Annotated in this window: 55 protein-coding genes and 2 pseudogenes (2 of these 57 only partly in view); 35 read left to right on the top strand and 22 right to left on the bottom strand. The window is 71.2% G+C overall.

What is annotated here, in order from left to right; all coding sequences use genetic code 11:
- The 3 genes from dprA to ACFY1H_RS19735 all read left to right on the top strand — a co-directional run.
- On the top strand, positions 1-999 hold the 3' portion of the coding sequence (gene dprA / locus ACFY1H_RS19745; RefSeq protein ID WP_386948132.1) for a DNA-processing protein DprA. It extends 183 nt beyond the left edge of the window; 999 of the gene's 1,182 nt are visible here — the last part of the coding sequence; its start codon lies beyond the left edge, outside the window; the stop codon is at positions 997-999.
- A 469-nt stretch (positions 1,000-1,468) separates the two neighbouring features.
- Complete coding sequence (locus tag ACFY1H_RS19740; protein ID WP_386949365.1) at positions 1,469-2,482, top strand: tyrosine recombinase XerC; 1,014 nt, start codon at positions 1,469-1,471, stop codon at positions 2,480-2,482.
- A gap of 109 nt (positions 2,483-2,591) precedes the next feature.
- The gene (locus ACFY1H_RS19735) at positions 2,592-3,440 is read left to right on the top strand and encodes a FliA/WhiG family RNA polymerase sigma factor (RefSeq protein ID WP_364060044.1); all 849 of its coding nucleotides are present in this window, start codon (positions 2,592-2,594) and stop codon (positions 3,438-3,440) included.
- A gap of 12 nt (positions 3,441-3,452) precedes the next feature.
- Here ACFY1H_RS19735 and ACFY1H_RS19730 read toward each other — a convergent pair whose 3' ends face one another.
- A complete protein-coding gene (locus tag ACFY1H_RS19730) occupies positions 3,453-4,025 on the bottom strand; it encodes a murein hydrolase activator EnvC family protein (RefSeq protein WP_386948129.1) in 573 nt (190 codons plus the stop codon).
- 748 nt (positions 4,026-4,773) lie between these two features.
- On the opposite strand from ACFY1H_RS19730, the gene rpsB reads away from it, so the two are divergent.
- From rpsB to ACFY1H_RS19700, 6 genes are all read left to right on the top strand, one after another.
- Entirely contained in the window at positions 4,774-5,655 is an 882-nt protein-coding gene (gene rpsB / locus ACFY1H_RS19725) for a 30S ribosomal protein S2 (protein WP_366580925.1), read from the top strand.
- An 82-nt stretch (positions 5,656-5,737) separates the two neighbouring features.
- The gene (tsf, locus tag ACFY1H_RS19720; RefSeq protein ID WP_366580927.1) at positions 5,738-6,553 is read left to right on the top strand and encodes a translation elongation factor Ts; all 816 of its coding nucleotides are present in this window, start codon (positions 5,738-5,740) and stop codon (positions 6,551-6,553) included.
- 137 nt (positions 6,554-6,690) lie between these two features.
- The gene (gene pyrH, locus ACFY1H_RS19715; RefSeq protein ID WP_326569352.1) at positions 6,691-7,434 is read left to right on the top strand and encodes a UMP kinase; all 744 of its coding nucleotides are present in this window, start codon (positions 6,691-6,693) and stop codon (positions 7,432-7,434) included.
- Positions 7,435-7,483: 49 nt separating this feature from the next.
- Positions 7,484-8,041: a ribosome recycling factor gene (gene frr, locus ACFY1H_RS19710; protein ID WP_364060056.1), complete on the top strand. Its 558-nt coding sequence runs from the start codon at positions 7,484-7,486 to the stop codon at positions 8,039-8,041.
- Positions 8,041-8,958 carry a phosphatidate cytidylyltransferase gene (locus ACFY1H_RS19705; RefSeq protein ID WP_386948123.1) on the top strand — a complete coding sequence of 306 codons (918 nt, stop codon included), beginning with the start codon at positions 8,041-8,043 and terminating at the stop codon, positions 8,956-8,958. The genes frr and ACFY1H_RS19705 overlap by 1 nt, the downstream gene beginning before the upstream one ends.
- 115 nt (positions 8,959-9,073) lie before the next feature.
- Complete coding sequence (locus ACFY1H_RS19700; RefSeq protein WP_386948121.1) at positions 9,074-10,408, top strand: MFS transporter; 1,335 nt, start codon at positions 9,074-9,076, stop codon at positions 10,406-10,408.
- 51 nt (positions 10,409-10,459) lie between these two features.
- Here ACFY1H_RS19700 and ACFY1H_RS19695 read toward each other — a convergent pair whose 3' ends face one another.
- Positions 10,460-11,302 (bottom strand): VOC family protein, encoded by an 843-nt coding sequence (locus tag ACFY1H_RS19695; RefSeq protein ID WP_366580933.1) that lies wholly within the window; start codon positions 11,300-11,302, stop codon positions 10,460-10,462.
- Between the two features lie 107 nt (positions 11,303-11,409).
- Here ACFY1H_RS19695 and ACFY1H_RS19690 point away from each other — a divergent pair, with 107 nt between their 5' ends.
- Positions 11,410-12,240 carry a class I SAM-dependent methyltransferase gene (locus ACFY1H_RS19690; protein ID WP_386948117.1) on the top strand — a complete coding sequence of 277 codons (831 nt, stop codon included), beginning with the start codon at positions 11,410-11,412 and terminating at the stop codon, positions 12,238-12,240.
- On the opposite strand, the gene ACFY1H_RS19685 is transcribed toward ACFY1H_RS19690, so the two are convergent.
- The gene (locus ACFY1H_RS19685) at positions 12,183-12,830 is read right to left on the bottom strand and encodes a PadR family transcriptional regulator (RefSeq protein ID WP_386948114.1); all 648 of its coding nucleotides are present in this window, start codon (positions 12,828-12,830) and stop codon (positions 12,183-12,185) included. The two genes, ACFY1H_RS19690 and ACFY1H_RS19685, sit on opposite strands and share 58 nt — an antisense overlap.
- Positions 12,831-13,053: 223 nt before the next feature.
- Between ACFY1H_RS19685 and ACFY1H_RS19680 the strand changes: the two genes are divergently transcribed.
- A complete protein-coding gene (locus ACFY1H_RS19680; protein WP_386948111.1) occupies positions 13,054-14,706 on the top strand; it encodes a glutamate--tRNA ligase in 1,653 nt (550 codons plus the stop codon).
- A 43-nt stretch (positions 14,707-14,749) separates the two neighbouring features.
- Here the strand turns inward: ACFY1H_RS19680 and ACFY1H_RS19675 are convergent, their stop codons facing one another.
- Positions 14,750-15,592: a PucR family transcriptional regulator gene (locus ACFY1H_RS19675; protein WP_386948108.1), complete on the bottom strand. Its 843-nt coding sequence runs from the start codon at positions 15,590-15,592 to the stop codon at positions 14,750-14,752.
- Between ACFY1H_RS19675 and ACFY1H_RS19670 the strand changes: the two genes are divergently transcribed.
- Genes ACFY1H_RS19670 through ACFY1H_RS19655 form a run of 4 tightly spaced genes read left to right on the top strand, consistent with a single transcriptional unit; the run spans position 15,492 to position 17,718 of the window.
- Positions 15,492-15,770 carry a hypothetical protein gene (locus ACFY1H_RS19670; protein WP_386949362.1) on the top strand — a complete coding sequence of 93 codons (279 nt, stop codon included), beginning with the start codon at positions 15,492-15,494 and terminating at the stop codon, positions 15,768-15,770. The genes ACFY1H_RS19675 and ACFY1H_RS19670 overlap by 101 nt on opposite strands.
- Positions 15,767-16,273, top strand: a complete 507-nt coding sequence (locus ACFY1H_RS19665; RefSeq protein WP_366580943.1) for a (2Fe-2S)-binding protein — start codon at positions 15,767-15,769, stop codon at positions 16,271-16,273. The genes ACFY1H_RS19670 and ACFY1H_RS19665 overlap by 4 nt, the downstream gene beginning before the upstream one ends.
- Positions 16,274-16,309: 36 nt before the next feature.
- Positions 16,310-17,416: a 23S rRNA (adenine(2503)-C(2))-methyltransferase RlmN gene (rlmN, locus tag ACFY1H_RS19660; protein ID WP_366580945.1), complete on the top strand. Its 1,107-nt coding sequence runs from the start codon at positions 16,310-16,312 to the stop codon at positions 17,414-17,416.
- Between the two features lie 29 nt (positions 17,417-17,445).
- Complete coding sequence (locus ACFY1H_RS19655) at positions 17,446-17,718, top strand: hypothetical protein (RefSeq protein ID WP_366580947.1); 273 nt, start codon at positions 17,446-17,448, stop codon at positions 17,716-17,718.
- A gap of 196 nt (positions 17,719-17,914) precedes the next feature.
- Here ACFY1H_RS19655 and ACFY1H_RS19650 read toward each other — a convergent pair whose 3' ends face one another.
- From ACFY1H_RS19650 to ACFY1H_RS19640, 3 genes are all read right to left on the bottom strand, one after another.
- Positions 17,915-19,390 carry an ArnT family glycosyltransferase gene (locus tag ACFY1H_RS19650; RefSeq protein ID WP_386948103.1) on the bottom strand — a complete coding sequence of 492 codons (1,476 nt, stop codon included), beginning with the start codon at positions 19,388-19,390 and terminating at the stop codon, positions 17,915-17,917.
- Positions 19,391-19,445: 55 nt separating this feature from the next.
- On the bottom strand, positions 19,446-19,994 hold the full coding sequence (locus tag ACFY1H_RS19645; protein ID WP_386948100.1) for a hypothetical protein: 549 nt from the start codon (positions 19,992-19,994) through the stop codon (positions 19,446-19,448).
- A 79-nt stretch (positions 19,995-20,073) separates the two neighbouring features.
- The gene (locus ACFY1H_RS19640; RefSeq protein ID WP_386948097.1) at positions 20,074-20,496 is read right to left on the bottom strand and encodes a DUF3237 family protein; all 423 of its coding nucleotides are present in this window, start codon (positions 20,494-20,496) and stop codon (positions 20,074-20,076) included.
- Here ACFY1H_RS19640 and ACFY1H_RS19635 point away from each other — a divergent pair.
- From ACFY1H_RS19635 to ACFY1H_RS19620, 4 genes and pseudogenes are all read left to right on the top strand, one after another.
- A pseudogene (locus ACFY1H_RS19635) lies at positions 20,398-20,925 on the top strand (SDR family NAD(P)-dependent oxidoreductase); the annotation flags it as partial. The gene ACFY1H_RS19640 and the pseudogene ACFY1H_RS19635 overlap by 99 nt on opposite strands.
- A gap of 67 nt (positions 20,926-20,992) precedes the next feature.
- Entirely contained in the window at positions 20,993-21,697 is a 705-nt protein-coding gene (locus ACFY1H_RS19630) for a carboxypeptidase-like regulatory domain-containing protein (protein WP_386948094.1), read from the top strand.
- 423 nt (positions 21,698-22,120) lie between these two features.
- Complete coding sequence (locus tag ACFY1H_RS19625; RefSeq protein WP_366580969.1) at positions 22,121-22,921, top strand: choice-of-anchor P family protein; 801 nt, start codon at positions 22,121-22,123, stop codon at positions 22,919-22,921.
- Between the two features lie 5 nt (positions 22,922-22,926).
- Positions 22,927-23,517 (top strand): class F sortase, encoded by a 591-nt coding sequence (locus ACFY1H_RS19620; protein ID WP_366580971.1) that lies wholly within the window; start codon positions 22,927-22,929, stop codon positions 23,515-23,517.
- A 63-nt stretch (positions 23,518-23,580) separates the two neighbouring features.
- On the opposite strand, the gene ACFY1H_RS19615 is transcribed toward ACFY1H_RS19620, so the two are convergent.
- Complete coding sequence (locus ACFY1H_RS19615; RefSeq protein WP_366580973.1) at positions 23,581-23,829, bottom strand: hypothetical protein; 249 nt, start codon at positions 23,827-23,829, stop codon at positions 23,581-23,583.
- A gap of 110 nt (positions 23,830-23,939) precedes the next feature.
- Here ACFY1H_RS19615 and ACFY1H_RS19610 point away from each other — a divergent pair, with 110 nt between their 5' ends.
- Together ACFY1H_RS19610 and ACFY1H_RS19605 are read left to right on the top strand one after the other, a co-directional pair.
- Complete coding sequence (locus ACFY1H_RS19610; protein ID WP_386948089.1) at positions 23,940-25,322, top strand: FAD-binding oxidoreductase; 1,383 nt, start codon at positions 23,940-23,942, stop codon at positions 25,320-25,322.
- 127 nt (positions 25,323-25,449) lie between these two features.
- A complete protein-coding gene (locus ACFY1H_RS19605) occupies positions 25,450-27,216 on the top strand; it encodes an MFS transporter (RefSeq protein ID WP_366580977.1) in 1,767 nt (588 codons plus the stop codon).
- A gap of 52 nt (positions 27,217-27,268) precedes the next feature.
- Here the strand turns inward: ACFY1H_RS19605 and ACFY1H_RS19600 are convergent, their stop codons facing one another.
- From ACFY1H_RS19600 to ACFY1H_RS19590, 3 genes are all read right to left on the bottom strand, one after another.
- Positions 27,269-28,336, bottom strand: a complete 1,068-nt coding sequence (locus ACFY1H_RS19600; RefSeq protein WP_366580979.1) for an acyltransferase — start codon at positions 28,334-28,336, stop codon at positions 27,269-27,271.
- Between the two features lie 126 nt (positions 28,337-28,462).
- A complete protein-coding gene (locus ACFY1H_RS19595; protein ID WP_386948085.1) occupies positions 28,463-29,176 on the bottom strand; it encodes a peptidylprolyl isomerase in 714 nt (237 codons plus the stop codon).
- A gap of 26 nt (positions 29,177-29,202) precedes the next feature.
- Positions 29,203-29,457, bottom strand: coding sequence for a DUF2631 domain-containing protein (locus ACFY1H_RS19590; protein ID WP_366580983.1), 255 nt, complete (start codon positions 29,455-29,457; stop codon positions 29,203-29,205).
- A gap of 104 nt (positions 29,458-29,561) precedes the next feature.
- On the opposite strand from ACFY1H_RS19590, the gene dxr reads away from it, so the two are divergent.
- The 3 genes from dxr (at position 29,562) to ispG (ending at position 33,264) form a co-directional block, all read left to right on the top strand.
- Complete coding sequence (gene dxr / locus ACFY1H_RS19585) at positions 29,562-30,767, top strand: 1-deoxy-D-xylulose-5-phosphate reductoisomerase (RefSeq protein ID WP_386948083.1); 1,206 nt, start codon at positions 29,562-29,564, stop codon at positions 30,765-30,767.
- A 3-nt stretch (positions 30,768-30,770) separates the two neighbouring features.
- On the top strand, positions 30,771-31,994 hold the full coding sequence (locus tag ACFY1H_RS19580) for a M50 family metallopeptidase (RefSeq protein ID WP_386948080.1): 1,224 nt from the start codon (positions 30,771-30,773) through the stop codon (positions 31,992-31,994).
- Between the two features lie 118 nt (positions 31,995-32,112).
- Positions 32,113-33,264 (top strand): flavodoxin-dependent (E)-4-hydroxy-3-methylbut-2-enyl-diphosphate synthase, encoded by a 1,152-nt coding sequence (gene ispG, locus ACFY1H_RS19575; protein ID WP_366580989.1) that lies wholly within the window; start codon positions 32,113-32,115, stop codon positions 33,262-33,264.
- Between the two features lie 48 nt (positions 33,265-33,312).
- On the opposite strand, the gene ACFY1H_RS19570 is transcribed toward ispG, so the two are convergent.
- Positions 33,313-33,567, bottom strand: a complete 255-nt coding sequence (locus tag ACFY1H_RS19570) for a hypothetical protein (protein ID WP_220237842.1) — start codon at positions 33,565-33,567, stop codon at positions 33,313-33,315.
- A gap of 75 nt (positions 33,568-33,642) precedes the next feature.
- Here ACFY1H_RS19570 and ACFY1H_RS19565 point away from each other — a divergent pair, with 75 nt between their 5' ends.
- Both ACFY1H_RS19565 and ACFY1H_RS19560 read left to right on the top strand, forming a co-directional pair.
- Positions 33,643-34,467 (top strand): helix-turn-helix domain-containing protein, encoded by an 825-nt coding sequence (locus ACFY1H_RS19565; protein WP_386948075.1) that lies wholly within the window; start codon positions 33,643-33,645, stop codon positions 34,465-34,467.
- Positions 34,464-34,862, top strand: coding sequence for a VOC family protein (locus tag ACFY1H_RS19560; protein ID WP_386948073.1), 399 nt, complete (start codon positions 34,464-34,466; stop codon positions 34,860-34,862). Before ACFY1H_RS19565 ends, ACFY1H_RS19560 begins: the two co-directional genes overlap by 4 nt.
- Before the next feature lie 261 nt (positions 34,863-35,123).
- Here the strand turns inward: ACFY1H_RS19560 and ACFY1H_RS19555 are convergent, their stop codons facing one another.
- Positions 35,124-35,330 (bottom strand): DUF4177 domain-containing protein, encoded by a 207-nt coding sequence (locus ACFY1H_RS19555; protein WP_366580997.1) that lies wholly within the window; start codon positions 35,328-35,330, stop codon positions 35,124-35,126.
- A gap of 80 nt (positions 35,331-35,410) precedes the next feature.
- Here ACFY1H_RS19555 and ACFY1H_RS19550 point away from each other — a divergent pair, with 80 nt between their 5' ends.
- The 3 genes from ACFY1H_RS19550 to map all read left to right on the top strand — a co-directional run bounded on the left by ACFY1H_RS19550 (position 35,411) and on the right by map (position 39,034).
- Complete coding sequence (locus tag ACFY1H_RS19550) at positions 35,411-36,265, top strand: GNAT family N-acetyltransferase (RefSeq protein ID WP_366580999.1); 855 nt, start codon at positions 35,411-35,413, stop codon at positions 36,263-36,265.
- A 69-nt stretch (positions 36,266-36,334) separates the two neighbouring features.
- Positions 36,335-38,158 (top strand): penicillin-binding transpeptidase domain-containing protein, encoded by a 1,824-nt coding sequence (locus tag ACFY1H_RS19545; RefSeq protein WP_386948069.1) that lies wholly within the window; start codon positions 36,335-36,337, stop codon positions 38,156-38,158.
- An 18-nt stretch (positions 38,159-38,176) separates the two neighbouring features.
- Positions 38,177-39,034: a type I methionyl aminopeptidase gene (map, locus tag ACFY1H_RS19540; RefSeq protein ID WP_285969430.1), complete on the top strand. Its 858-nt coding sequence runs from the start codon at positions 38,177-38,179 to the stop codon at positions 39,032-39,034.
- On the opposite strand, the gene ACFY1H_RS19535 is transcribed toward map, so the two are convergent.
- Together ACFY1H_RS19535 and ACFY1H_RS19530 are read right to left on the bottom strand one after the other, a co-directional pair.
- Positions 39,021-39,989, bottom strand: coding sequence for an SGNH/GDSL hydrolase family protein (locus tag ACFY1H_RS19535; RefSeq protein ID WP_386948065.1), 969 nt, complete (start codon positions 39,987-39,989; stop codon positions 39,021-39,023). The genes map and ACFY1H_RS19535 overlap by 14 nt on opposite strands.
- A gap of 397 nt (positions 39,990-40,386) precedes the next feature.
- Positions 40,387-41,076, bottom strand: a complete 690-nt coding sequence (locus ACFY1H_RS19530) for a FadR/GntR family transcriptional regulator (RefSeq protein ID WP_366581006.1) — start codon at positions 41,074-41,076, stop codon at positions 40,387-40,389.
- Between the two features lie 49 nt (positions 41,077-41,125).
- On the opposite strand from ACFY1H_RS19530, the gene ACFY1H_RS19525 reads away from it, so the two are divergent.
- Complete coding sequence (locus ACFY1H_RS19525; RefSeq protein ID WP_386948061.1) at positions 41,126-42,400, top strand: CynX/NimT family MFS transporter; 1,275 nt, start codon at positions 41,126-41,128, stop codon at positions 42,398-42,400.
- A gap of 55 nt (positions 42,401-42,455) precedes the next feature.
- On the opposite strand, the gene ACFY1H_RS19520 is transcribed toward ACFY1H_RS19525, so the two are convergent.
- Positions 42,456-43,850: a mycothione reductase gene (locus ACFY1H_RS19520; protein WP_366581010.1), complete on the bottom strand. Its 1,395-nt coding sequence runs from the start codon at positions 43,848-43,850 to the stop codon at positions 42,456-42,458.
- Between the two features lie 75 nt (positions 43,851-43,925).
- The gene (locus ACFY1H_RS19515; protein ID WP_366581012.1) at positions 43,926-44,540 is read right to left on the bottom strand and encodes a M15 family metallopeptidase; all 615 of its coding nucleotides are present in this window, start codon (positions 44,538-44,540) and stop codon (positions 43,926-43,928) included.
- Positions 44,541-44,982: 442 nt separating this feature from the next.
- Between ACFY1H_RS19515 and ACFY1H_RS19510 the strand changes: the two genes are divergently transcribed.
- Positions 44,983-45,807 carry a serine protease gene (locus ACFY1H_RS19510; RefSeq protein WP_366581014.1) on the top strand — a complete coding sequence of 275 codons (825 nt, stop codon included), beginning with the start codon at positions 44,983-44,985 and terminating at the stop codon, positions 45,805-45,807.
- A 52-nt stretch (positions 45,808-45,859) separates the two neighbouring features.
- The gene (locus tag ACFY1H_RS19505; protein ID WP_366581016.1) at positions 45,860-46,318 is read left to right on the top strand and encodes a GNAT family N-acetyltransferase; all 459 of its coding nucleotides are present in this window, start codon (positions 45,860-45,862) and stop codon (positions 46,316-46,318) included.
- On the opposite strand, the gene ACFY1H_RS19500 is transcribed toward ACFY1H_RS19505, so the two are convergent.
- The 3 genes from ACFY1H_RS19500 to ACFY1H_RS19490 all read right to left on the bottom strand — a co-directional run bounded on the left by ACFY1H_RS19500 (position 46,315) and on the right by ACFY1H_RS19490 (position 50,428).
- Positions 46,315-47,490: an 8-amino-7-oxononanoate synthase gene (locus ACFY1H_RS19500; protein WP_386948056.1), complete on the bottom strand. Its 1,176-nt coding sequence runs from the start codon at positions 47,488-47,490 to the stop codon at positions 46,315-46,317. The genes ACFY1H_RS19505 and ACFY1H_RS19500 overlap by 4 nt on opposite strands.
- Before the next feature lie 100 nt (positions 47,491-47,590).
- On the bottom strand, positions 47,591-49,117 hold the full coding sequence (locus ACFY1H_RS19495; protein ID WP_366581020.1) for a DEAD/DEAH box helicase: 1,527 nt from the start codon (positions 49,115-49,117) through the stop codon (positions 47,591-47,593).
- A 363-nt stretch (positions 49,118-49,480) separates the two neighbouring features.
- Positions 49,481-50,428, bottom strand: a complete 948-nt coding sequence (locus tag ACFY1H_RS19490; RefSeq protein ID WP_386948052.1) for a serine protein kinase RIO — start codon at positions 50,426-50,428, stop codon at positions 49,481-49,483.
- A 214-nt stretch (positions 50,429-50,642) separates the two neighbouring features.
- On the opposite strand from ACFY1H_RS19490, the gene ACFY1H_RS19485 reads away from it, so the two are divergent.
- Positions 50,643-52,208: an NAD(P)/FAD-dependent oxidoreductase gene (locus ACFY1H_RS19485; RefSeq protein WP_366581024.1), complete on the top strand. Its 1,566-nt coding sequence runs from the start codon at positions 50,643-50,645 to the stop codon at positions 52,206-52,208.
- Positions 52,209-52,212: 4 nt separating this feature from the next.
- On the top strand, positions 52,213-53,301 hold the full coding sequence (locus ACFY1H_RS19480; RefSeq protein ID WP_386948048.1) for an NAD(P)/FAD-dependent oxidoreductase: 1,089 nt from the start codon (positions 52,213-52,215) through the stop codon (positions 53,299-53,301).
- 4 nt (positions 53,302-53,305) lie between these two features.
- On the opposite strand, the gene yaaA is transcribed toward ACFY1H_RS19480, so the two are convergent.
- Positions 53,306-54,052: a peroxide stress protein YaaA gene (gene yaaA, locus ACFY1H_RS19475; protein ID WP_386948045.1), complete on the bottom strand. Its 747-nt coding sequence runs from the start codon at positions 54,050-54,052 to the stop codon at positions 53,306-53,308.
- A 54-nt stretch (positions 54,053-54,106) separates the two neighbouring features.
- Between yaaA and ACFY1H_RS19470 the strand changes: the two genes are divergently transcribed.
- A complete protein-coding gene (locus ACFY1H_RS19470; protein ID WP_366581028.1) occupies positions 54,107-55,069 on the top strand; it encodes a GNAT family N-acetyltransferase in 963 nt (320 codons plus the stop codon).
- A 17-nt stretch (positions 55,070-55,086) separates the two neighbouring features.
- Here ACFY1H_RS19470 and ACFY1H_RS19465 read toward each other — a convergent pair.
- A pseudogene (locus ACFY1H_RS19465) lies at positions 55,087-55,852 on the bottom strand (2-hydroxyacid dehydrogenase); it runs 127 nt beyond the window's last position.

The raw sequence follows: 55,852 nt of genomic DNA, 5'->3' as shown, positions 1-55,852 counted from the left end.
CGCGAAACCGCCGCCCGGCGCGAAGTCGATCTCGCCGAGCAAGACCTGGAGACGGCCGCGAAAACCCAGGCCCGCCTGGTCGTGCCCGAGGACCACGAATGGCCGGCGTGGCCGTTGCTCTCGCTGGCGGTCGCGAGCGGCCGCGGAGTCGAGAACGTCGCGGCCCCGCTCGCCCTCTGGGTTCGCGGCGGCGCGAACCTCGCGAAAGCGGCCGACCGCGCGGTCGCCGTCGTCGGGGCGCGCCTCGCGACCAACTACGGCGAACACAACTCCGCCGAGTTCGCCCACGGTCTCGCCACCCGCGGCGTCCCGGTGTTCTCCGGCGCCGCCCTCGGCATCGACGGCGCCGCCCACCGCGGTGCCCTCGGCGCCGACGGCGTCACGGTCGCCGTGCTCGGCTGCGCCGTCGACATCGGCTACCCCGCCGGCCACGTCGACCTGCTCAAGCGCATCGCTGACAACGGCGGCGCCGTCGTCAGCGAGTACGCCCCCGGCACCCCGCCCGCGCGCCACCGCTTCCTCGTCCGCAACCGCCTCATCGCCGGCCTCACCGACGGCACCGTCGTCATCGAAGCCGGCATCCGCAGCGGCGCCCGCAACACCGCCACCACCGCGGGCGTCCTCGGCAAAGTCGTGATGGCGCTGCCGGGCCCCGTCCAGTCCGCCAATTCCGCCGGCTGCCATGCCCTCATCCGTGACTGCAAGGCCACCCTCGTCACCTCCGTCGACGAGGTGATCGACACCGTCGGCCGCTTCGGCCCCGCACCCGAACCGGAAAACCCCAGGCCGCGCCGCCCCACCGACGTCCTCGCCCCGGAAGCCCTCCGCGTCTACGAAGCCCTCGTCCCCCGCGCCGGCCGCTCGGCCGACCAAGTCGCCACCGCCTCGGGCGTCCCGGTCGACCGCGTGCGCGCCCTCCTGCCCGAACTGGAAATCGACGGCTTCACCGTCCGCGGCGACACCGGCTGGCGCCGCATCGTCCGCTCGGCACCGAAATGACCGGCTCCGATTGCCCCACTCAGCCGCACGGCGGACGGCGGCACGTGGCCGCGAATCGGTCCGCAGCGAGCGGCACCGACCTTCGTTCCTGGGCCCGACCGCTCGACGCCGGATCGCGCCGGGCGCTGCGGCCCAGTATCCGCGCCGGTCCGCAGGTTCTTGATCCGCGCCGGACACGACGTTCGGTCGCGCGATGCCGCACCCGCCGGCGCTGCACCACCCGCTCGCACCTCGGCGAACGGCGACGACCGGGGTGCTCGGCCGGTCGGCGCACCGCCCGTTTGGCGTCGGCATGTGCGTGCGGCAGCCGCTGGCGCCGCATCACCCACTCGCACCTCGGTAAACGGCAGCCACCGCGGCGCTCGGTCCGCCGGCGCATTGCTCGCTCGCACCGAATGTCCGTGCCACACAGCGGAGAACGGCGTGGCGATGCTTGACCTAGGGCGGTGGTTCGCGCAGCGTGATCGCCATGTCGTCAGCGAGCGCCCGCCGGGACGGGGCCCCGCGTGCGTCGGGGGGTCGGAAAGATCCGCGGCGGCCGGATCTGCGGGTGGTGCGCGAGGGGTTGCCCGGGCCGGAGCGGGCGTTGGTGGCCGAGTACGAGCGGCACCTGGCGTTGGAGCGGGGGCTGTCGCCACACACGGTGCGGGCGTATGTGGGCGACGTGGTGTCGCTGCTGGGGTTCCTGACCGGGGCGGAGGACGACGGCCGCGGGCTCGGTGATCTCGACATCGGGCTGCTGCGCGCGTGGCTCGCCGGACAGCGGGCCGACGGCGCGGGCCGGACCACGTTGGCGCGGCGGGCGGCGGCGGCGCGGACGTTCACCGCGTGGGCCCACCGCCAGGGCGCGCTGAAGGCGGACCCGGGTGGGCGGCTCGCGGCGCCGCGGGCGCACCGGACGTTGCCGGGCGTGCTGCGGGCCGATCAGGCCGACGAGCTGATGCAGGCGGCCGCGAAGGGAGCCGAGCAGCGGGATCCGGTTGCGCTGCGTGACCGTGCGCTTGTCGAGCTGCTCTACGCGAGTGGCATCCGGGTGTCGGAGTTGTGTGGTCTGGACGTCGGAGCGGTCGATTTCGGGCGGCGTGTCGTCTCGGTGATCGGGAAAGGGGACAAGGAGCGGACGGTGCCGTTCGGTGTTCCGGCGGCCGAGGCGCTCACCGCGTGGCTCGAAGCGGGGCGCCCGGAACTGGCCGGGCCGAAGTCGGAACAGGCCCTCTTCCTGGGGGTTCGCGGCAGCCGGCTCGATCCGCGCGCGGCACGGCGCGTGGTGCACGAGGCGGTGGCTGCGGTACCCGGAGCACTCGACATGGGGCCACACGGCCTACGTCACTCGGCCGCGACCCATCTGCTGGAAGGAGGTGCCGATCTCAGGAGCGTTCAGGAACTGCTCGGTCACGCTACGCTTGCCACGACCCAGCTCTACACTCACGTGACCGTCGATCGGCTGAAGGCGATCCATGACCGAGCACACCCACGGGCCTGACGAGGCCGGTGGCGGCTCGGCCGGAAAACCCGAGGCCGAACCGCCGGCGCACGCGCATCCGCACGAGCACGGAGACCATACTGAGCCGCATGCCGAGAACGACCGTGCAATGACCTCCACGCCGCAAGTCACGGACGCCGGAGTGAGCACTGCCGGAGGCGAGGGCGCCGTCAGCGAGGACGGGCGCCCCGGTCATGACGTCGACGCGGGCATCCAGGCTTTGTGGCAGCAGTTCGCCGACAAGCCGGACCAGGTGTCGCGCGACCGGCTGGTGCTGCACTACGCGCCCCTGGTGAAGTACGTCGCCGGCCGCGTGGGCACGGGCCTGCCGACGCACGTCGACGTCGGCGACCTCGTGCAGTCCGGCATCTTCGGTCTCGTCGACGCGATCGAGAAGTTCGAGCCCGCGCGGGGGCTGCGGTTCGAGACCTACGCGATGCAGCGCATTCGCGGCGCGATCCTCGACGACCTGCGCTCCCAGGACTGGGTGCCCCGCGCCGTGCGCAGCAAGGCGAAGGAGGCCGAGCGCGCCCTCGAACGCCTCGGCGCGCGCCTGCACCGCACCCCCACCGACGCCGAGCTGGCCACCGAGCTCAACATCGGCCTCGACGACCTGCGCGACTTCTACGGCCAGCTCCAGCTCACCAGCGTCGTCGCGTTGGAGGACCTCGTCGCGGCCGGCAAGGACAGCGGCTCGCTCGTCGACACGCTCCCCGACGACGGCGCCGTCGACCCCGTCGCCGTCCTCGTCGACCAGGACAACCGCCGCCAGCTCGCGGAGGCCATCGCCCAGCTGACCGAGCGCGACAAGATCGTGGTCAGCCTCTACTACTTCGAAAGCCTCACGCTCGCCGAGATCGGCAAGGTCCTGGGCGTCACCGAGTCCCGCGTGAGCCAGCTCCACACCCGCGCCGTGATGCGGCTGCGCGCCAAGCTCACCGAGCAACCCAGCACCTGACCGCGGCTTGGTTCACTCCGAGTCGGCCCACGGTTTCAGCCGGACCCGGCCCGGCACGCCGACGAGGGCCAGCGGATCGATGTAATCCTCTCCTCTGCGGGCACCCCAGTGCAGGCACGTGGTGGTCGGACAGCCGGGATGCCCGGCAGTCACGGTGCCGAGCGGCTGGCCGCGGTACACCTGATCGCCGGTGGCCACGCTCGGGGTGAGCGGCAGGTAGGTCGTACGCAGGCCCCCGTCGTGATCCACCGCGACGACGCCATGGCCCCCGACCTCACCCGCGAAGATCACGACGCCCATGTCAGCCGCGAGAACCTCTTGTCCTGCCGCGGCTTCCAGATCGACCCCGCGGTGGCCGGGCCCGTAGACCGTGGCCGGCGGCTCGAAGAACCGCGTGACCTTCGGCCGGGGCGCGAGCGGCCACGCCAACCGCCCCGCCTGCGCGCCGACATCCGGCGCTGGCGGGACATCGGCGAGCGCCCTCCCGGCCCACGCGCCGGGCAACACGGCAAGCAACACGAGCGCGCCGACCAGCACCAGCCGGGTCCGCGCCGCGGCCCTGCGCAGCACCTCGACCCACCGCATCCACAACGGCTCGGTCGTGCGCCGGTGCCGGCCCCGCCGAGGTCCCTCGGGCGGCGCTGCCCGGGAAGCCAGGGGAGCATCCGGGCGGCCGAGCGGACCCGAAGAACCCAGGCCGGCCGAGGCACACGGGCCGTCCGAAACGAGTGAGGAGCTTGGAGCACGCGGGGAGCCTGAAGCGGCCAGAACACCCGCAGCACCCTGATCCGCGAGCGCACCAGACGCGCCCACACCACCCGGAGGCCGCAGAACACGCAGCGCCCGCAAAGCGCCGCGCCGCAGGACAAAGCGCGGCTGAGGCGTCGAGGAACGCGTCGAGGAACACGAGGTCGTCGTCACGGGTTCGATCATGGGGCACGCGCGGACCGGCACCCTGCCAACAAGGTGAGTTATCCACAGGCGGCCCGAGTTGTGGACAACTCCGCCGGGCGGGAGCGCTGCCGGTGGGGGCGTCCCTGGTGGCAGGGGGTAGAATCTTTCCCGCAGCCCACTCGCTGGGCTGACTTCGCGTGCTCGTGCGCGCGGCCCCGGCCGGTTCCGCTCGGAAGATCAGCGGAGGCCCGGACGGAGGAGAGTCGCACGGCGCCCGGCGGTCCCTGGGGTTCTTGGCACATCGAGAACCGCGGGGTCCGGATGCCGGCACGAGCACCAGGGCGAGCGGTCACCCGGCCGCGAGCGACAAACCGAATGAGCACGTCCGCGGGCGCGAACCGCGGGGGTGCGCGACTACAGAGAAGGTGTGATTCCGGCAATGGCCGTCGTCACCATGAAGCAGCTGCTCGACAGCGGCGTGCACTTCGGGCACCAGACGCGTCGGTGGAACCCGAAGATGAAGCGCTACATCTTCACCGAGCGCAACGGCATCTACATCATCGACCTGCAGCAGACGCTGACGTACATCGACCGTGCGTTCGAGTTCATCAAGGAAACCGTCGCGCACGGCGGCACGATCATGTTCGTCGGCACGAAGAAGCAGGCTCAGGAAGCCATCGCCAACGAGGCCGCGCGCGTGGGCATGCCCTACGTGAACCAGCGCTGGCTCGGCGGCATGCTGACCAACTTCCAGACCGTGCACAAGCGTCTTCTGCGCCTGAAGGAGCTCGAGGCCCAGGAGCAGACCGGCGGCTTCGCCGGCCTCACCAAGCGCGAGATCCTCACGCTCACCCGTGAGAAGGACAAGCTCGAGAAGACCCTCGGCGGTATCCGCGACATGGCCAAGGTGCCGTCCGCGGTGTGGATCGTCGACACGAAGAAGGAGCACATCGCCGTCGGCGAGGCTCGCAAGCTGAACATCCCGGTCGTCGCGATCCTGGACACCAACTGCGACCCGGACGAGGTCGACTACCCGATCCCGGGCAACGACGACGCGATCCGCTCGGCCGCGCTGCTCACCAAGGTGGTGGCCGAGGCCGCCGCCGCCGGTCTGATGGCCCGTTCGAGCCGTGGCGGCGCGTCGGCCGACGCGAAGCCGGAGCCGGGCGTGTCGGACGAGCCGCTGGCCGAGTGGGAGAAGGAGCTGCTCGCCGGTTCGGAGACCGCCGCGGCCGACGCCACCGAGGCGGCTGCCGCGACCGAGGCCGCCACCGAGGCGGCCCCCGAAGCCGTGACCGAGCAGGCCCCGGCCAACTCCTGATCGACCGTGCCCGGGTGGCCCGCGCAGGGCCACCCGGGCACTGATCACCTCACACGTACCTGAAACGGACGGATTCAACACGATGGCGAACTACACCGCCGCTGACGTGAAGCGCCTGCGCGAGATGACCGGCGCCGGCATGATGGACTGCAAGAAGGCCCTCGAGGAGAACGACGGCGACTTCGAGAAGGCCGTCGAGTTCCTGCGCATCAAGGGTGCCAAGGACGTCGGCAAGCGCGCCGAGCGCGCCACCGCCGAGGGCCTCGTCACCGGCGAAGGCGGCGTGCTCATCGAGCTCGACTCCGAGACCGACTTCGTCGCCAAGAACGACGACTTCCAGCAGCTCGCCGCGAAGATCGTCGAGGTCGCCAAGACCCTCAAGACCAGCGACGTCGAGGCCCTCAAGGCTGCCGACCTCGACGGCAAGCCCGTGATCGACACCGTGCAGGAGCTCTCGGCCCGCATCGGCGAGAAGCTCGAGCTGCGCCGCGTCGTCGCGTTCGAGGGCAAGACCGCCACCTACCTGCACCGCCGCGGCTCGGACCTGCCGCCGGCCGTGGGCGTGCTCGTCGAGTTCACCGGCGACGACGCCGAAGCCGCCCGCGGTGCCGCCATGCAGGTCGCCGCGCTGCGCGCGAAGTACCTGACCCGCGAGGAGGTGCCGGCCGAGATCGTCGAGAACGAGCGTCGCATCGCCGAGCAGACCGCCCGTGAAGAGGGCAAGCCGGAGCAGGCCCTGCCGAAGATCATCGAAGGCAAGGTCACCGCGTACTACAAGGACAACGTCCTGCTCGAGCAGCCGTCGGTCAAGGACAACAAGAAGACCGTGAAGGCCCTGCTCGACGAGGCCGGCGTGACCCTGACCCGGTTCGCCCGGTTCGAGGTCGGCCAGGCCTGAGCGAGGTACTGGGACTAGGTTCTGCCACTGTGCCCCCGTCTCCGCGGTGCGGGGACGGGGGCACAGTCGGGTCCAGCCGCCCGGCGCCCCTCACAAAGGGGAAACGGCGGCCATCGAACACAGGAGGCGACACACAGATGGGTGACCGGGTCGACGGTGGCTACCGAAGGGTGCTGCTGAAACTGGGCGGCGAGATGTTCGGTGGCGGCTCGATCGGGGTCGACCCCGACGTCGTCCACTCCGTCGCGCGCCAGATCGCCGCGGTCGCGCGCACCGGCGTGCAGGTGGCGGTGGTGATCGGCGGTGGCAACTATTTCCGCGGTGCGGAGCTGTCCCAGCGGGGGATGGACCGTGACCGCGCCGACTACATGGCCATGCTCGGCACCGTGATGAACTGCCTGGCCCTGCAGGACTTCCTGGAGAAGGAAGGCCTGCCCACGCGCGTGCAGACCGCCATCACGATGGGCCAGGTCGCCGAGCCGTACATCCCGCGCCGCGCCGAGCGGCACCTGGAGAAGGGCCGCGTGGTCATCTTCGGCGCCGGGGTCGGCATGCCGTACTTCTCCACCGACACCGCCGCCGCGCAGCGCGCGCTGGAGCTCGGCTGCGAGGCCGTGCTCATGGCCAAGGCCGTGGACGGTGTCTACACCGCCGACCCGAAGACCGACCCGAGCGCCACGATGTTCCACGAGATCAGCCACCGCGAAGTGCTGGAGCGTGGCCTCAAGGTCGCCGACGCCACCGCGTTCAGCCTCTGCATGGACAACAACATGCCGATCATCGTCTTCAACCTGCTCACCGAGGGGAACATCGCCCGTGCGGTGAGTGGTGAGAGGATCGGGACGCTGGTCAGCACCCCCGCCGACGGGGCGTCGGCCTAGACCTGCTGGGATCAGCACAGGTTCGACCATCACAACACCGGGAGTAGCCGTGATCGACGAGACCCTCCTCGACGCCGAGGAGAAGATGGAAAAAGCGGTGTCCGTCGCGAAGGACGACCTGACGTCGGTGCGGACCGGCCGGGCCACCCCGTCGATGTTCTCGCGCATCGTCGTCGAGTACTACGGCGCGATGACCCCGCTGAACCAGCTGGCGAGTGTCAACGTGCCCGAGGCGCGGATGGCGCTGATCAAGCCCTACGACCAGACGCAGCTCGGTGCCATCGAGAAGGCCATCCGAGAGTCCGACCTGGGCGTCAACCCCAGCAACGACGGCAACGTCATCCGCATCGTCATCCCGCAGCTCACCGAGGAGCGGCGCAAGGAGATGGTGAAGATGGCGAAGGGCAAGGGCGAGGACGCCCGCGTGTCGATCCGCAGCATCCGCCGCAAAGCCAAGGAAGAGCTCGACCGGATCGCCAAGGACGGCGAAGCGGGTGAGGACGAGGTCGCGCGCGCCGAGAAGGAGCTGCAGAACCTCACCGACACCTACGTGCACCAGGTCGACGAGCTGGTGAAGCACAAGGAAGCCGAGCTGCTCGAGGTCTGATGAGCCAGGTGAGCGAGGAACGAGACGAGCGGGTGGAGCACACCCCGCAGCCGGAGCCGGCTGACAAGCCCGAACCGGGCGGACAGCCGGAGCCGGCCAAGAAGGACTCCCGGGCCGGGCGCAACCTGCCCGCGGCCATCGGCGTGGGCCTGGTGCTCGGCGCGGCCATCATCGTTTCCCTGCTCACCGTCCGCTTCATCTTCATCGGGGTCATCGCGATCGCGATCGGGGTCGGCACCTTCGAGTTCGCCGGCGTGCTCAAGCGCGTCGCGAACATCAAGGTCGCGATGATCCCCGTGCTCGTCGGCGGCCAGGCGATGATCTGGCTGGCCTGGCCGTTCGGCCGCGCGGGCGCGCTCACGGCGTTCGTCATCACGGTGCTCGCCTGCCTGCTCTGGCGGCTGCCGGGCGGCGCCGACGGCTACCTGCGCGACATCTCGGCGTCGGTGTTCGCGAGCGCGTATCTGCCGTTGTTCGGCGCGTTCGCCGCGATGCTCGTGCCACCGGAGGACGGCGTCGGCCGGGTCCTCACGTTCCTCATCGCCGTGGTCGCCTCCGACACGGGCGGCTACATCGCCGGCGTGCTCGGCGGCAAGCACCCGATGGCACCGACCATCAGCCCGAAGAAGTCCTGGGAGGGCTTCGCCGGGTCGATGGTCGCCGGCATCGTGGCCGGCATCCTCACGATCAGCCTGATGCTCCACGGCCACACCTGGCAGGGCGCGGTCTTCGGCGCGGCGATCGTGCTCACCGCGACGCTGGGCGACCTCGTCGAGTCGCTGATCAAGCGCGACCTCGGCATCAAGGATATGGGCACGCTGCTGCCGGGCCACGGCGGCATCATGGACCGCCTCGACTCGCTGCTGCCCTCGGCTGTGGTCTCCTGGCTGCTGCTGTCGGCGTTCGTCCCGGCGTGACGCGCCTGACCTCCCCGATCGACCCGACGCGCGGACCTGCGCTGGGAGCTTCGGCCTCCCAGCGGTAGCGAACGCTTCGTGGACCACCGAAGTGTCCGCGGGCTTGACTCGGAGCATGACCACTTCGACCCGCGAACGTTCCTCGGCCCGGCTCGCGCTCGCGGCGGTGTGCCTCGGGTTCGTGATGATCACGCTCGACGCGACCATCGTGAACCTCGCGCTGCCGGCCATCGGCGCCGAGTTCGGTGAACCGTCCACGGCCGCGCTGCAGTGGGTGGTCGACTCCTACACCGTCGCGCTCGCCGCGTTCCTGCTCACCTGGGGTGAAGCGGGCGACCGGTGGGGCTCGCGGCGCGTGTTCCAGATCGGCACCGCGGTGTTCGTGCTGGCCTCGATCGCTTGCGCCACAGCGGATTCACTGCCGTGGCTGGTCGCCGCGCGTGCGGTGCAGGGGGCCGGCGCGGCCGCGCTGCTGCCCTCGTCGCTGGCGTTGATCGTGCACCAGTTCCCCGAAGCCGGCGCCCGGGCTCGCGCGCTCGGCGTGTGGGGCGGCATGAGCGGGGTCGGGCTCGCAGCCGGTCCGGTGCTCGGCGGTCTCGCCGTCGGGCTGGCCGACTGGCGGCTCGTGTTCGCCGTCAACGTGCCCGTGGGCCTGATCGCGATCTGGCTGACCCGCCGGCACGTCACGGAAACGACGCCGCACCGGCGTACCCGGCTCGACGTCGTCGGGCAGATCCTCGGCACGGCAGCGCTGGCCACGTTGGTCGCGGGGTTCATCGAAGCCGGGCACGCGGGCTGGACCGCCACGACCACACTGGTGCTGATCGGCGCGGGCGTCGCCGCGGGTATCGCGTTCGTGGCGGCGGAAAAGGTGATCACCGCGCCGGTGCTGCCGCTCGGTGTGCTGAAAGTCCGGTCCTTCGCCGTCGCGACGGCCATCGGCGGCCTGTTCAACTTCTGCCTCTACGGCACGCTGTTCTGCCTCGCTCTGTTCCTCCAACGCGAGTGGCACCTCGGTGCGCTCGAGGCCGGCCTGGCGCTGGTACCGCTCACCCTGGCCGTGGGGCTCAACGCGTTCTTCAGCGGACGGCTCACGCACCGGTTCGGCGAGCGCCGGCCGATCGTCGCCGGTGGCCTCGTCGCGCTGGCCGGCTCGGCCGGCCTCGCGCTGCTGCCCGCCGATCCGTCGCCGGTGCTGCTGGTCGTGTTCTCCGTGGTCTTCGGGTGCTGTTCGCTCGCGATGCCCGCGATGACGTCGCTGGCGATGAACGCGTTGCCGGGCAAGGCGGGCATCGCCGCGGGCGTGCTCAACGCGGCGCGGCAAACCGGCGGGGCCATCGGGGTCGCGCTCGTCGGCGGACTGTTGCCGGGCACGGCGATGTGGGTCGTCGCCGGGGGTTACGGCGGGATCGTGCTGCTGACGGGGTTGCTGCGGCCCCGCTCGTCGTAAGGCCCGGTCATCGAAAAACTCAGTCGTCGAAAAACTCAGTGGTCGAAAAACTCAGTCGTCGTAAGGGTCGTCGACCTCGGCGCGGCCGACGTCGTCGAGCGTGCGCGAGTGGTCGATCACCGCGAACACCGCGCCGTCCGGGTCGGCGAGGATCGCCATACGGCCGAAGGGCGTGTCGTACGGCTCGATCACCACGGACCCGCCGAGCATCAGTGCCTGGCCCGCTGTCGCGTCGCAGCCGCGGGCCGGGTCGACCTCGAAGTAGACGAGCCAGTGCGGGGGAGTGTCGCGGCTGTACTCGGAGCCCATCACGTAGCGGTAGAGCACGGGCGTGTGCTCGATGAGGTATTCCGCGTAGTCGACGCTTTCGCCGTCGCCGATCTGGTGGCTCGAGTAGTTGAAGAGCTTGGTGTAGAAGTGATCGGCCGCCTCGCCGTCGTGCGCGTTGAGGTCAGCGCCGCTGAACGTGTTGGGGATCCCGGTGACGAACCGCCAGTCCGGCGGCGCCTCCCAGAACACCACGGGCGCGCCCGCCGCGTCGATCGCGTGGAGAATGCTGCCGCGCTCGGGGATCGCGACCGGTCCCAGCGTCACCTGGCCGCCGAGGTGCTCCACCCATTCGGCCGCGCTCGCGGTGTGCGGCACGGAGACGTGCAGCGTCCAGCCGGGTTCGGTCTGCGCCCCGGCTTGGTAGAGACCGCCGGTCGGCTCGCCGGCGAGCGACGAGATCCAGTAGCGGCCGGTGGGCGCGGCGGGGTCGCGGTGCACGTCGTACTGCCAGCCGAACAGGCCCGTGTAGAACTGTTGCGACACCGCTTCGTCGCGACAGGCCACCTCGATCCAGCACGGGAGGCCGGCCGGAATCGCGCTTGTGCTGGCCGAACCGATGGTCATCGCGGCCTCCTCCCGGTGAGCAAGAAGTCTATGCGGTGCCCGTGATTTTTTCGCAGTGAGCCCGGAACCCCGGAACCGCCTCGCGGCCGACGTCGTTGGAGAAGTTCGTGCGATGGTTCCCCCGTTCCTCAGGCCGCTCTCGCGCGACGGAGGTCTTGCCGAGCCCCAACATCTGGTACTACCAGCAGGCTTACGAGGTGGAGAACCGCGCGCAGGACGTCGACGGCGAGATCTGGCGAGTCCTGCGCGAGGAGTGCGACTGGACCGGCCGCGACGTTCTCGACCTCGGTTGTGGTGACGGATTCCACTTGCCGCGCTTCGCCCGCGACGCGCGCTCGGTGCTCGGCGTGGAGCCGTACGCACCGCTGGCGCGCGACGCGGCGAAGCGCGCGCGGGAACTGCCGAACGTGTCGGTGCGCGAAGGCCGCGCGCAGCGGTTGCCCGTCGACGACGCGAGTGTCGACGTGGTCCACGCGCGCACGGCGTACTTCTTCGGCCCCGGCTGCGAACCGGGGCTGCGTGAAGCGGAACGCGTGCTGCGGCCCGGCGGGTCGATCCTGATCGTCGATCTCGACGCGACGAGCGAGCCGTACGGCGGCTGGCTGCGGGCGGACCTCCCGCACTACGACCCCGTAGAGGTCGAGCAGTTCTTCGAAGGCGAGGGCTTCAGCCTCCGGCGCGTGGCGACGCGCTGGTCGTTCACCGACCACGCCGCCATGGAGTCAGTGCTGAAGATCGAGTTCAGCGCGCAGGTCGCCGCGCGGGCCGTGGCCGAGGTGCACAAGCGCACGATCAGCACGGCCGGCGGCGCCGGGGTGACGCTGCCGGTGGGCTACCGCGTGCACACGCGGGTCAAGCCCACCGGCCTCGTCCTGCCGGGTCACTCGGCTTCTTCCGGCGACTCGTCGGTTTCCTCGACCTCGCCGAGGATCGAGTAGACCGAGCGCCGGGCCTCGTTGAGCACGTCGACCACGCGGGCCTGCTGGCTCGCGCTGCCGGCGCGCATCACCTGGACGACCGCCGCCGCGAGCGTGGCGCCCGCCTTGCGCAGGTCGACCTCGACGGGGTCGACGTCCTCGGCGAAGTGCTCCCACGGCGGGGTGCCGGTCTGCTGCTCCGCGGCCGCGCGGCCCTCGTCGGTGAGCTCGAACAGCTTCTTGCCGTTCTCGTCCTTGCTCACGACCAGGCCTTCGTCGGCCAGCATCTGCAGCGTCGGGTAGATCGAGCCGGGGCTGGGCTTCCAGAAGCCGCCACTGCGCTCGCCGATCTCGCGGATGATCTCGTACCCGTGCCGCGGCTGTTCCGCGAGCAGGGTCAGGATCGCCGCGCGGACGTCACCGCGCCGGCCGCGACGCGGGCCGTGGCCTCGTCGTCCGCCGGGACCGCCGTGGCCTCGCCGGCCGCGGCCCATCGGGCCGCCGGGGCCGAATCCGAAGTCGCCGAACTCGCGGCCGAAGGGGCCGAAAGCGGGACGACCGTGTTCTCCGTGTTGGTGCGCGCCTCGCGCACCGGGGTGAGGGTGCCTCATGTCGTTGTTCCTTGTCTGTTGGCCCCGCCTCCGGCGGGGCGTGCGGGATCGCCTTTGAGCCGGCGATCCCGCGAACGGTTGCGACTGGTTCACGATATATCGGAAACGGTCGCGATGCAACCTAACGACTGTCGAGGACCTGCGCGAGGGACGTTTGCGGTGGTCGGAGATACTCGAAGGAGTAAGAAGAAGCGCTGAACCGACCTGGGAGACCCGACCCCCCATGCTGGACCGAGTGGTCATCGACGCCCTGTTCCCCGCGGACCTGCCCGAGCCGGAGCACTGGGAGCGGCAATACCCGGCGCGGCAGCTGCCGGACGGCGCGAAGGTGACCCGGTTCGGCCCGTCGCCTACGGGGTTCGTGCACATCGGCGGCATCTACGTGGCCACGATCGACCAGGACGTCGCCCGTCGCTCCGGCGGCCGCTACCTGGTGCGCGTCGAGGACACCGACCAGTCGCGCGAGGTCGAGGGCGCGCTGGAGCAGTTCGAGCGCGGCTTCTCCTACTTCGGTCTGCAGGCCGACGAGGACACCCTGCGCGGCGGCGACTACGGCCCGTACCAGCAGTCCGGCCGCGAGCAGATCTACCTGACCTACGTGCGCCAGCTGCTGCGCGAAGGCCGCGCGTACATCGACTTCGCCACGAAGGACGAGCTCGCGTCCATCACCGCGCGCCAGCAGGCCACGAAGCTGCCCACCGGCTACTACGGCTCGTGGGCCATCTGGCGCGACGCCGACCCGGCCGACGTGCAGGCGAAGCTCGACGCCGGCGAACCGTGGGTGGTGCGGTTCCGCGCGCCCGACGACACCGGCGCGCGCGTGCGCTTCACCGACGCCATCCGCGGCACGATCGAGGCCGAGGCCAACCGCAACGACGTGGTGATCCTCAAGAGCTCCGACCAGAGCCCCCGGCTGCCGACCTACCACTTCGCCCACGCCGTGGACGACCACCTCATGCGCGTGACCCTCGTCATCCGCGGCGACGAGTGGATCTCGTCCGTGCCGGTGCACCAGCAGCTGTTCGACGCGCTCGGCTTCGAGCCGATCACCTACGCGCACATCGCCCCGCTGATGAAGCAGGAGGGCGGCAGCAAGCGCAAGCTCTCCAAGCGCAAGGACCCCGAGGCGTCGGTCGACTTCTACATCGAGGCCGGCTACCCGGTCGAGGCCGTTCTGTACTACCTGCGCGGGCTCGCCAACGGCCGGCTCGCCGAGCTGCCGCTGGCCCAGGCGCTGGACGAGCCGATCAACCTCGACGAGATGGGCGTCGCGGGACCGCTCGTGGACCTCGTGAAGCTCGACGACATCTCCGCCGACCACATCGCGACGATGTCGGGCGCGGAGATCCTCGCCGCAGTGCGCACGTGGGCGCAGCGCTTTGACCCGGAGCTGCTGTCGGTACTTGAGTCGTCGGAGGAGCTGGCCCTGCGGGCGCTGGCCGTCGAGCGCGAAGGCGCCGAGAACCCGCGCAAGGACCTCAAGAAGTGGAGCGAGTTCCGCGCGGTCTACGGGTTCTTCTTCCCGCAGCTGCACGCCCCCGTGACCGGCCCGGACGACGAGCGCATCGCCGCCCTCGGCGTGGCGCCGGAGGTCGTGCGTGCCGTCGCGTCGGACTTCGTCGCGAACTACCAGCAGCTCGACGACGGCCAGGAGTGGTTCCAGCAGATCCGCGACGTCGCGGCGAAGCACGGTTTCGCCAAGAACGCCAAGGAACTCAAGAAGGACCCCGACGCGTACCCGGGCTCGATCCGCGAGGCCTCGCAGATCATCCGCATCGCGATCACCGGCTCCACCCGCAGCCCGGACCTGCACTCGATCACGCAGGCGCTGGGCCGCGACGAGACCCTGCGGCGGTTCGAAACCCTCACGGCGTGAGCCGCCGCCGTCCTCCGGTGTAAGCGCGCCGGAGGACGGCGCGTCAGTCCTGTTCGGGCGCGGTGGCGTCCAGGCGGCGGTGCAGCTCCGGGTGGCCGGTGAACACCGCCACCTGCAGCTCCGCGACGAGGCGCTGCGTGGGGATCTCGACGTCGACTCCGAACACGTCGCGGATCCGGGTCAGCCGGTACTTCAACGTGTTGCGGTGCACGTACAACGTGCGGGCTGCCGCGGTGAGATCGCCACCCGCCTCGAAGAACGCCCGCAGGCTCGGCAGGTACTCCGTCCCGCAGTCCCGGTCGCTGACCACCATCCCGGCCACGCCGCCCTGCAGCAGCCGCGGCCGGTCCAGCACGATCTCGGTCAGCTCCGACAGCACGGCGTCCGCGATCGAGTCCTCGAACGCGACCACCCGGCGGGACTCGTCGAGCAACGGCAGGGTGAGCAGCCGGTCGACGTCGCGGCGGGCCTCGACGAGCCGGTCGGCCGACGTGATCTCCCCGCTCACCGCCGCCCGCAGCTCCACGCGCAACTGGCGTGTCGCCTGCCCGGCGATCTCGCGGACGAGCGCCGTCGCCTCGCCCGGCGGCCGGTCTTCCACCACGGGGAACGTCGCGTAGATCCGGCCTTCGCACGACGTCACCGCGCCGCGGCGGCGCGACGCTTCGACCCGCAGCGCCACCAGGTCCTCGAGCTGCCGCAACCGCAGCGGATCCGGCTCTCCGGCCGGCGGCCCGTCCACCCGGTCCGGGACGAACGCGACCAGCCGGAACGCGCTCGCGGCGCTGCGCACCGACAGCGCGGGCCGCATCACCGAAGCGCGGATCGGCATCGGCGGCGCCGGCCCGACGCCGCTGCGCGCCCACGCGGCCGAGACCGTCCTCATCGGACAGTCGCCGTCGGACGAGCTGTTCCGCGCCGCGGGTGCGGAGGCCACCCGGGCCGTCGACCCCGGAACCGACCTGCACGCGCCGGCGGAGTACCGCCGCCGCATCACCGGCGTCCTCACCCGCCGCTGCCTCACCCGCGCACTGTCCCGCACGGAAAGGAACCAGGCCGCATGAGCAGCCGCGCCGTCAGCATGACTGTCAACGGGGAAGCGGTGACCCGCCACGTCGAGCCGCGTCGCACGTTGTCGGACTTCCTGCGCAAGGACTGCGGGAAGACCGGCGTGCACGTCGGCTGCGAGCACGGCGTCTGCGGGGCTTGCACGGTCGTGCTGGACGGGCGCACCGCGCGGTCCTGCTGCACGCTCGCCGCGCAGGCCGAGGGCGCCGAGGTCACGACCGTCGAAGGGCTCGCCGAGGGCGGGCGGCTGCACCCGCTGCAGGAGGCGTTCTGGAAGCACCACGGGCTGCAGTGCGGGTTCTGCACGCCCGGCATGCTGCTCACCGTCCGGGAGCTGCTGGCGGACAACCCGGACCCCACGGACGACGAGATCCGGGCCGGCATCTCCGGCAACCTCTGCCGCTGCACGGGCTACCAGTTCATCGTCGACGCGGTCCGCGAGGCGGCCGCGGTCCTGCGGGCGGAGGTGACCGGCGGCACACGGCCGGGGGAGTCCTGACGGCGTGTCCGGTGGACGTGGAATACTGGATCGGTTATGACTGCCCTCCCCCTTGTTTTCGACGCGCCCAAGCGTGGCCTGCCGCCGCGTCACCTCGCCGACCTCACCTCCGCCGAGCGGGCCGAGGCCGTGGTGGAGCTGGGGGAGAAGGCCTTCCGCGCGAAGCAGCTGTCGAACCACTACTTCTCGCGCCTGACCGTCGACCCGGCCGACATGACGGACATCCCCGCGGCCGCGCGTGAGCGCCTGGTCGCGGACCTGATGCCGTCGCTGCTCACCGAGGTCCGCGCCCTGTCCGCCGACGACGGCGCCACGCGCAAGACCCTCTGGCGCGCCCACGACGGCACGCTGCTCGAGAGCGTGCTCATGCGCTACCCCGACCGCGCCACGCTGTGCATCTCCAGCCAGGCCGGCTGCGGCATGGCGTGCCCCTTCTGTGCCACCGGCCAGGGCGGCCTCGACCGCAACCTGTCCACGGCCGAGATCGTCGACCAGGTCCGCTCCGCCGCCGCCGTCATGCGCGACGGCGCCATGCCCGGCGGCCCCGGCCGCCTGTCGAACATCGTGTTCATGGGCATGGGTGAGCCGCTCGCGAACTACAAGCGGGTGGTGGCGGCGGTGCGGCGGATCACGGAGCCGGCTCCGTCGGGTTTGGGGATCGGTCAGCGTTCGGTGACGGTGTCGACGGTGGGTTTGGCGCCGGCGATCCGGAAGCTGGCTGACGAGAAGATGCAGGTGCGGCTGGCGGTGTCGCTGCACACTCCGGATGACGAGCTGCGGGACACACTGGTGCCGGTGAACAACCGCTGGTCGGTGGATGAGGTTTTGTCGGCGGCTCGGTATTACGCGGACACGTCGGGCCGTCGGGTGTCGATCGAGTACGCGTTGATCCGGGACATCAATGATCAGCCGTGGCGGGCGGAGTTGCTGGCCAAGCGGCTGCGCAAGCATCTGGGTCAGTTGGTGCATGTGAACGTGATTCCGTTGAACCCGACTCCGGGTTCGAAGTGGGATGCGTCGCCGAAGCCGGTGGAGCGGGAGTTCGTGCGGCTGGTGAACGCGGGGGGCGTAGCCTGCACCGTGCGCGACACCCGCGGCCAGGACATCGCGGCGGCGTGTGGCCAGTTGGCTGCCGAAGGCTGAGTTTTCGTTTCAGTGATGGGAAAGTTCCTGTGATTTCAACGCCCTGCCTCCTCGACCCGGCGGCGGAAGAGCTGAAGCTGCGCGACATCACCGGCGGGGTGGCGGTGGCTCGTGCGGCCCGCTCGTTGCTGGGCGAGCGGTTCGATTCGGAGAGCTTCATGTACGTGCTGATGCGCGCGTACTCGGTGGACTTCCACGCCGCCCGCGACGCTTCGCGCTGGCAGGGCTTCGGCGAGAGCCCGCGGGCGTTGTCCGACGCGGACCTGGAAGTGCTGCTCGCGCCGTGGGTCGCGACGAAGTAGCTGCGAACACTGACCTGGCTGCTCGAAAGATAATCGGTGATCTCATCGCGGCCGGCGCTGACTGGGATTTGCCGGAATGGTTGCGCCAGCGTTCGCATGTGCGCGTTTTGAATCGTTCCTGATCTGATCTGAATAAGCGCGTTCTGAGCGTCTCGCTCACCTGGACCCGCCCCATCCGCTCGCGCCCTGGGGCGCGTCACGAGTGGCGCAGCTGCGGCCACAACGTCTCCCACGATTGCCGCGGGGCGTCGCAGAGCCAGATGGGCACGCTCTGGTTCAGGCCGGCGAAGCCGTGGTCAGCGTCGGACGGTGTCGCCGACATCCGCACGCACGGCGTGCGCAACTCGGTCGGGTCGGTGCTGACGAAGAGGACCGGGCGGCCGGGGTCCGAGGGCTGGCCGAAGTAGGAGAAGCCGCGGTGGGGGCTGTGGGCGGGAGGTAGGCCGAGGCCGGCGCCGTACCAGTTCAGGGCGCTGGCTTGCCAGTAGTGGTCGGTGATGATCGTCGTCGTGGGGGGTAGGCGGTTGTAGGCGGTCGCGACTGCGTCGGTGAAGGTGCTCCAGTCTTGTTCGGACCGGGATTCGAGGGTGGCGCCGGTGGCCCAAGACGAAGGTCCGCCCGCGAACAGGCTGATGATCAGGACGACGGCGCCGGAGAAAGCGGAAACGCCCACCGAAGCGATGCGTCGCCACCAGTGCGATCCCACCGTGGTACTGATGCGGGCCGTGGCGGCGGCCCAGCAGACGGGGAACAGGCCGGCGCAGTAGTAGTACCGCCCGCCGGCCACGAGCATCACGGCGGCGACGGCGACGCAGGTCCAGCCCAGAAAGCGGTACGGCGCGAGGCGGCTGTCGCGGAGCAAGGCCCAGCAGCCGTAAACCGCCAGGGCGGCGCCGGCGAGTGCGCCGTTGGACGCGAGCGTCAGGGGCAGCACGGCGACTTTGCCGCCGGCGAACTCGCCGGTCTCCTGGGCGACGACGGGGACGAGCGTCAGCTGCGGGAAGCCGTGAAACCCTTGCCAGATCAGGTAAGGCGACGCGCCGGCGACAGCGAGCGCGGCCAGTTTCCCCAGCCCGGCCCACGGCACGCGCCGCCGCCGGGTCGCGAGCAGCACGGCGACGCAGCACATCCAGAACACGGCGATCAGCGGTTTGACCGTGAACGCCACCCCCGCGAGAAGTCCCATGCCCCACCAGAGACGGTCGGAGCCGGTCCGGGCCCAGCGCACCAGCAGCAACGTCGTGGCGATCCACAGCGGGATGTCGAACGTCTGGGTCAGCAGCAGCGATCCCGTGTCGAGCACCCGCGGCGAGGCGGCGTACGCGGCCGCCGCGGCGGTCTGCGCCCAGCGGCCGCCGCCGAACTCCTGCGCGAGCAGCGCGGTGAGCAGGACACCGGCGACGGTGGCGAGCACCGCCGGAATCCGCAAGGTCAACGGTGAACCGTCGCCGAGCCACGCCAGGAACGGCACCAGTGCGCCCTGATCCGCGTAGCCCCACGACAGGTGCTGGGCAGCGGACAGGAAGTAGAGCTCGTCGCCGTGGAGGCTCTGCCGCCCGGCCTCGACGAGCAGCGCGAGCGCGGTGCACAGCGCCACGACCGAGATCGCGGGCCACGCGAAGGGCCGAGCGACGGCAACGCGAGGTTCCAGGGGACTGCGGATGATCACCATAGCGCCACTATACATAGCGAGTATACTTCGAGTGTATAGATGAAGTAAGCGCAGGTCAGGGGGTCCTCAGTCGAGCAAACGTCGTTACCGAGACCCCAGCGTCTCTGAAGGCGACCGGTGATACGCCTTGCGGTACTCCGCGGCGAACCGGCCGTAGTGCAGGAAGCCCCACGCGTACGCGACCGACGTCGCTGTCACCGTCTCGGGGTCGGCCTCCAGGAGCGCGGCGTGCGCGCCGGATCTGGCGCAGGTACCGCATGGGCGGAACGCCGACGTGACGCCGGAAGCCCACTTCGAGAGCGCGGGCGCTCAGCCCCGCCGCGTGGGCGATCTGCCCGACAGTGCGGAACTTCATGGGGTCTTCCTCGATCGCCATCGTCACACGTCGGATGGCCCGGGGATTGCTGTCGCCGGTCTTCGCCCCGAGCTGGTCGCTGTAGTTGTGGCGGTGGCTCACGAGCATGCCGGCCATCGCGAGCCGGCTGAGGCGCTCGGCCGTCGCGGGCAGTGCCATGAGCTCGAAGTGCAGCGGCCGGTCGAGCACCCGGCCCAGCATCATGGCCGGCTCCTGCTCCAGCGCGGTCCGCTCGATCGCCACCTTCACCCGAGCCTCGCCAAGCTGCTCGGCCGAGGCTGACCGGGAAACCTGCTCGTCGTCCGCGGACCTCGAAGCGGTGCCCGAGCTAGCGCACCTCGAAGACGTCGACCTTCACCGTCGACTGCGTGCGGGCGCCCCGGGCGACGGTGACCACGCGGTTGAGCCACTCGGTCCGCGGGCCGGCGGCTTCGAAGAGCAGGCATTCGCGGAAGTAGTACGAGTCCGGGTGGACGGCTTCGCCCGCTGCCATCCGCCGCAGGACGTCCGCGGGGCCGTGGCGCAGGCCGCGGCCGGTCAGGTAGACGAGGTCGTCGTGGTCGGTGCGCAGGGTTGCGCGCACGTCGATCTCGGCGACGCCGTCGGGGCGGACTAGCTGGAAGTCGGCGCCGCCGGGGAGGACCTCGCCGCTGAGGCGCTCTACAGCCGCCTCGACATCGCCTTCAACAACGGCGCCACGATCCAGCAACCCGGCCCGATGGACGGCCTGTCCGAGGCCGAGTTCGACCACGTCTACGCCGTGAACCTCAAGGGCGTGTGGCTCGCCATGGCCGCGGAGGTCGCCGTCATCCGCGCGACGGCGGGCACCGGCGCCATCGTGAACACGTCGTCGGTCGGCAGCCTGCGGGGCAACCCCGAGCTGCCCGCGTACGGCGCCATGAAACGAGCCGTCAACAGCCTCACCGAGTCCGCCGCCGTCACCTACGGACCGGAAGGCATCCGCGTCAACGCCATCACCCCGGGCAACACCCTCACCGAGATGATCCGCGCGTGGGAGGCTGAATCGCCGGGCCTGCAGGACCGCCTCGTCTCGGCGACGCCCCTGCGCCGCGGCGCCGACCCGACCGAAATCGCGGAAGCCGCGGCCTGGCTCCTGAGCGACCGCGCCTCCTACGTCACGGGCGCCATCCTCCGCGTCGACGGCGGCGCGGGAGTCTGAGCGGCGAATCCGCGCTCCGGCGACGCGATCCCCGGTATTCTCGGCCGATCGGCTCTCTGGGGGTGTCATGCGGAAGTCCCTGTGGTTCGCGCTGCCCGCGGCCGTCCTCGCGATGGCCGCGGTCGCCGCGCCGCTCGACGAGGACCCGGCCGTGGCGGCGGTGAAGCTCGACCCGGCGCTGAGCCTGGACCGCACGGCCTACGAGCCGGGTGCGGTGGTCCGGGGCACGCTCACGCTCACGAACGACACCGGCCGGCAGGTCGACGGAATCCAGGTGACGTGCGCGTCGGCGGATCCCTCGGATCGCATGGCGCTCAACGGGATCCAGACCGACCAGCCGCTGCAGGGCGGTTTCTCCGGAACACTGCGGGCGCACCAGACCATCACGGCGGGGCTGACCGGGCGGGTCACCGAGGACAGCGTGCGGCGCGGCGGGCTCGAGGCGACGTGCGTGGTCACCGCCGGGCGGTTCACCACGCTCAGCGGTGCGGCCGCGGGCGTGATCGGACCAGTCGTGCCGGTGACCGGGCACGTCGTCGAGGACGGCAAGCCGGTCGCGGGCGTCACCGTCGTCGCGGCGAGCCAGAGTCTCGCCACGCTCGACCGGACGTGGACCGCGGTCAGCGGCCCGGACGGCCGCTACCGGCTGTCCGGGCTGCGCGCGGGCTACTACCTGCTGAAGGTTCCCGGCCGCGCCGTCGAGAACGACTTCCTTTTTCTGGTCGCCGGCACGACGGCGGATCACGACGTCGTGCTCACCCGTGGCGAGTGAATGCCACGCCACGCTCCATAGTGGACAATTCCACGCGACGATTTCCCGCGTGGAGTTTTACGAAAAACCCACGAGCCGCCGTAGCGGTCACATGACGCTGAGTACTGGTCGATCACCCATCCCCAGGATCACCCCGAAGAGTGGTGACGCGAGCAATCTGCCAAGTAGGTGCAGGAACGACCTAGCGCAGAGTGAGAGAACCCGGCCAAAACCACAGCGTTACATCACTCTTTAGTGGTGAAATTGCGGAAAACGTGGTCACTGACTCGGCTGATCGACGCGCTGCGCAGTGGATCTTGCTTTGCAATTCCGGGCCCCCTTGATAGCGTCGCGTTCTCGCCGGTGATCGACAGTTGCGTCGGGTCACGCGTGGATTCGGGGATCCGCGGGCGGTTCCATTCTTGGTGTTCGAAAGGACAATTCATGCGTTCTGCCCTGCTGCGCGGACGGACCCTCGTGGTCGCCGCTCCAGCTCTCGCCCTGCTCGCCACCGCCGCCCCCTCGGCGGTCGCCGCCGACGCGCCCGCCGGGTCGGCCTACGGCGCGTCCGCGTCGGTCTCGCTGCTGGCGGGAGTGCTGGGGGACAAGGGAATCTCCGTGGAGACGGGCAAGATCGCGCCGTCGAACACGGACGGCCCCACGTCCGCGGAGGTCGTCAACGTGCCGCTGAAGGGCCTCGTCACAGCGAAGGCGATCAGTAGCTCCGCGAAGGAGACCGACGGCAAGGTGGCCTCCAAGGCCTCCATCGTCGACGCCGCGCTGCCCGTGCTCGCCCCGCTCGCGGGCGCCACGCCGAAGGCGCGCGTGATCAGCTCCGAGTGCACGTCGACGCCCGACGGCATCACCGCGTCGTCCGAGCTCGCGGGCCTGGACCTCGGCCGCATCGGCAAGCTGCCCGTGGGCACCGCGCCGAACCAGAAGATCGGCGTGCCCGGGGTGGTGCAGGTGATCGTGAACGAGCAGATCAAGCACGACGACGGCTCCCTCACCGTCAACGCGCTGCACGTGAAGCTCCTCGGCGGCAAGGCCACCGGCGCGCTGGGCAGCGGTGACATCGTCCTCGCCTCCTCCACCTGCGCGAAGGTCGCCGCGACGCCGAGCACGCCCACCCAGCCCACTGCCCCGGCCAAGCCGCCGGCCCAGGGCCCCGGCCAGGTCACCGTGATCCCGGCCGGCGCACCGGAGACCGGTGACGGCTCGCTCGCCACGGTGTTCGCTCAGTGAGTGGAGTGACCCGACGCCGGTACGGGCTCTTCGCCCTGCTGCTGGCCCTCGTCGCCACCTTCGCGCTGTCCGGCTGCGGCGCGGAATCGACGCCGGCCCAGCAGCCGGCGGCGCCCGCGAGCGCCGCGCCCGTGGTCGGGCTCGCCCGGTCGGTGCCGGTGTCGCTCGACGTGCCGAGCATCGACGCGCACTCCTCGCTCGTTCCGCTCGGCCTCAACGCCGACAAGACCGTCCAGGTCCCGCCCGTGACCGAACCACTGCAGGCGGGCTGGTACTCCAACAGCCCGACGCCGGGCCAGGTCGGCCCCGCCGTGGTGCTCGGGCACATCGACGGCAACCACCAGAAGGGCATCTTCTGGCGGCTGCACGAGGTGAAGAAGGGCGACCAGGTCGTGATCGGCCGCCAGGACGGGTCGAAGGCCACCTTCACCGTCACGAAGGTCGACCAGATCGCGAAGAAGGAATTCCCCACCGAAGCGGTCTACGGCAACACCACCGACCCGCAGATCCGCCTCATCACGTGCGGCGGGGCGTTCGACGCCGCCGCGCACAGCTACCTCGACAACATCATCGTCTACGGCACGCTCAACACGTAGGCGTCCCCGGACCAGGGCCCTGTCGTCTCGCGCTCGGGCGAGACGACAGGGCCCTGCTGCATCTCATGCTGCCGCGGCCACCGTCGTCAGCAGGGCGGCGCCTGCCGGCGTCAGCTCCGCCGGCACCTGCTGCCCGACGAGCCCGAGCCGCGCCGGGCGCACGAGTCCCTGGTGGGCCAGGGCGTGGGCGGTGAACTGGTCGCAGCAGGGCAGGCCGTCGACGAACAGGTCCGGTTCGGCGCTGCAGGTCACCCGCGCGCGCCCGGCGGCGACGGCCCGCAACATCGCGATCCCGCGTGAAGTGGTTCCCATGGCTGCCTCCTGAAGTCGGTCTCTAGTCCTACGTCGAAGCAGAGACGGCCGTTTCGACATCCCAGCCCCCTAACCTGGCGGGAGAAGCCGCAACGCGACCGGGAGCGCCCATGTTGATCGAAGACCTGCAAGCCGTCCTGCCGCCCGAGGTCCTCGTGCGCGACCCCGACGTGCTGCGCGGCTTCGCCCACGACGAGGCCGAGTGGGCTCCGTGGACGCTGCCCGAGGTCGTGGTCCGGCCGCGCTCGGCCGAGGACGTGCAGGCCGCGGTGAAGGTCTGCCTCAAGCACGGCACGCCCGTGGTCACGCGCGGCGCCGGCACCGGGCTGTCCGGCGGCGCCAACGCCGTGGCCGGCTGCGTCGTGCTCGTCACCGACCGCATGACGGCGATCCACGAGATCGACGCCGTCGAGCGCCTCGCCGTGGTCGGCCCCGGCGTGGTGAACGACGACCTGCGCGCCGCCTGCGCCGAACAGGGCCTCTGGTACCCGCCCGACCCGGCGAGCTCCCCGTGGTCGACGATCGGCGGCAACGTCGCCACCAACGCGGGCGGCGTGTGCTGCGTGAAGTACGGCGTGACCCGCGACTACGTGCTCGGCCTGCAAGTGGTCACGGGCACGGGTGAGCTCGTGCGGCTCGGGCGGCGCACCGCGAAGGGCGTGGCGGGCTACGACCTCGCCGGCCTGATGGTCGGCTCCGAGGGCACGCTCGGCGTGATCACCGAGATCACCGTGCGCCTGCGGGCCCAGCGCGCGCCCGAGAGCACCGTGGCCGGCTACTTCGACTCCACCGTCGCCGCGGGCGAGGCGGCCGCCGCGATCCGCGCGGCCGGCGTGGTGCCCTCGGCGCTGGAGCTGGTCGACCGCCACTGCCTCGTCGCCGTGGACGAGTGGAAGAACATGGGACTCTCGGCCGACGCGGAGGTGGTGCTGCTGGGCCGCAGCGACGCGCCGGGCGCGGCGGGGGAGCACGAGGCCGCCGTGATGCTCGAGTGCTTCGAGAAGGCGGGCGCCACCTGGGCGGCGCAGTCGTCGGACCAGGCGGAGGCCGACGCGTTGTTCGCCGCCCGGCGGCTGGCGTACCCGGCGCTGGAGCGGCTCGGCCCGCTGCTGACCGAGGACGTCTGCGTGCCCACCCACCTCGTGCCCGAGATGCTCGCGCGCATCGACCTCGCGGCGAAGCGGCACAACACGCTCATCGCCAACGTCGCGCACATCGGCGACGGCAACCTCCACCCGTTGCTCAGCACGCCGGCCGGCGACGAGGACGCGCGGCGGCGCGCGCAGGCCGCGTTCGACGACATCGTGGCCGACGCGCTGGCCCTCGGCGGCACCGTCACCGGCGAGCACGGCGTGGGCCTGCTCAAGCGGCCGGGGCTGGAAAACGAGCTCGGACCGGCGGTTCTGCAGATGCACCAGGCCGTGAAAAACGCGCTGGACCCGCACGGAATCCTCAATCCCGGGAAGGTTTTTGCTATTCACTCAGTCGAGTGAAAGTAAAGAGTCCGCAAAGGACAGTGATCGACCTGTGACGGTTCTCTCGTAACCGATTCACGAAGTTGGTTGCCACAGGCAAGCAACTTGCTTAGCCTAGCTAAGGGAACGAGAGAAAGGTTTCACTGTGGCCGAGCGCAGAACGTATTCACTCGCGGAACTGGGCCCGCGATACAAGTGGATCGCGCTGTCCAACACGACGCTGGGCATGCTGATCGCGACGATCAACTCGTCGATCGTGCTCATCGCGCTGCCCGACATCTTCAAGGGCATCGGGATCAACCCGCTGGAGCCGGCCAACACCAGCTACCTGCTGTGGATGATCATGGGCTTCCTGGTGGTCACCGCCGTACTGGTGGTGAGCTTCGGGCGGCTGGGGGACATGTACGGCCGGGCCAGGATGTACAACCTCGGCTTCGCGGTGTTCACCGTGTCGTCGATCTTCCTGGCCATCACCTGGTTCGACGGTGACGCGGCGGCGCTCTGGCTGATCGGCTGGCGCATCGTGCAGGGCATCGGCGGCGCGTTCCTGATGGCCAACTCGTCGGCCATCCTCACCGACGCGTTCCCGGCCAACCAGCGCGGTCTCGCGCTGGGCATGAACGGTGTCGCGGCTATCGCTGGTTCGTTCCTCGGCCTGGTCGTCGGCGGTGTGCTCGCGCCCGTCGACTGGAACCTGATCTTCCTGGTGTCGGTGCCCTTCGGCGTGGTCGGCACGATCTGGGCGTACGTGAAGCTGCACGACACCGGGGTGCGCAAGCACGCGAAGATGGACTGGTGGGGCAACATCACCTTCGCGGTCGGCCTCATCGCGGTGCTGGTGGGCATCACCTACGGCATCCAGCCCTACGGCTCGTCGCCGACCGGCTGGGGCAGCCCGATGGTGCTCTCGTGCCTCATCGGCGGCGTCGCGGTGCTGATCGCGTTCGTGGTCATCGAGACCAAGGTGGCCAACCCGCTGTTCCGGCTGTCGCTGTTCCGGATCCGCTCGTTCAGCTGGGGCAACCTGGCCAACCTCACCGCTTCGCTCGGCCGTGGTGGGCTGCAGTTCATCCTGATCATCTGGCTGCAGGGCATCTGGCTGCCGCAGCACGGCTACACCTTCGAGCAGACACCGCTGTGGGCCGGCATCTACATGCTGCCCATGACCGTCGGCTTCCTGGTGTCCGCGCCGACGGCCGGCATCCTGTCCGACCGCATCGGCAGCCGGCTGCTCGCGTCGAGCGGCCTGCTGATCACCGCGATCACCTTCCTGCTGCTGATCCTGCTGCCGGTGAACTTCAACTACTGGGCGTTCGCGGCGATCCTGCTCGTCAACGGCATCGGCATGGGCATGTTCTCCTCGCCCAACCGCGCCGAGGTGATGAACAGCCTGCCGGCCGACGCCCGCGGCTCCGGCGCGGGCATGATGACCACGTTCCAGAACGCGGCCATGGTGCTTTCGATCGGCTTCTTCTTCAGCCTGATCATCGCCGGCCTGTCGGACAACCTCCCGAACGCGATGTTCCAGGGCCTCACCGCCCACGGCGTGGCGGCCGGGCCGGCCAACCAGGTGGCGCACCTGCCCGCGGTGGCCGTGCTCTTCGCGGCGTTCCTCGGCTACAACCCGATCCAGCAGCTGCTGGGCGGCCAGCTGGGCAGCCTGCCGCCGGACCAGGCCTCGTTCCTGACCGGGCGCAGCTTCTTCCCGAACCTGATCTCGGGTCCGTTCCAGGACGGTCTGGCCGTGGCGTTCGGCTTCGCCATCGTGGTCTGCCTGATCGGCGCGGTCGCATCGCTGCTCACGAAGGACAAGGGCAAGGCTTCGGAATCGGTGGGTGAGGAGCTGGCCGCGGTCGCCGGGGAGTCCGGCGGCGGGCCGAGCGAGCTGGTGGCTCCGACCAGCGAACGCTGACCATTTCGGGTGCACGGGCCGTCCCGGGATTCGTTCCCGGGGCGGCCCTTTTTCACGCGGGGACGGGTTCTTTCACCGGGGTCGGCTCGGCGCGCTTCGCCGTGACCCGCCGGCCGAGCTCGATCATCGGCACCTCCACCCAGCGGTAGAGGAGATCGGCCATCAGCAGCGCGATGGCCGTGACACCGACCGCCGTGAGCGTGCGCGGGTGCGCCAGCTGCGGCACGAGCCCCGCGAGCGTCCAGCCGGCGATGGACTGGATGAGGTAGAGCGAGTACGACCGCTCCCCGACGAACCGCAGCGGTTTCACCGACAGCACCCGGCTCAGCGGCCCACCGGCCACGAGCGAGGGCAGCAGCAGCGCCACGAGCACCGCGTACGTCGTGCCGACGGCGACACCGCCGTCGTCGTGGAGGGCGACGGTGAGGTCGGTGAAGAACACCTGCACCACCACGATCACCGCGGCGACGGCGAAGCCCGCCGCCGGGTGCGTGAAGGGCCTCAGGACCGCGAACCCCTTGCGGTGGTGGAGAACGACGGCCATCGTGCAGCCGATCACGATCGACGCGTACGCACCGGAGTACGGCAGCACGGGCACCAGCGCGACGAGTGCCACGGCCAACCCTGCCGCGAACCCGAATCTCCGTGCGAAGCCCAGCCCGGCGACGCCGAACGCCAGCACCGGCCACACCAGGTAGAACTTCTGCTCGACGCCGAGCGTCCACGCCACCCCGAACACCCCGACGACGTGGAACTCGTTGAGGAACGTCGCGAACCAGGGGAGCGCCCCCAACAGGCCACTGGAGCGCAGCTCACCCCGGGCCGCCGTGACCACGACGAAGATCCCGAGCACCACGTAGTACACCGGCAGGATCCGGAACGCCCGCCGCAGGTAGAAGTTCTTGAGCGACACGCGGCCGGTGCGGTCCTCCTCGCGCAACGCCAGCGTCGTGATCAGGAACCCGGAGAGCACGAAGAACACGTGCACCCCGATCCACCCGTTCGCGCGCACCCACGCGCTGCCCCCGAAGTGGAACACCACCACCAGCACCGCGGCGATCGCCCGCACCCCGTCGAGCGCCGGGAACCGCCTGGTGGCGAGGTAGGTTTCGTGGGTCATCAGCATGAGTTCCCCCGGTCCGCCGCCCGACTGCTCGCGTACTGTAAACGGACTTGAGTGATATTCACTCTTTGGGGTGACTCGTGCAGGTCAGAGGTGGGTTCTAGGCCGCCCCCGACCGGGGGTTCATCGGCCGAACGACGCCGTCGCGATCTTCACCGGGTGCTTGGGCGCGCCGTCCAGCGGGCCGTTCGGGTCGGTCGGCACGATGCCGTCCTTCACCATGCGGTCGATGGCGTCCATGCCGCGCACGACCTTGCCCAGCACGGAGTACTGGGCGGGGATGTGGGCGAAGGAATGGACGATGAAGAACTCGCTCCCGTTCGTCCCCGGGCCCTGGTTGCCCATCGCGATCGTCCCGCGCTCGTAGGTCTCGGTGCCCGACACCTCGTCCGGGAACTTGTAGCCCGGGCCGCCCTTTTCGACTTCGTAGAGGTCGCCGCACTGGAGCACGCCGAGGCGCTCGGAGTCGGACAGGCGCCAGCACTGGGAGCGGTCGTAGAAGTGCTGCAGAACCAGCGACACCATGTTCGCCACCGCGCACGGAGCGGCGCCCGCGCGGTCCAAGCGCACGGTGACCGGTCCGTAGTTGAAATGGAACGTCACGTCGACCGTCCCGCGGGTCAGCGCGAACGGCAGGGGCCGGAGCACCGGACGGGCCGCCGGGTTGTCGGGCGTCGGCGTGAAGGTGCAGCGGACAACCGGAGCGGCGGCGGACTCAGCAGCCGCGGACTCAACAGCAGCGGACGCAGCAGTGGCCGGCACGGCGAACAACGCCACAGAGGCCCCGAACGACAAGGCCACGACCGAAAGAACAAGAGCGACCCAGCGTGACGTCATAGCCCCGCAAGGTAGCGAACGTGAACCTACTTGCGCCAGGCCGTGCGGCGCTTGCGGAAGTCGAGCACGAGCAACAGGGCGAGGAACGCGGCGAGGCCGATGAGCCACACGTTCTCGGTGTTGTTCTCGTGGTTGCCCTTGAGCATGAGCAGCAGGATGACGACGCTGACCCAGCCGGCGATGCGCGTGGCCTTCGGGAACGAGCCGTGCCAGCCCCACTCGGCCGACGGCTCGTCGCGCGGGTCCACCGCGGGGCGCTTCTCGATCGCCTTGCCTGCCACGATCACTCCTCCTGACCCGCTCAACCTCGTACGCCGCAATGATCCCACACCCCCGAGTGCTCCGCGGAGACGGGCCGCGGCTCGGCGGGCGATAATGGCGTGCGATGACTACCTCGCGAAGCGTCCTCGTGCTCGGCTCGACCGGGTCCGTCGGAGCCCAGGCCCTCGACGTCACCGCCCGCAACCCCCACCTGTTCACCGTTGCGGGCATCGCCGCCGGTGGCTCCGACCCGCAGGCGCTCGCCGCGCAGGCCCTGGCCCACGGTGTGGAGGCCGTGGCCGTGAGCCGCCCGACGGTGGTCGAAGACCTGCAGCTGGCGCTGTACGCGGAGGCACAGCGGCGCGGCTACTCGAAGGGCGAGTTCCGCATCCCGCGCATCTTCGCCGGCGCCGACGCCGTGACGGAGCTCATCGACGCCGTGAACGTCGACGTCGTGCTCAACGCCCTGCCCGGGTCGCAGGGCCTCCAGCCCACGCTCAAGGCCCTGGCCACCGGCTCGACGCTCGCGCTGGCCAACAAGGAGTCCCTCATCGCGGGCGGGCCGCTCGTGCTCGCGGCCGCGAAGCCGGGGCAGATCGTGCCGGTGGACTCCGAGCACTCGGCCATCGCGCAGGCCCTGCGCTCCGGCCGGGACGACGAGGTCGCGCGCCTGGTGCTCACGGCGTCGGGCGGGCCGTTCCGGGGCAAGAAGCGCGAGGACCTCGCCGACGTGACGATCGAGCAGGCGATGGCGCACCCGACGTGGTCCATGGGCCCGGTCATCACGATCAACTCGGCCACGCTCATCAACAAGGGCCTGGAGCTGATCGAGGCCGCGCTGCTGTTCGGCATCGAGCCCGCGCGCATCGACGTGACCGTGCACCCGCAGTCGATCATCCACTCGATGGTGACGTTCGTCGACGGCTCGACGATCGCCCAGGCCAGCCCGCCCGACATGCGGCTGCCGATCGCGCTCGCGCTGCACTGGCCCGAGCGCGTGCCCGGCGCCGCCGCGGCGTGCACGTGGGACACGGCCGCGAGCTGGACGTTCGAACCCCTCGACAACGAGGCCTTCCCGGCGGTCGAGCTGGCGCGCCACGCGGGCACCGTGGGCGGCTGCCTGCCGGCGGTCTACAACGCCGCGAACGAGGAGGCCGTGGCCGCCTTCCTCGCGCAGAACACCGGTTTCACGTCGATTGTGGACACTGTTTCCCAGGTGGTCGAAGCCGCCGACGAATGGCGTCGCGAACCGCGCGACGTCGAGGACGTACTCGCCGCCGAGCGCTGGGCTCGAGGGCGCGCAGGATCGATGCTGGGTAAGGGGAAGTAGCGCGTGCTCGCCTACATCATCGGGGTGGTGCTGTTCGCCCTGGGCATCTGCATCTCCGTCGCGCTGCACGAGGCCGGCCACATGGTCACGGCCAAGATGTTCGGCATGAAGGTCCGCCGGTACTTCATCGGCTTCGGGCCCACGATCTTCTCGTTCAAGCGCGGCGAGACCGAGTACGGCGCGAAGTGGATCCCGCTCGGCGGCTTCTGCGACATCGCCGGCATGACGGCGCTCGACGAGGTGACCCCGGACGAGGCGCCGCGCGCGATGTGGCGGTTCAAGACGTGGAAGCGCACCGTCGTGATGTCGGCGGGCTCGATCACGCACTTCATCCTCGGCTTCATCGTGCTGTACCTGATGTCGGTCACGATGGGCCTGCCGAACATCGCGGCCGCGTCGGAGCCGGTGCAGCCGGTCATCCAGAGCACCTCCTGCGCCCGCGCGGCCACCACCACGCAGCAGCTGAGCGACACCTCGTGTCCGCCCGGCGCGCCGACGCCGGCGGCGACGGCCGGAATCAAGGCGGGCGACAAGATCGTCTCCGTGGCGGGCAAGCCCACCGCGAGCTGGACCGACGTACTGCAGGTCGTGCAGGCCGCGAAGGGCCCCACGCCGATCTCCGTGCAGCGCGGCGGCCAGACCGTGAACCTGGTGGTCGACATTCCGCGCGTGCAGCGGCTGGGCACCGACGGCAAGGTGCACGAAGTCGGCATGATGGGCGCCTCCACGGTGATCCCGCCGGCCTACCTGCACTACAACGGCATCACGGGCATCGGCGCCACGTTCTCCTTCACCGGCGACATGTTCGCCCAGACCGCACAGCGCCTGGTGGAGTTTCCCGAGCGCATCCCCGCCGTGGTCAGCGCGATCTTCGGCGGCGAGCGCGACCCGAACACCCCGGTCAGCGTCGTCGGCGCGAGCCGGATCGGCGGCGAGGCCGTGGAGCAGGGCCTGTGGCAGATCTTCTTCTTCCTGCTGGCCAGCCTGAACTTCTTCATCGGCGTGTTCAACCTGCTGCCGCTGCTGCCGCTGGACGGCGGGCACATCGCCGTCGTCTGGTACGAGAAGGTGCGCGACTGGCTGCGCGGCCTGCGTGGCAAGGCGGCGGGCGGACCGGTCGACTACACCAAGCTTTCGGCCGTCACCATGGTGCTGGTCGTGATCGGCGGCGGAATCACTCTACTGACGGTCACAGCGGACATCGTGAACCCGATTCGCTTGCAGTAACCGGTCCCACCGGTCGGGTCACTACCCGGCCGGTGGGCCCCCGACCGGGGGTAACGCTGCTCACCGTGACGGTTGACTTCGTTGAAGCAGGGCCGGATGGAGTAGGTAGGCTGGGGACGTGACCGTCGCGCTAGGTATGCCTGCACTGCCGCCCCCCGTCCTCGCCGAGCGCCGCAAAACCCGCCAGCTCCACGTGGGTTCCGTCGGTGTCGGCAGCGACTTCCCCATCTCCGTCCAGTCGATGACGACGACGCTGACCTCCGACGTCAACGCCACCCTCCAGCAGATCGCCGAGCTCACCGCCGCCGGCTGCGACATCGTCCGTGTCGCGTGCCCGTCCGCCGACGACGCCGAGGCGCTGCCCGCGATCGCGAAGAAGTCGCAGATCCCGGTGATCGCCGACATCCACTTCCAGCCCAAGTACGTGTTCGCCGCCATCGAGGCCGGCTGCGCCGCCGTGCGCGTGAACCCGGGCAACATCCGCAAGTTCGACGACCAGGTCAAGGAGATCGCGCAGGCCGCGAAGGACCACGGCACGCCGATCCGGATCGGCGTCAACGCCGGTTCGCTCGACAAGCGCCTGCTCGAGAAGTACGGCAAGGCCACGCCCGAGGCGCTGGCCGAGTCGGCGATGTGGGAGGCCTCGCTCTTCGCCGAGCACGACTTCCACGACATCAAGATCTCGGTCAAGCACAACGACCCGGTGGTGATGGTCCGCGCGTACGAGCTGCTCGCCGAGCAGTGCGACTACCCGCTGCACCTCGGCGTCACCGAGGCCGGGCCCGCGTTCCAGGGCACGATCAAGTCGGCCGTCGCGTTCGGCGCTCTGCTGCGCCAGGGCATCGGCGACACCATCCGCGTTTCGCTCTCGGCCCCGCCGGTCGAAGAGGTCAAGGTCGGCGCGCAGATCCTGCAGTCGCTGAACCTGCGGCCGCGCAAGCTGGAGATCGTGTCGTGCCCGTCGTGCGGGCGCGCGCAGGTGGACGTCTACACGCTCGCCGACCAGGTCACGGCCGGTCTGGAGGGCATGGAGATCCCGCTGCGCGTCGCGGTCATGGGCTGCGTCGTCAACGGCCCCGGCGAGGCCCGCGAGGCCGACCTGGGTGTCGCGTCCGGCAACGGCAAGGGCCAGATCTTCGTGAAGGGCGAGGTCATCAAGACCGTGCCCGAGCACGCGATCGTGGAGACCCTGATCGAAGAGGCCATGCGCATCGCCGAGGAAGCCGGCGAGAGCATCGGCGAGGGTTCGCCGAGCGTCACGGTCGGCTGAGTTTTTCTCGGACCGGCCCCGCGCCTTCGGGTGCGGGGCCGGTTTTTTTCAGCCCTGCAGGTGGTGCTGGGCGGCGTCCTTGATCTGCATGCGCACGTTCTCCAGCGCCGCGGCGACCTCGTCGATCTGCTGGCTGGCCAGCTGGATCGCGCCCTGGATGGACGTGGCGGTGGACGTCTCGCCGAGCAGCCCGAGCACCTGCGACTGCAGGTCCTCCAGCTCGCCCTTCGTCGCGAGGGCGATGCCGGTGGGCACCGAGTCGGCCAGCAGTTCGAGTTGCTGGGCCTGCTCCTGGATGGTCACTGCCGCGTCCCTTCTCCGGTGGCCCCCGCTGTCCGTGGTAGCAGAAACCGGCGCCTTCCGGCCTACGCTGGTCAGGTGAGTCACAGCTGGGCCACCCGCTTGCCGCACCCGGTGCTGCGGCCGCTGGTCACGCGCTACATCGGCTACGCCCAGGACGACGTCACGTTGTCGGTCCACCGCGGCCTGCCGTCGCGGCACGTGACGCTGATCATCAGCCTGGAGCAGCCGATCCGCTTCGCCGGCCTGCCCGGCTCGGGCACGCTGCAGGCGCTGGTCGGCGGCCTGCACACCTCGCCGGCGCTCATCACGCAGGACCGGGTGCAGCGCGGCCTGCACATCGAACTGGATCCGCTGGGCGTGCGTTCCCTGCTCGGCGTGACGGCCGCGGAGCTGAGCGGGCGGGTCGTGGACCTGGCCGAGTTCGGCCGGCCGTGGGCTTCGTTGCCTTCGCGCCTCTTCGAAGCTGCGGACTGGCCCACGCGATTCGCCGTGCTGGACGAGGTGCTGGCTGCTTCGGCTGCTTCGGCGCCCCCTCCGGCTCCCGAGCTGGGCGAGGCTTGGCGGCTCCTGCGGGCGCGTTCGGGCGGCGTACGGGTGACGGACCTCGCCTCGTCGGTCGGCTGGAGCCGCCGGCACTTCGGCGAACGCTTCCGCGCGGAGGTCGGCCTGGCCCCCAAGCAGGTGGCGCGCGTGCTGCGCTTCGAACGCGCCGGCCGCCTCCTGCGCGCCGGCGCCTCGGACCTGGCCACGGTGGCCGTCGACGCCGGCTACTACGACCAGGCGCACCTGTCGAACGAATGGCGCGCTCTCGCGGGGTGCTCACCGCGGACGTGGATCGCCGAAGAGCTCCCGTTCCTCCAAGACGACTCGGTGCCCGCGGAACCAGACTCGACGGCATGACACCTCAACCGACAGTCTGGCCCGCCCTCCGCTACGACGACGCCCCCGCGGCCGTGCGCTTCCTCGTCGACGTCCTCGGCTTCGAGGAGACGCTGGTGGTCCCCGGTGGCGCCGAGCGCGCCATCGCCCACGCCGAGCTCCGCTGGCCCGAAGGCGGCGGCGTGATGCTCGGCAGCTGCGATGGCCCCGCCGACAACGTCCACGACGCCATGAAACCGGGCACCGGCGCGATCTACGTCGTCTCCGACCACGTGGACGCCATCCACACCCGCGTGGCCGCCTCCGGCGCCGACATCACCCTCGCCCCCCACGACACCGACTACGGCTCGCACACCTTCAGCCTGCGCGACCCGGAGGGCAACAGCTGGACGATCGGCACCTACCGGGGCGCGTGAGCGCCGCTTGGTGCTTGTGCTGTTCCTCGTCTTGCGCAGAGAACCGGGCGTTCGCGTCGGACCGAGCCTGCAGGCCTCGATCACGGCCGGAGTTGTCCATACCGTCGCCGAGTTGTGGACAACTCGGCCGGTTCGGAACTTGGCCACGGGTTTTGTCGGGGGCGGGCGATAGAATGGACGAGGGACGCCCCCTTGCGAGGGCGGGGGTTTGTCCCGTCGGCCCCGAGCCTCGAAACCCGGCCGCCGGCGCGCCGCGACCGGCTACTGGACCGGTCGTTCGAACGTCACCAACAGTCCGTCCACCCCTCCAGGTCCCACCCGGCCCTTCACGTCAGCCGAGGTGATGGTCTTCAGTTGCCATCCGTCGCTGGCCTCGTCGTTGAGGAGGCGTTCCAGCTTGTCGCCGGACATTTTGCCGCCCAGCATCTTCTCGCGGAGTTCGACGACCTTGTACGTGTAGCGCTGCATACGTCCGATTGTGCCGTTCATCTGAGCGTGTCGGTGGGCTTGCGTTCCGTTCATCCGCGTCATCTGGCACTCTGGACACTGTGTTGCGGCTTGCAGGTGCACGGCTGCTCGACGATCGGGACTATCCGGCAGTGCGCGCCGCACTGGCCGCCGACCCGGTGAGCAGCTGCATGGTCAGCGCCAGGGTCGAGGCCGCGGGCCTCGACCCGTGGCGGCTTGGTGGCGAGCTCTGGGCTTCCGACGGCCGCCCGGGGCGGTCCACGCGGTTCCAGGGGTTGTGTTTTGCCGGCCCGAACCTGATTCCGTTGCGCGGCAACGCGTCGGCGTTGCGGTCGTTCGCGGACCGGGCGTTGCGCCGCCAGCGCACATGCTCGTCGCTCGTCGGGCCGGCCGAGCAGGTGCTGGGGTTGTGGGACGAGCTGTCGAGCGAGTGGGGGCCCGCCCGCGAAGTGCGGGGTGACCAGCCGCTGATGGCGCTCGACGGCAGCCCGCACGTGAAAGCCGACCCGCACGTGCGCGCGGTGCGGCCCGACGAGCTGGACCGCTACCTGCCCGCGGCCGTCGCGATGTTCATCGAGGAGGTGGGCGTCGACCCGCGCAGCGGCGACGGCGGCGCCAGCTACCGCGCCCGCGTGAGCGAGTTGATCGCCACCGGACGGGCGTTCGCCCGGTTCGAAGACGGCGAGGTCGTGTTCAAGGCCGAGATCGGCGCGATGTCGGCCGGCGTCGGCCAGATCCAGGGCGTGTGGGTGCACCCGGAGCGCCGCAGCGCGGGCTTGGGCACCGCGGGCACGGCCGCGGTCGTCAACCGGCTCGTCCACGGCCTCGGCCGCACCGCGAGCCTCTACGTCAACGCGTTCAACAGCCCCGCCCTCGCCGCGTACCGCCGGATCGGGTTCCAGCAGGTCGGCCAGTACGCGACCGTCCTGTTCTGAACCCGATTCGCCCTTCCGGGTCGGCGTTTCGGCCCGGAACGCGCCCGCCGGGCTGGTTCGATCCGACGCATGGCACCTGGTCGGCACCCGCACCGTCGACACCGCGCAGCGGCCCTGACCGCCGCCGTCGCGACCGTCCTGCCGCTCGCCGGCTGCGGCCTGTTCTCCTCCGACGGACCCGAAGACACCCTCGCCGCCTTCCTCACCGCCGTCAGCACCGGTGACGTCGCCGCGGCCGCCGCGCGCACCGACTCACCCGACGCCGCGAAGATCCTGCTCACCCAGGTTCGCACCGCGCTCAAACCCGAGTCGATCGAGGCGAGCGAGGAGACCGTGAAGCAGTCGGGCGACAACGCCACCGGCGGCTACCGCCTCACCTGGCACCTGCCCAAGGGCCGCACCTGGAGCTACACCTCCGACGCCCAGCTGCGCTCGGCCGAAGACGGCTGGCAGGTGCACTGGCAGCCCACCGTCGTGCACCCGCAGCTGGCGCCGTCGCAGAGCATCGCGATCGTGGCCGACCCGGCCGAACCCGCGCCGGTGCTCGACCGCGACGGCTTCCCGCTGCTGCGCCCGCAGACCGTGATCGGCGTCGTCGTGGACCCGGCGAAGACGGGCAACACCACGGCCGTCGCCAGCAAGCTCGGCTCGGCACTGCACCGCTTCGAGCCGACGGTGACCGGCCGCTCCGTGCTCGACGGCATCAAGGCCACCAAACCCGGTGCCGCCTACCCCGTGCTGTCCTTGCGCGACACCGACTACGAGCAGGTCAAGCCCACCATCTACGACCTGCCCGGCGTCCGCTTCACGAGCCAGGAACGCCTCCTGCCCGACAACCGCGACACCGGCCGCCAGATCCTGCCCGCGCTGCGCTCGATGGTCGAGCAGCAGGCCGCGGGCGGCGCGGGCTGGCGGATCGTCTCGCTCGACGTCACCGGCAGCGAGGCCAGCGAGCTCGACGCCGTGCCGCCCAAGGAGCCGCCGGCCGTCACGAGCACGCTCAGCACGCACATCCAGACCGCCGCCGAGAAGGCCCTGGCACCGGTGAAGCCCGCCGCGGCCATCGTGGCGCTGCAGCCGTCGACGGGGCAGCTGCTGGCCGTCGCCCAGAACGAGCCCGCCGACGAACAGGGACCGCTCGCGCTCACCGGCCGCTTCCCGCCGGGGTCGACGTTCAAGATCGTCACCGCGACGGCCGCGCTCACGGCCGGCCGCGTTAAGGTCGACTCACCGGTCGCCTGCCCGGGCACGGTGACGTTCGCCGGCCGCGTGGTGCCCAACGAAGGCCGCTTCGACCTCGGTACGGTGCCGCTGGCCAAGGCGTTCGCGCAGTCGTGCAACACGACGTTCGCCCAGCTGTCGGCCGACCTCTCGCCGACGGCACTCACCGACGCGGCGCGCTCGCTCGGCATCGGCGCCGACTTCGTGATCCCCGGCCTGACGACCGTCACCGGGTCGGCGCCGAAGGCCGATTCCGTGGTGCAGCGGGCGGAAAACGGCTTCGGGCAGGGGACCGTGGTCACGAGCCCGTTCGGGATGGCGCTCGCCGCCGCGGCCGTGCAGTCCGGAAAAGTCCCCGTTCCGACGCTGGTGCGCGGCCAGCCCGCCAAGGTGAGCGGCCTCGGCCCGGCGCCGCGGCCGGAGGTGCTCGACGCCGTGCGCTCGATGATGCGCGACGTCGTGACCACCGGCACAGCCACCGCCCTGCGTGATCTGCCCGACGTGCGCGGGAAGACCGGCACGGCCCAGTTCGGCGACGGCACGCACTCCCACGGCTGGTTCGTCGGCTACCAGGGCGACCTGGCGTTCGCGGTACTGCTCACCGACGCCGGCTCGTCGAAACCGGCCGTCGACGCCGCCCACCGGTTCCTCGCGGGCGTGGCCGCGAAGTGACGTCGTAGTCTGGAGGGCATGTCCGTTCGTGCCCCGTTGAAGCCCGGCGTCCAGACTCCGCGCCGCGCCGTTCCCGCCGACATCGCCCGCCCCGAGTACGTCGACCGGCCGGCGCCGAAGCGGGACACCGGCAACGGTGTGCGCACGCCCGAGGTGATCGAGGCCATGCGCGTGGCGTCGAGGATCGCCGCACAGGCGCTGGAGGAGGGCGGCAAGGCCGTCAAGCCCGGCGCGAGCACCGACGACATCGACAAGGTCGTGCACGAGTTCCTGCTCGACCACCACGCCTACCCGTCGACGCTGGGCTACCGCGCGTTCCCGAAGTCGTGCTGCACCTCGCTCAACGAGGTGATCTGCCACGGCATCCCCGACTCGACCGTGATCGAGGACGGCGACATCTGCAACATCGACGTCACCGCCTTCATCGGCGGCGTCCACGGCGACTGCAACGCCACCTTCCTCGCCGGCGACGTCTCCGAAGAGGCGAAGCTGCTCGTCGAGCGCACTCGCGAGGCCACGGCGCGCGCCATCAAGGCGGTGCGCCCCGGCCGGCAGCTGAACGTGATCGGCCGCGTGATCGAGGCGTACGCCAAGCGCTTCGGCTACGGCGTGGTGCGCGACTTCACCGGCCACGGCGTCGGCCCGGCGTTCCACACCGCGCCGACGGTGCTGCACTACGAGGAGCCCTCGGTCCACACGCTGATCGAGGAGGGCATGACCTTCACGATCGAGCCGATGATCACCCTCGGCACCATCGACTACGACGTGTGGGATGACAACTGGACCGTGACCACGAAGGACAAGAAGTGGACGGCCCAGTTCGAGCACACCCTCGTGGTCACGGCCGACGGCGCGGAGATCCTCACGCTCCCGTGAGGTGCGCGGCCCGGGCCAGCTGAGCGGGGTCGGCCTTGCTCTTCGGCGCCGGTGCCTTGGCACTGCCCTGCACGCCGAGCTCCTGCGCGATCAGGCCGGCCTCGGCTTCCATCCCGGCTTTGAACGGGTGGTAGGCCACGGCCTCGAAGACGTTGGTGCTCTGGCCGTTGACCCACGCGGCGCGGCCGGCGCACGCGTCGTGGCCGAGGCTGGGGCCATAGGTGTCGACGAAGTGCACGCCTTCGCTCTGTGCGGCTTCTTCGATGGCGGCGTTGAGCTTCTGCTCGATGCCGTCCGCCCACGCGTAGTCGCCGTCGGCGAACGGGATCACGCTCGGGCACGTGCCCGTGGGCGGCAGCAGGCGCGGGTAACCGACGAGCACGATCGTCGCGGCGGGGGAGCGGTCCTTCACGCCTTGCACGACCTTCGCGACGTTGCGGCCGGTCGCCTGCACCGCGGCGGCCATGGTGTCCACGCCGTCCACGGTGTAGTGCTCCTGGCAGGGCGCGCCGGTCGGGTCGTCGGCGCGCAGCGTGGGGCAGGTGCCGGTGAGGTCGCCGAAGACGCTGTCGTCGTTGCCACCGATGCCGATCGTGACCAGGTCGGTGTCGGCGTGCAGCGCGTCGAACTGCGGCTGTTGCGTCGAGAGCGGAATGCTCGGCGACGGCGTGACCTGCGGCTGCGTCATGTTCGACGTGTCGGCCGACGAGCAGCTGACGTCGGTGAACGCGCCGGCGGTGTCGTAGATCCCCAGCCGCGTCGCGAGCCAGGACGGGTAGTTGTTGTTCGACCGGAAACACCAGCTCAGCTGCTGCCACGGAATCAGCGGCCCGGCGGTGTACGAGTCACCGAGCGCGACGTACTTGCGGAACGACGGCGTACTGGCGGCCGTGGCGGTGGCACCGGCGACCAGCCCGGCAACCACGAGCAACACGACAAGGGGCGAACGGCGCACGAGGTGACCTCTTCGTCCGGGGGATGGTGATCGAACTCTCGCGCGGCGGCGGGACTGCCGCAACTTATCTGAGAGACTTTCACGTTCAAGTCTCACGCGGGCGGGTGAGGCTGTTCGTCGGTCGTGGCGGGGGCGCGGCCTCGGAGCCGGGTCGCTACCGCGAGAAGCGGCCGGGAGTGTCGCGCGGCCTTGGTGGTGCAGACCTGCCGGGAGCCGCTCGGGTCGCCGTGTGGCGAGCGATTTCGGTCAGCAAGCGGCGGTCGCTGACTTCCTCAGCGCGGCACAAGGCGCGTTGGCACTCCGCGAGCATCGGCGGCGTCGGCTCGGGCGGCGGGGCGAGGAATCGTCCCGGGTTCGCGGGCAGCGAGCCGGGTCGGAGCCCGTGCGAAAGCGTTCGTCAGTCGGCGGTTTTGCCCGATTCCTCGGCCCGCGCCAGGATTTCGTCGAGGAAGTCGCCGGCGGCCTGGGCGGCGCCGGCCGGGTCGCGGGCTTCGATGGCGTCGACGATGGCGCGGTGCTGGGCGAGCTCGGCGTGGTCGGGGTGGTCGTAGGTGGAGGCGACGCTGGCGGTGATGGCCTCCATCAGGCCGCGGTAGAGCTCGAACAGCAGGCCGTTGTGTCCACATCGGACGATCTCGAGGTGGAACTCCGCGTCGGTGCGGGCGAAGTCGTCGACGCGGCCGTCGAGCTGGTCGGAGTCGCGCCGCTGGAGCAGCACGCGCAGGCTCTCGACTTCCGCGTCGGTGCGGGCGGTGGCGGCCAGGCGCGCGCCTTCGACCTCCAGGGTGCGACGGACCTGCAGGATCTCGCGCAGCTCGGTGCCGCACAGGCGGCGCAGGGCGCCGGAGACCTCGCTGGTGGCGCGGACGTACGTGCCGTCGCCCTGGCGGACTTCGAGGATGCCGGTGTGCGCGAGCGCGCGGACGGCCTCGCGCACGGTGTTGCGCCCGACGCCGAGCTGGGCGACCAGCGCGGGCTCGGTGGGGATGCGCTGCCCGACCGGCCATTCCCCCTGTGCGATCGCGTCGCGCAGCTGGTCGATGACCTGGTCGACCAGGCCCGCGCGCCGGGTGGTGGCGAGAGGCACAGGATTAATCCCTTCATCCAATCATCCTATGTATGCGATATTAGCGGACGTGTCCGTCGATTCCTGGGATCCCACCCCGCGCCCCGCCTCCTACTCCGACCGCCTCGAGCTCGAACTCGAAGGCGGCATCGAAGACGAGGAGTCCGGCGGCGTGCGCCGGCCCGGGGTGATCGCGGGCGGCGTGCTGCTCGCCGTCGCGGTGGTGCTGACGGCGCTGAACCTGCGCCCGGCCATCACGAGCGTCGGCCCGCTGCTCGCGGAGATGCGTGGCAGCCTCGGCGCGTCGGCGATCTGGGCGAGTGTGCTGACGACGTTGCCCGGCCTGTGTTTCGCCGGCGCGGGAATGGCCGCGCCGCTGCTTTCCCGCCGGTTCGGCATCGGCTCCGCGATCGGGTTCGCCCTGGCGGTGCTCACGGCCGGGCTGGTGCTGCGCGTCGTCGACGGTCAGCTCGTGGTCCTCGGCGGCACCCTCGTCGCGACGGCCGGCATCGCGCTCATCAACGTCCTCATCCCCGTGGTGATCAAGGATTCCTTCCCGACGCGCGTCGGCATGATGACCGGCGTCTACACGGCCGCGCTGCAAGGCGGCGGCGCCGCGGGGTCCGCCGCGAGCCCGCCCCTGGAGACGGCGTTCGGCGGCTGGCGCCTGTCGCTCGGTTCGTGGGCGGTGCTGGGCGCGCTCGCGCTGGCCGTGTGGCTCTTCGCCGCGCGCGGCACCGGCCGCGCCGCAAAACCGGCCGCCAGCGCCGCCGGCGGGCGCTCCCTCCTGCGCAGCCCGCTCGCCTGGATCGTCACGATCTTCTTCGGCCTGCAGTCCTTCATCGCCTACGTGGTCATGGGCTGGCTTCCGCAGGTCTTCATCGACTCGGGCGTCAGCAAGGGCGACGCCGGCCTGCTGCTGGGCCTGATCTCCGTGATCGCCGTGCCGATCAGCCTCGTCATCCCGCCCATCGCGGCCCGCCAGGGCAGCCAGAGCTGGTGGATCTTCGGCATGGGTGTGTGCGGCGTGGCCGGCATGCTCGGCCTGCTCGTAGCCCCGGCCTTCTCGCCGCTGCTGTGGAGCGTGCTGATCGGCATCGGCATGAGCGTTTTCTCGCTCGCCCTCACCGTCATCGCCCTGCGCGCCCGCACCGGTGCCGACACCGCGCGCCTGTCCGGCATGGCCCAGGGCTACGGCTACCTGCTCGCCGCCGTGGGCCCCTTCGTCTTCGGCCTCCTCCACGACGCCACCGGCGGCTGGACCGTCTCGCTCATCGTCCTCATCGCCGTGACCTGCGCGCAGATGTCCGTCGGCTTCCTCGCCGGACGGCCGCGCTTCGTCTGAGCCGACGACGAAAAAGGGCCTCCCCACGCGGGGAGGCCCTTTTCCCGCCGGAACCTCAGTCCAGCGGCAGGTTCAGCAGCGCGTTCTCGATCAGCTCCGGCATCGCCGGGTGGATCCAGTACTGGCCGCGCGCCATGCTGCGGGCGTCGAGGCCGAAGCTCATGGCCTGGATGAGCGGCTGGATGACCGACGAGGCCTGCGGGCCGATGATGTGGGCGCCGAGCAGCTGGCCCGTGGCGGGGTCGGCGAGCAGCTTCGCGAAGCCCGTCGTGTCCTCCATGGCCCAGCCGTAGGCGATGCCGGCGTAGTCCTGTTTGGACACGACGTAGGACACGCCGCGGGCGCGCGCGTCCTGTTCGGTCAGGCCCACCGAGGCGATCTGCGGCGAGCTGAAGATCGCGTGCGGCACGAAGCGGTGGTCGGCCTTGATGCGGTCGTCCGGGTGCAGCAGGTTGTGTTGCACCACACGGCTTTCGTGGTTCGCGACGTGCTTCAGCTCATACGGCGACGACATGTCCCCGAGCGCGTAGATGCCCGGCACCACCGTCTCCTGGTGGTCGTCCACGATCACGTGGCCGCTGGCCTTCGTGGTGACGCCGGTGGCGGCGACGTCGAGCACGTCGGAGTTCGGCGTGCGGCCGATGGCGACCAGGATGAGGTCGGTCTCCACCGTCTCGGCGCCGTGCGGGCCTTCGAGTTCCAGCACCGCACCCGTGGCTTCGCGGTGCGCGCGCAGGATCTTGCGGTCCCGGCGCAGGTCGAAGCGCTCCGCGGCCAGCTCGGTGAAGCGGGCGCTCACATCCTCGTCCTCGCCGCGCACCATCGCGCCCGAGCGCAGGACCACGGTCACGTCCACGCCGAACGACGCGAACACGTGCGCGAACTCCGCCGCGATGTAACCGCCGCCGAGGATGGTGATCCGGCGGGGCAGGGCGTCGAGCCGCATGATCGTGTCGGAGGTGTAGTAGCCGGTTTCCGCGAGGCCAGGGACGTCCGGCACGACCGGGCGCCCGCCCGCGGCGAGCACGAAACGGTCGGCCGTCAGGACCTCGTCGGGCCGCCCGTCGGTGAAGCTGACGCGCAGCTCCTTCATGCCGGTGAAGCGGCCTTCGCCCTGGTAGACGTCGACGTTCTTGTTGTCCTCGTGGTTCTTCCGGTACTCCGCGCCGCCCGCGGCGATCGGGTCGATGCGCCCGAAGACGCGGTCGCGGATCTCGGGCCAGCGCACGCCCTTGAGCTCCTCGTCCACGCCGAAGCGGGAGCTGTGGGAAGGCGTCGCGGCCACGTCGGCGGCGTAGACGAACATCTTGGTCGGGATACAGCCCACGTTGAGGCAGGTGCCGCCGAACGTCCCCTTCTCGACGATCGCCGTCTTCAGGTCGGCGAAGCGCGGGTCGAGGATCGAGTTCCCCGATCCGGTCCCGACGATCACCAGGTCGTAGTGCGGCACAGTCTTCCTCCGAAAGCCGTAGAACGGGCGTTCCCAGCCTAGTCAACTGCGCGGCTGCACCGGGTGTTCCCGTGATCAGTGGCCGGTGGCTGTGAAGTGCATCCGGTCGACCGGCGAGGTCCACGCGCCGCCCCAGCTCCAGCCGACGGCGGCGAAGGCGCGCACGACCGGTCCACCCGCGACGACCATCCCGGGCCGCACGCGCGAGCGGTCCAGGTACGCCGACGCCAGTTCCGGCAGCACCAGCGGTCCCTTCGTGTACGGGTTGCAGAACGGGTTCACGTCCACGGCCAGCCCGTACGCGTGGGCGGACCAGTTCGTCTCGCCGCGGACCGGACGGCAGACGAAGGCGCTCGTGTCGTTGCCGTCGCCGGTGGGCGGGGCGTCGAGCTCCTCGGGGCTGGTGACGCGCATCTCCTCGAGGGGGAACCGTTGCGCGAAGAGCCTGCCGAACGCCGTGACGACGGCCTGCGCACCGGTGCGGTTCACGAGCAGCTCGCCGGTGTGGGTGCGGCCGTCGAAGCCCCAGAAGGAGAGCGTGACGTACCGCAGGTCCGTCGACTTCACCGGGCACGCGGCCTGCCAGGTGCTGCGCGCGAGCACAGCGGCGGGGACGGGGACGATCTTCGACGTGTAGGTCGTGCCCGCCGGCGGCGGCAGGAAGTCGCGCGTCGGCAGGGCGCGGTTCACCAGTTCGGGTGGAGTCGGGAGGATCTCGCCGAAGCCGTCGGGACGGAGGGGGAGCGGGTGTGCACCCACCTGCCAGGTGACGGGCGGCGGGGTCGTCGCTGTCCGGGTTGTCGGGAGTGGGGCGCTCGTCCGGCTCGTCGCGCTCGGTGACGGCGGTCCGGGTGGGACCGAGGGTGCCGGCGTGCTGCAGCCGACCAGCAGGAACGTGATCAGGGTGCCGACCGCGGCCGTCGCTCTCCGTCGCATGGAACCAGCCAATCAAACGCGCTCCGTGAGCGCTGAGTCCACCCGTTCCAGTGACACCATTTCGGGCTTGCTCCGTTTAGGGTAATCGCGGCTGCTCGTTCACGCGCCGCGATCCCGCTGCTCGCTCTCGCCGAATGCCCTGCCGAACGCCTTGGTCGAATGCCTTGGCCGAAATGCTCTGCCGAAGGGGAATCCCATGCCCGCCAAGTTCCGCCGTCCGCTCCTTCTCGCGGCCGGGGCCCTGCTCGTGACCGCGGTGACGGTGCCGATCGCGGTCAGCACGGCGTCGGCACAGGACGCTCCGACGCCGCCTTCCGGCGCGCAGCCGCGGATCGTCGGCGGTGACGAGGCCACGCTGTCCGACCACCCGTACGCGGTGTACCTCGCCGACCAGAACGGGAACCAGTTCTGCGGCGCCGTGATCGTGAGCTCCACGGCCGTCGCGACGGCGGCGCACTGCGCCGCGGCGTTGCCCAGCAACAACGTTCGCGTGGTCGCGGGCCGCCAGGACAAGCGCACGAACGACGGCGTCGTGTTCACCGTGTCGCGCGAGTGGGTAGACCCGGACTTCTCCGACCCGACGAAGGGCGCCGACGTCGCGGTGCTCAGCGTGCGCGGCCAGCTGCCCTACCGGCCGGCGAAGATCGCGTCGGCGAGCGACCGCGCGGAGTACGCCGAAGGCACCCAGGCGACCGTCCTCGGCTGGGGCCGTGTCGCCGACGGCGGCGACCGTTCCGACTACCTGCGCAGCGCCGTCGTGCCGCTGGTCAGCGATTCCACGTGCAAGACGGCCTACGACACGTACGACCCGTCGAGCATGGTCTGCGCCGGCTACCCGGACGGCGGCATCGACGCCTGCCAGGGCGACTCCGGCGGCCCCCTCGTGGTCGGCGACACCCTCATCGGCATCGTCTCCTTCGGCGACGGCTGCGCGAAGGCCGGCAAGCCCGGTGTGTACACGCGCGTGGCGACGTACGCCGACGACATCGCCGCGCAGTCGCAGGCGCGGATCCTCGGCTGAGCTCTGCCGTCCCCGCGGCGGGTCCGCGGCTGAGCTGTGTTAAGCAGGGGTCGTGACGACCCCGCACCACGCGACCGGCCCCGACCTCACCGCCGCCCAGCTCTACGCGATCCTCCGCCTGCGCGCCGACGTGTTCGTCGTCGAGCAGGAGTGCGCCTACGGCGACGTCGACGGGCGTGACCTCCTGCCCACGACGCGCCACCTGTGGTTCGAGACCGCGGACGGCATCACGTCGTACCTGCGCGTCCTCGCCGACCCGGGCGGCGTCTCCCGCATCGGCCGCGTCGTCACGGCCGCTTCAGCCCGCGGCCAGGGCCTCGCCGCGTCCTTGATGGACGCCGCTCTGGCCGGCGCGACCAACGAGTTCGTCCTCGACGCGCAGACGTACGCCCAAGCCCTCTACGCCCGCTTCGGTTTCGTGCCCGAAGGCGACGAGTTCCTCGACGACGGCATCCCGCACATCACCATGCGCCGCGTCGCCAAGGACCCCGCGGAAGGCGCGGCGAACTAGGAAGCCGCGCCTCGGGGGGCCGTTGCGGTGATGACCTTCACGGCGCGGTCCACGTCCGCCTCGGTGAGGTCGGCGCGGGCGGTGAGGCGCAGGCGCGAGACGCCGTCCGGCACGGACGGCGGGCGGAAGCAGCCGACGCGGATGCCCTGGTCGGCGCAGGATTCGGCCCACGTGACGGCGGCCTCGGCGGAGGGGGCCTGCACCGAGATCACGGCGGCGTCGGGAAGGCTGGCGCGCAGGCCCGCGGCCTTGAGCTGCATGGCGATGTTGCCCGCGTTGTCCGTCACCTTCGTGGGCAGCGCAGGGTCGGCCTTCAGCACGTTCAAAGCCGTCAGGGCGGCGGCGACGCTGGCGGGCGCGAGCGCGGTGTCGAAGATGAAACTCCGCGCCGTGTCCACCAGGTGCTTGATCACGCGCCGCGGGCCGACGACGGCGCCGCCCTGGGCGCCGAGGGACTTGGACAGCGTCAGCGTGGTCACGACGTCCGGCGAGGCGGACAGCCCGGCCGCGTGGACGGCGCCGCGGCCGCCTTCGCCGAGAACGCCGAAGCCGTGGGCGTCGTCGACGAGCAGGGCGGCACCGGCGCCGCGGCAGATTTCCGCGAGCTCGCCCAGCGGGGCGAGGTCGCCGTCGACCGAGAACACCGAGTCCGTCACCACGAGCGCCCGCGGCTTGCGGCGCGTGGACAGCGCGTGCTGGATCGCCGACGGCGTCGCGTGGGCCACGGCCGCCACGTCGGCGCGCGACAGGCGGCAGCCCTCGATGAGCGACGCGTGGATGTACTTGTCCGTGACGATCGCCGACTCCGCGCCGGACAACGCCGTCACCGCGCCGAGGTTCGCCGCAAAGCCCGAGGAGAACACCAGTGCCGCCTGGGCGCCGCAGAAGCGCGCGAGTTCGAGCTCCAGCTCGGCGTGCAGCTCGGTCGACCCCGTGACGAGCCGGGAGCCCGTGGCGCCCGCGCCCCAGCGCATGGCGGCGGCCGCGGCGGCGCCGACAACGCGCTTGTCGCGGGCCAGGCCGAGGTAGTCGTTGCCGGCCAGGTCGAGCTCGTCCGCCTGCGCGGGCCGCGCCCGCAGCCGCCGCACCAGACCCGCGTCCGCGCGCTTCTCGGCCTCGGTGTCGAGCCAGTCGAAGACGTTCTCGGGCGGCAGCTGCGGGATGGCGTTCACGTCCCGCAGTGTCCCACCCGCGTCACGCGCGGAACCGTGGGCCCTGCCACACAAAAGAAAAAGCCCCGCACGAAGGCGGGGCTTTTCCTCGATTCGGAACTCAGCTGTCGTAACCACGGCGCTGCGGGCGACCCGGGCGCTGCGGGCGACCCGAACCGTTGCCGGACCGGCCACGACCGCCGTAGCTCGGGCGGCCTTCGCGCGAACCGTAACCACCGCGGTCGCGGTTCTCGCCGTAGCTGCGCTCACCGCGCTCGCGGCCACCGCCGAAGCCCCGGCCACCGCTGCGGCGCGGCGACTCGCGGCGACGCTCGATCACCGGCTCGCCGCTCGGCTCCTGCGCACCCGTGATGCGCGAGAGCTCCGCGTCGCCCGGGCGGACGACCGTGGTCTCGGCGCGCACGCCGGCCCGGTCGGTCATCCGGCGGACGGTGCGGCGCTGGTCGTGCGTCACCAGCGTGACGACGACACCCGACGCACCGGCGCGCGCCGTGCGGCCCGCGCGGTGCAGGTAGTCCTTGTGGTCCGCGGCCGGGTCCACGTGCAGCACCAGGGAGATGTCGTCCACGTGGATGCCGCGCGCGGCGACGTCCGTGGCGACCAGCACCGGGGTGTGGCCTTCCTTGAAGTCGGCCAGCACGCGGTTGCGCTGCCCCTGGGTCTTGCCACCGTGCAGCGCCGCCGCGTGCACACCCTGCTCACGCAGCCGCTCGGTGAGGCGGTCGACGTGGTGCTTGGTGCGCACGAACATGATCGTGCGGCCCTCGCGGGCACCGATCTGCGTGATGATGTCCTGCTTGTCCTGGTGCGAAACCTGGAGCACGTGGTGGTCCATGGTGTCGACGCTCGCGGTCGACGGCGCGACCGAGTGCGTGACCGGGTCGGTCAGGTACTGCTGCACCAGCTTGTTCACGTCGCCGTCGAGGGTCGCCGAGAACAGCAGCCGCTGGCCGCGCGCCGGGGTGAGGTCGAGGATCTCCCGTACCTGCGGCATGAAGCCCATGTCGGCCATCTGGTCGGCCTCGTCGAGCGCGATGAAGTTGCAGTCGCTCAGCGAAGCGGTGCCCTGCCGGACGTGGTCCGACAGCCGGCCCGGGGTGGCGATGAGCAGGTCGACGCCACGCGAGAGCGCGTCGGCCTGACGGGTGAAGGCCATGCCGCCCACGGCCGTGCGGCACCACAGGCCGAGCGACTTGGCGAGCGGGGTCAGCGAGTCGGCCACCTGCATGGCCAGCTCACGGGTCGGCACCAGCACGAGCGCGCGGGGGCGCTTCGGGCGGGCCTTGCCGCCGTTGAGCCGGGCCAGGATGGCCAGGCCGAACGCCAGCGTCTTGCCCGAACCGGTCTGGGCGCGGCCCAGCACGTCGCGGCCCGCGAGGGCGTCGGGGATCGTGGCGGACTGGATCGGGAACGGCGAGTTGATGCCGGCCTCGGCCAGCGCGCGCAGCAGCTCGTCGGGCAGGCCGAGCTCCGCGAAGGTCTTCGTGGCCACCGTCTCGACGGCGTCGTCGCGGAGGAAGTCCCCACGCGCGGGGCGCTGCCGCGGCTTGCGGTCGGTACGGTCACCGCGGCCCGGCCCCGAGTGGGACGACGCTGCGGAATGGCCGGAGTTGAACGTGACTGTCACTTATGCCTCTCGGACGTGGCACGTCGCAAGGAGGCCCGGGCTGCCCGCTCGCAGGCAGGGCAAGATGGTGTGCAATGGGCGTTCACAGGGACGGACCCGGCGCGCTCAGGAGTTCCCACCATCGAGCGCCGATGGAAATGCTTCGGATTTCACCGCGAGCCCGTCAGTGGGCTTTGGAGGCGACGGACACCAACTCATCCACGCCGCCGGTTGCGGTCTGTGTTCACTGTACCGGAGTCAGGGCTTCTGCTTCACACCCAGGTGTCCGGTTGTGGGCGGCGTCGCAGTTGTGGTCTGGGCCACGTTCGAGAACGCGGCCGAACGGCCGAGCGACGCGACGCCACCCACCGTACCGGCAGCCGTTCAGCCGAGGCCGGCGGCGTAGGCCAGGTCCGCCACGAGGTCCTCGGCGTTCGTCACGCGTTCCGGCAGGCCACGGGCCTGGAACCAGCCCGCGAGGTTGCGCACGTCGCGCTCCAGGAACTCCCGGCCACGCGGGTTCGCGACGAGGTCGACGACCTGCGGGAGGTCGATCACCATCAGGTGCCCTTCGTGCACCAGGAGGTTGTACGCGGACAGGTCGCCGTGCCCGAGCCCTTGCGTGGCGAGCAGTTCCAGTGCCGCCACCGCCTGGTCCCACAATTCGGTCAGCTCGTCGGGCTCCGGGCGCAGCTGCGCGAGCCGGGGCGCGGCCGTGCCGTCGGGCTCGCCGAGGAACTCGAGCAGCAGCTCGGTCCCGTGGCGCTGCACGGGATAGGGCACGGGTGCCCCGATCGTCCACAAGCGACTCAGCGCGGCGAACTCCGCGACCGCCCACTGCTCGGCGATCAGGTTGCGCCCGAAGGAGGTGCGGCCCGCCATGGCCCGCATCTCGCGGGAGCGCCGCATGCGCCGGCCTTCGAGGTATCCGGCGTCACGGTGGAACAGGCGGTGCTCGTCGCTGCGGTAGCGCTTGGCGGCCAGGAGCACGCCGTCCGTGCCGGGCAGGGTGCGGCGCAGGAGGTGGACGTCGGCCTCCTTGCCGGTTTTGAGCACTCCCAGGTCGGTGTCGACGGCCGCGAGCTCCGTGATCACCCAGCCGGGCCTCGGGTGCGGGCCTTGGTCGGCGTCGTCCCAGGTGGTCCAGCGGTCGGCGCCGTCCGGGAGGTCGGTTTCGGTGTAGGCGTCGTCGCGCGCCTGGGCGAGGCGGACGCGCTCGCCCTCGGTGAGCCGGCCCCGGCGGGTCGGCTCGGGTTCGTCGCGGAAGCGCCGCCCACGACGGGGACGCTCGAAATCGGACGCGTGAAGGTCTTCGTAGTCGTGCTCGCGCACTGGTGGGTTCTCCTCGATCGGGGTGCCCCACCGGGCGAGCGCGCAGGCTCTAGCCGAGAGGGGCGGACGGAAGTGGGCAGGTCAGCGCCCGGACAATCGCCATGACGCACCTCCTTCGCTTCCGTCGGCCACCGGCACCCCGCCGGTTCGCCCGCAGCATGCCGGGCCGTCCGGGGGTCGCGCAACCGAATTACCGTCCCCTAGCCTCGGGCGCATGAACGGTGGCGGGAAGTACGACGCGGTGATCGTGGGCGGCGGTCACAACGGCCTGGTCGCGGCGGCCTACCTGGCCCGGGCCGGGTGCTCGGTGCTGGTGCTGGAACGACGCGGCGAGATCGGGGGAGCGGCGGTGTCGTTCCGCGCGTTCGACGGCGTCGACGTGCGCCTGTCGCGCTACTCCTACCTGGTGAGCCTGCTGCCGCGGAAGATCGCGGCCGACCTCGGGCTCGACGTCGAGCTGCGCCGGCGCCGGATGTCGTCCTACACGCCGTCCGGCGACACCGGTCTCCTTGTCGACACGGGGGACGACGCGCGCACCGCGGCGGCCTTCCGCGCCGTCACCGGGTCCACAAAGGACTTCGACGCGTGGCGCGAGTTCTACGCGCTGGCGGGGCGCGTGGCGGCGGCGACGTTCGACACGCTCACCGAACCGTTGCCGACCCGGGACGACCTCAAAGCCCGCATCGGCGACGTCGAAGCTTGGGCCACGTTGTTCGAACGGCCGATCGCCGAGACGCTCACCGGGCTGTTCGACGACGACACCGTGCGCGGCGTGGTGCTCACCGACGCGCTCATCGGCACCTTCGCCGGTGCCGGCGACGAGGACCTGCGGCAGAACCGCTGCCTGCTCTACCACCTGATCGGCAACGGCACCGGCGACTGGGACGTGCCTGTGGGCGGGATGGGCGCGGTCACCGGCGCGCTCGCCGACGCCGCCCGCGGCGCCGGGGCCACGCTCGTCACCGGCGCCGAGGTGCGGTCGGTCTCGCCCGACGGCGAGGTCCGCTACACGCTCGACGGCACCGAGCGCGTGGCCGTCGGCTCTCACGTGCTCGCCAACGTCGCCCCCGACACGCTCGCGCGGCTGCTCGGCGAGGCGGCGCCCGGTCCGCGCCCGGAAGGCGCGCAGCTCAAGGTGAACATGGTCCTGTCGCGGCTGCCCCGCCTGCGCGACGCCGCCGTGGACCCGCGCGACGCGTTCGGCGGCACCTTCCACGTCAACGAGACCTACTCGCAGCTCGAAACCGCGTACGCCGAGGCCGCGGCGGGCAAGATCCCGGCGCTGCCGCCGTGCGAGATCTACTGCCACTCGCTCACCGATCCGTCGATCCTCGGCCCGGCCGAGCGCGCGGCGGGCGTGCAGACGCTGACGTTGTTCGGCCTGCACATGCCGGCGCGGCTGTTCGAGGCCGACAACGAGCGGGCGCGGGCCGAGGCGTTGCGCGCCACGATCGCGTCGCTGGACAGCGTGCTCGCCGAGCCGATCGAGAGCTGCCTGCTACGCGACGCGGCCGGCAACCCGTGCGTGGAGGCGAAGACGCCGCTGGACCTGGAGGCCGAGCTCGGCCTGCCGCGCGGGCACATCTTCCACCGCGACCTGTCCTGGCCCTACGCCGAAGATCCGGCCGACGCCGGGAAGTGGGGCGTCGAGACCGCGCACGCGCGCGTGCTGCTGTGTGGCGCCGGCGCCGTTCGCGGAGGTGGCGTGAGCGGGATCCCCGGGCACAACGCGGCGATGGCGGTGCTCGCTCGACGGCGCGGCGAAGTGCGGGCAGGGTGAAGGCATGCGCGTGATCGTGATCGGCGGCGGGATCGCCGGAGCAGCCACGGCCTACCACCTCGCGGGCAGCGGGGCCGACGTCGTCGTGGTGGACGCGGGGCTGCCCGGCGTCGCGACGGAGGCCGGCGCCGGGATCGTGAGCCCCTGGACCTCGCGGTGGGACAACGCGATCTACCCGCTCGCGGCCGCCGCCGGGGCGTACTACCCGGAGCTGGCCGCGGCGTTGCGCGAGCAGGGGCACGACTCGTCGTTCGAGGTCGTCGGCGGGATGGTCGTCTCGGCGGACCCGGCCGAGCTCGACGAGGCCCACGCGCGGCTGGTCGAGCGGGTCGCGGACGCCCCCGAGGCGGGCGAGGTGCGCCGGCTGGACCCGGCGCAGGCGCGCGAGGTCTTCCCGCCGCTGGCGCCCGAGCTGTCCGCCGTGCACCTGTCCGGCGCGGGCCGCGTCGACGGCCGGGTGATGCGGGCGGCGCTCGTGGCCGCGGCGGAGCAGCGGGGCGCGCGGTTCGTGTCGGCGGAGGCAACGCTGCTGTCCGGTTCCCGCGTGCGCGCCGGCGACGAGGAGCTGATCGGCGACGCCGTGGTGCTCGCCGCGGGCGCGTGGTCGGCGGCGCTGGCCGAGCCGCTCGGCATCGCGGTGCCGGTGGCGCCGCAACGCGGGCAGATCAGCCACTTCGACGTGCCGGACACGGACACGTCCGCGTGGCCCGTGGTGCTGCCGCGGTCGAGCCATTACCTGCTGTCGTTCGCGGGCGGCCGTGTCGTGGCGGGCGCGACGCGCGAGACGGACTCCGGCTTCGACTACCGGGTCACGGCCGCCGGCCAGCGCGAGGTGCTGGACCAGGCGCTGGCCGTCGCGCCGGGCCTGGCCGACGCGACGCTCGCCGAGACCCGCGTCGGCTTCCGTCCTGCGACGCCGGACACGCTGCCGTTGCTCGGCCAGGCCGCGCCCGGGTTGTTCCTGGCCACGGGCTTCGGGCCGGCCGGGCTGACGCTGGCGCCGTACGCGGGCAAGCTCATCGCCGCGCTCGTGCTCGGCGAAGACTTGCCGGCGGATCTGCTGACGGCGTGCTCGCCCTCACGGTTCGGCTGACGGCTCAGTCGTCGGTGAGCAGTTCCAAGGCGTGCTCGCCGGTGCGCTCCACCGTGAGGCCCGCCTTGGTGATCACCTTGACCAGCTCGTCCACAGTGGACGGTTCGGTGCGCGAGGTCGCGAGCACCGCGGCGAGCCGGCCCTTGTAGGCCTTGTTGAAGTGGCTCACGGTCGTGCGGTTGCCGGCGGCGTCCTCCGTGACCACGCGCACCGTCACCGCGCCGGGCCGCAGCTTCGCGAACGCCGAGTACGTGCCCGAGCGCAGGTCGACGATGAGCCCCTCGATGTCCTGCAGCACCGGCTCCAGCGCGGGCTTCCACAGGCTGCGCACGGTGCCGAGCGCGGGCACGCTGTTGCCGCCCGAGAGGCGGTACGCGGGGATCGGGTCGGTGGCCGAGACCACCCCGAACAGCGAAGACGTGACGGCCAGGCGGCGGTGGGCCTTCTCCAGGCCGGCGCGGGTGAAGCTGCCGATGTCGAGGGCGTCGTAGAGCACGCCGGTGTAGCGGCGCAGCGCCGGCAGCGTCGGCGAGGTCCACAGGCTCCCGTTGCGCGCGACCTCGTGGCTCTGGCGCTCGGAGATGCCGAGCGCGGCGAGGCTCGCGGGCACGTCTCGGGCGAGCTCGACGAGCGCGTCGGCGAGCTTGGCCCGCACGGGGTTGAGCTCGGGGAACGACAGCGCTTCGAGGTCGAGCGGCGCGCCCTTGCCGCCGTCGGCCTTCGTCTCGGAAGGAGGGAGGAGCACCAGCACACGACGAGGGTAATCGGGGTGCGCCGCCGTTCGGCGCCCGCCTACGCTGACGTCATGGAGCTCACCTGGCGCCCGCTCGCCCTCGGCGATGCGGAGCAGCTCGCGACCGTGTTCGCGGCCGCCGAGGAGGTGGACCGCACCGGCGAGCACTACACCGCCGCCGACCTGCGCGAGGAGATGCAGGGACCCGACCTCGACCTCGCGCTCGCCAGCACCGGCGGCTGGGCCGGCGACCGCCTGGTGAGCTACGCGGCCATCCGCCGCCGCGACGCCGCCGACCCGGTGCACATGCCACGCGTCGAAGCGATGACGCACCCCGAGTTCCGCACGCCCGACGTCGCCGCGCACCTCACCACGTGGTTCCTCGACGCCGGCAAACGCGTGCACGAGCGCGCCTTCCCCGACGCGCCGCTGGAGCTGCACGCCGGGGCGCACGAGAACGAGCACTGGTACCTCGACGCGCTGGCCCGGGCCGGGTTCCGGCGCGCGCGGTCGTTCGTCGAGATGCGCGCCGACCTGAGCGCGTTGCCGCCCGCGCGGCCGCTGTCGGCCGACTACGAGGTGGTCGCGTTCGACGAGCGCTACGACGACCTCACCCGCGTGGCCCGCAACGCGACCTTCTCCGGCCATTGGGGCAGCGCCGAGCTGTCACCCGAAGCCTGGCGCCACCGCATCACGGGCGCGAAGGACTTCCGCGGGGACCTGTCGTTCCTGCTCCTGACCCCGGCGCACGACGCGGTGGTCGGGTTTGTGCTCAGCGCGTTCCACCCGTCGGACTACGCGGGCACCGGCGTGAAGGAGCTGTACGTGGACTACGTCGGCACCCTGTCGGAGCTGCGCGGCCGCGGTGTGGCGACGGCGCTGCTCGGTCACACGCTGGCCCACGCCCGCGACGCCGGGTTCGAGCGCTCGGCCCTGTCCGTGGACACCGACAACGCCCACAGCGCCGTCGGCATCTACGAGCGCTGCGGCTACGAGGTCGCCGACACCTACTACGGCTACGTGCTGCCGATCTGAAGTGTTGATCGACAGCCTCACTCAACCCGGTTCAGCAGCGGTTCCCCGGCCACGAAACGCGCAGCTGCTCGGCCACGAGTTTCTTGGCCCGCGGGTAGAACGACGCCGAACCGCCGGCGACGTGCGGCGTGATCACCACGCCCGGAACCCTCCACAGTGGATGGTCGGCCGGCAGCGGCTCGGGGTCCACGACGTCGAGGGCGGCCCGCAGCCGGCCGGTGGTCGTCTCGGCCAGCAGCGCGGCGGTGTCGATCGCGGAGCCGCGCCCCACGTTCACGACGAGCGCGCCCTCGGGCAGCAACGCCAGCTCACGGGCACTCATCAGCCCCTTCGTGGCCGCGGTTTCGGGCAGGATCAAGACCACGATGTCGGCCGACGGCAGCAGCCCGGGCAGCTCGGCGATCCCGTGTACGCCTTCGCGCGCATGGCTCGCCACCCGCGTGACCACCGCTTCGGCGGCCAGCAGCTGCCGCTCGATCGCGTGGCCGATGGAGCCGTAGCCCACGAGCAGCACGCGGCTGTCGGCGAGCGAGCGCGTGTGCTCGCGCTCCCACGACCCGCTGGCCTGCTGCGCGAACCACCGTGGCAGGTCCCGCTGGGACGCGTGGATCAGCGCCAGCGCGTGCTCGGCCACGCTGAGGTCGTGCAGGCCCCGGCCGTTGGCCAGCGCGACGCCCTCGGGCACCAGTGGCACCAGCGCCTCGACGCCGGCCGACAGCGCCTGCACCGCACGCAGCGAAGGCAGCTTCCCGATCAGCTTCGGCGGCTCGCTCCCCGCGTCGT

It is taken from the genome of Amycolatopsis sp. NPDC001319 (assembly GCF_042896185.1).
Lineage (GTDB): Bacteria > Actinomycetota > Actinomycetes > Mycobacteriales > Pseudonocardiaceae > Amycolatopsis.
The sequence above is the reverse complement of the archived record's forward strand: the minus strand, read 5'-3'. Positions and strand labels throughout refer to the sequence as shown.

Coding starts and splice junctions, on each gene's coding strand:
- ACFY1H_RS19740 (WP_386949365.1), top strand. CDS start 1,469: ATGTCGTCAGCGAGCGCCCGCCGGGACGGGGCCCCGCGTGCGTCGGGG.
- ACFY1H_RS19735 (WP_364060044.1), top strand. CDS start 2,592: ATGACCTCCACGCCGCAAGTCACGGACGCCGGAGTGAGCACTGCCGGA.
- ACFY1H_RS19730 (WP_386948129.1), bottom strand. CDS start 4,025: ATGCGGTGGGTCGAGGTGCTGCGCAGGGCCGCGGCGCGGACCCGGCTG.
- rpsB (WP_366580925.1), top strand. CDS start 4,774: ATGGCCGTCGTCACCATGAAGCAGCTGCTCGACAGCGGCGTGCACTTC.
- tsf (WP_366580927.1), top strand. CDS start 5,738: ATGGCGAACTACACCGCCGCTGACGTGAAGCGCCTGCGCGAGATGACC.
- pyrH (WP_326569352.1), top strand. CDS start 6,691: ATGGGTGACCGGGTCGACGGTGGCTACCGAAGGGTGCTGCTGAAACTG.
- ACFY1H_RS19705 (WP_386948123.1), top strand. CDS start 8,041: ATGAGCCAGGTGAGCGAGGAACGAGACGAGCGGGTGGAGCACACCCCG.
- ACFY1H_RS19700 (WP_386948121.1), top strand. CDS start 9,074: ATGACCACTTCGACCCGCGAACGTTCCTCGGCCCGGCTCGCGCTCGCG.
- ACFY1H_RS19695 (WP_366580933.1), bottom strand. CDS start 11,302: ATGACCATCGGTTCGGCCAGCACAAGCGCGATTCCGGCCGGCCTCCCG.
- ACFY1H_RS19685 (WP_386948114.1), bottom strand. CDS start 12,830: ATGAGGCACCCTCACCCCGGTGCGCGAGGCGCGCACCAACACGGAGAA.
- ACFY1H_RS19680 (WP_386948111.1), top strand. CDS start 13,054: ATGCTGGACCGAGTGGTCATCGACGCCCTGTTCCCCGCGGACCTGCCC.
- ACFY1H_RS19675 (WP_386948108.1), bottom strand. CDS start 15,592: ATGAGGACGGTCTCGGCCGCGTGGGCGCGCAGCGGCGTCGGGCCGGCG.
- ACFY1H_RS19665 (WP_366580943.1), top strand. CDS start 15,767: ATGAGCAGCCGCGCCGTCAGCATGACTGTCAACGGGGAAGCGGTGACC.
- rlmN (WP_366580945.1), top strand. CDS start 16,310: ATGACTGCCCTCCCCCTTGTTTTCGACGCGCCCAAGCGTGGCCTGCCG.
- ACFY1H_RS19650 (WP_386948103.1), bottom strand. CDS start 19,390: ATGGTGATCATCCGCAGTCCCCTGGAACCTCGCGTTGCCGTCGCTCGG.
- ACFY1H_RS19630 (WP_386948094.1), top strand. CDS start 20,993: ATGCGGAAGTCCCTGTGGTTCGCGCTGCCCGCGGCCGTCCTCGCGATG.
- ACFY1H_RS19625 (WP_366580969.1), top strand. CDS start 22,121: ATGCGTTCTGCCCTGCTGCGCGGACGGACCCTCGTGGTCGCCGCTCCA.
- ACFY1H_RS19615 (WP_366580973.1), bottom strand. CDS start 23,829: ATGGGAACCACTTCACGCGGGATCGCGATGTTGCGGGCCGTCGCCGCC.
- ACFY1H_RS19610 (WP_386948089.1), top strand. CDS start 23,940: ATGTTGATCGAAGACCTGCAAGCCGTCCTGCCGCCCGAGGTCCTCGTG.
- ACFY1H_RS19600 (WP_366580979.1), bottom strand. CDS start 28,336: ATGACCCACGAAACCTACCTCGCCACCAGGCGGTTCCCGGCGCTCGAC.
- ACFY1H_RS19595 (WP_386948085.1), bottom strand. CDS start 29,176: ATGACGTCACGCTGGGTCGCTCTTGTTCTTTCGGTCGTGGCCTTGTCG.
- dxr (WP_386948083.1), top strand. CDS start 29,562: ATGACTACCTCGCGAAGCGTCCTCGTGCTCGGCTCGACCGGGTCCGTC.
- ACFY1H_RS19560 (WP_386948073.1), top strand. CDS start 34,464: ATGACACCTCAACCGACAGTCTGGCCCGCCCTCCGCTACGACGACGCC.
- ACFY1H_RS19555 (WP_366580997.1), bottom strand. CDS start 35,330: ATGCAGCGCTACACGTACAAGGTCGTCGAACTCCGCGAGAAGATGCTG.
- ACFY1H_RS19545 (WP_386948069.1), top strand. CDS start 36,335: ATGGCACCTGGTCGGCACCCGCACCGTCGACACCGCGCAGCGGCCCTG.
- map (WP_285969430.1), top strand. CDS start 38,177: ATGTCCGTTCGTGCCCCGTTGAAGCCCGGCGTCCAGACTCCGCGCCGC.
- ACFY1H_RS19510 (WP_366581014.1), top strand. CDS start 44,983: ATGCCCGCCAAGTTCCGCCGTCCGCTCCTTCTCGCGGCCGGGGCCCTG.
- ACFY1H_RS19485 (WP_366581024.1), top strand. CDS start 50,643: ATGAACGGTGGCGGGAAGTACGACGCGGTGATCGTGGGCGGCGGTCAC.
- ACFY1H_RS19480 (WP_386948048.1), top strand. CDS start 52,213: ATGCGCGTGATCGTGATCGGCGGCGGGATCGCCGGAGCAGCCACGGCC.
- ACFY1H_RS19470 (WP_366581028.1), top strand. CDS start 54,107: ATGGAGCTCACCTGGCGCCCGCTCGCCCTCGGCGATGCGGAGCAGCTC.